Here is a 40586-nt window from a genome sequence, read left to right on the forward strand (position 1 = left end):
TTGACGGACTCGACCCGGTGTTGAAAGGTCAGATTGGAAAGCATTCTCGCTGGGTGTTTGTTCATACCAAAGCAGCGACGAGAGCAGACGGCACCAAGACGCCCGCTGTACATAAAATGCGATGTGACGATAATAGCGCATGGAAAGTCGGACTTAAACGTGCAGGTATAGACGATTTCCGTTTCCATGATTTGCGCCACACCTGGGCAAGCTGGTTGATTCAGTCTGGTGTTCCACTTTCTGCTTTGCAGGAAATGGGAGGGTGGGAATCAATAGAAATGGTACGCAGGTATGCACACCTGGCACCAAACCACCTGACCGAACATGCGCGTAAAATTGACTCACTTTTAGGTAGTCACGACACAAATACGACGCAAGGTGAAAATCGGGTAGGTTTGAAGTTAGCATAACCCATTGATTTTAAATGGCACGCCCTACAGGATTCGAACCTGTGACCTGCGGCTTAGAAGTTCCTGGAACTAGCTGAGCTAACAACAACTTACCCCATCACTACGGCGCTCACACGTCCCATCTTGGTAAAACATGCAAAGCCTTGCAAACCGATGCAAAGCTTTGTGTGTCCCATTTCTGTCTCACATCACCGGGCAGTCATCAAACTCTCCAGAGCGTGCATCGTTGATGATATAAGTGATGACTCCAAATATTGGTAGCGCTCCGCTGATACCCTCGTCGTTGCCAGGCAGCCTCTCCTTTCTCCCGTTAGCCACATTCTCAAGATGCGGCTGCGGATATGTGCGATACCTCTTTACTTTGAACTCACCGTTGCAGTCACAGATAAGCAGCGAGCCGTCACATGGCTTAAGCGACGAATCAATCACAAGCAGCGCATCCTTCATAATCCCGCAGCGGTAGATGGTCTCGCCCGCTCGCATGTAGTACGTAGCCGCAGGTTTCTGGATAAGCGCCTCATCAAGTGACAGGCGCGCTTCAACGTAATCAGCAGCTGGACTCGGGAACCCCATAACTCACCTCCGATAGTTACTGTATATGTATACAGTATTATCGATCGGCGGTATCGATCAATAGACTTTGTGGTGCTACACTTCAGACCTTTCAGAATTCACTGATTTTTATCATGTTAAAGTTATTCGCCAAGTACACATCAATAGGTGTCATCAATACGCTCATACATTGGGTCGTGTTCGCTGTTTGCATTTACGCATTCCATACAGGTCAGGCACTTGGCAACTTCGCTGGATTCGTCGTGGCAGCGTCTTTCAGTTTCTTTGCAAACGCCAGGTTCACGTTTAAGTCCTCGACTACCACCATGCGCTACATGCTCTACGTTGGCTTTATGGGGACGCTTAGCGCCGCTGTTGGATGGTGCGCTGATAAGTCTGGCATGGCTCCGATCGTGACTCTCATTCTCTTCTCTGCCATCAGTCTGGTGTGCGGGTTCATCTATTCAAAGTTCATTGTCTTTAGGGATGCGAAATGAAAATTTCTCTGGTCGTTCCGGTATTTAATGAAGAAGAAGCAATTCCTATCTTCTATAAAACCGTTCGGGAATTTGAAGGCCTTAAGCAGCATGAAGTCGAGATAGTCTTCATCAATGACGGCAGTAAAGACGCGACAGAATCAATTATCAACGCGCTTGCTGTTGCCGATCCACTTGTTGTTCCACTGTCATTCACTCGTAACTTTGGGAAAGAACCAGCTCTGTTCGCCGGTCTCGACCATGCGACAGGTGAAGCGATTATCCCGATTGACGTAGACTTACAGGATCCTATCGAAGTCATTCCGCACCTGATCGAGAAGTGGCAGGCCGGGGCAGATATGGTTCTTGCCAAGCGCTCTGACCGCTCCACTGATGGCAGGCTGAAGCGCAAGACCGCTGAATGGTTCTATAAGTTGCACAACAAAATCAGTAACCCGCAGATCGAGGAAAACGTTGGTGACTTCCGCCTGATGTCTCGCGAGGTGGTCGAAAACATCAAACTCATGCCAGAGCGCAACCTGTTTATGAAGGGTGTACTGAGCTGGGTTGGTGGCCGTACAGATGTCGTTGAATATGCACGCGCAGAACGCATCGCAGGGAGTACGAAATTTAACGGTTGGAAGTTGTGGAACCTGGCGCTTGAGGGAATTACCAGCTTCTCTACTTTCCCGTTGCGCATGTGGACTTACATTGGCTTGTTCGTTGCCGTAGCTGCATTCCTGTACGGTGCATGGATGATTATTGACACACTTGCATTTGGTAATGCTGTTCGCGGGTATCCATCATTGCTGGTGTCTATTCTATTCCTTGGTGGCATACAACTGATTGGCATTGGGGTGCTCGGGGAGTACATCGGAAGAATTTACGTCGAGGTTAAGAAACGTCCTCGCTACATCTTGAAGGGAATGAAATGAAGAATTTCATAATATACGCTAAAAACAACGGCTACGTTACCGCTATTGTATTATCGATTCTCTATATACTTCCTCTATTATTGGCTAATTGTTATTATATTGACGATATTTCTAGGAGCGTTGGGGGTTACGCGAGATGGCTAGACAATGGCAGGCCATTGGCAGAGTGGATTATTTTAACAATGGGGTTCGGCGGAGTTATAGACATAGCCCCTATGCCATTAATTTTAAGTGCAATAACAATCATCACTTCTGGTTTTTATTTGTCCAAAAACATTGGTATAAATAAAAAATTACCAGCCATTCTCGTTTCACTGTCAATCTTATGCAGCCCTTTCTATATTCAGAATCTTTCTTATAGATATGACGCTTTTACGATGGGTCTATCTGTTTCAAGTGCCATTGTAGCCGCCTCAATTCTTCTTGATAGATTTTCAAAAACCAAATTCATCATTTCCTCTATAACTATTACTGCGATGCTTAGCTTATATCAGGCATCGGTTAATGCATATATTGGGGTTGTATGTCTCTGTGCTTTAGTGATTCTACAAAGAAATGGAGTTAAGACTTTCTTTATATATGTGAGCGCGTCAGTCGCAACGTTATTTATTGGAATGGTAGCATATAAATTACTTGTTGCTGAAATGTTCGTTTCAGGAGGATATAGCGTAGCGCATAGTGAAACGGTTGAAATAAGCTCAGATTCATTACCAGTAATTTATTCAAACCTAGATAATTTCTTGAAGGTTTTTATTGATACATTTAGCGGTTGGTTTGGTATCTTATTCTTGGCATCTTTTGTAATATCCTTCGCGTCTGCTTTCATTGTAATAACACCAGGCATCAAACAAAAAAAATCATTTCTTATATATTGCGTACTCATTGCCGGGTCAATATCAACGTTGATCTTTGCAATCATTGGAATGATGTTTTTTCTTAACCATCCTGTATATTACCCACGTGTGTTTATAGGTTTTATAGCTGTAATGCTATTTATAGTTTACAACACGTCTACAGTCCTTAATGGTAAAATAGTTTTTATTCCCATATTGGTGCTTGCAAGTTCATACATTCAAATGTATGCATATGGAAATGCCTTAAGCGCACAAAAGCAAAAGGAAGATTTCATTTTCTCATTAATGGCGCAAGATATTGTTAAATATGATGGTCATATAAATAAGGTTAGATTTAATGGGTCTGTTTCTATGGCTCCTACGTTAGATCTAATTACTAACAGGTTTGGGATAATGAAACATATTGTTCCAAGCTACATTCGCCCAGACTGGATGTTTGGATCTTTTTATCTAAGAAAACTAGGCCCAGAAGTTATATATGATTCAAATATTGATATTAGCAAAACAATAACTGATGGTTGCAGAGAAAAAGTAACCGCAAATAAATTTTATACTGTAATTGTAAAAGATAAAACGATGTTATTTGATTTTAGTAAATGTAATTAGCATCTAGATAAGGTTGGTGATATCACCAACCTTTTTCCTAGCTGAATAAAACTATGTCAATACCTACAGTGGATGCACTCAAGGGCACAAGGCCTCCAGATGTGGTGTATATACTACAGACCAATGACTTGGCTGTTCTGTTGGCAAAAACATGTGGCCCGGCAATTCTGTTACCTCTCACCGTCGCATTATCAAGAGCTTGTGTTGTTACGTGCGCTTTAAATACGATTGTTATTTCACCTGTACCAGTAGCACTAACAGAAGACATTAGTGAGTTTGGGTCTGAGCTTGTAATGGTACCATTGGTAGAAACAATTGTAAGCTTACGCGGAAAATCAACGGTCAGATTTGTAACATTATCTAATCCTGAAAAAACACCAGGCCTGTTTGGGAAGGCTATCTGACTGACGTTTATATCCTGACTAACACCTTCAAACCGAATTACCTCTAAAGCAGTTCCTGTTCCTGTCGCGGGCAACGCAATTAGGTTATTAATATTCACATCACGGCAACTATCCAATACCAATGGATAGGAATCTGGCGGGGTTGATACAATATTTGAAGATACCACAGCCTGCCTTACATTGGATAAACTAATCCCAATTGGTCTGCGCGCTCCATCTGTAACTCCACTCGCTCGCTTAACTGATATCTGGTTGTTAGCAATAAGCATCCCTGCGATAGGGCCATTTCCTGTAGTAAATGTAGTAGCTATTCCGGTGCAACCATCATCAGCTGAAGCTTTAGTAATATCAATAACTTGATTATTCGTAATAGTTACTCGCTGTGGAACACCTAAATTGTTTAAAACGATTATTCCTTGCCCACCTCCACGAAGCTGACAATCGTCGATGATTAATCCGTCAACAATTCTAACGTTAATCATAGGCATGTTTCGAGCGCCATCAACGCCGCCAGTATTTGCCCCTGTGTAATCAGCGCGGTAGCCAATTATCCTGACGTCCTTGTTTGGTCTAAGGGTTGGCTCATTTGATATATAAATGGCATGTCTGTCGTTGGTTGTGCCTTTACTTGAACCGCCTAGAATGAGCGTATTCTCAGCACCTTCAGTAAGGATCGCATATCCACCCGCATTTAGTGATGGGTGATACACCATTCCTTCTGAACGTGAATTAAACACGATAGCATCGAAAGCCTTGCGAATATGCACGCCCATTGTCGCAAGTTTAAATCTGCTGCTGAGAATGGCAGCGCCTCGGTTATCATCACCATAACGAAGTAAATATGTTGGAGTTGTATCGGCGGGGGCGACATCTCCTGCACCAGTAATATTCAGCCCGTTTGCTGTCTGATTATCTGCACTTAGATTTAGGCCAATGCTCCCCTTAGTGGCAACTATACTTCCGCCTTTATGCCCTAATACCGATGTGTCAGCTTGCGTAACGGCAGTCGAACTCAATTGAGTATCAATCTCTACATCGCTACCAGCCGCCAGCAATGCACTGATCGGCTGCCCTGAAGTTCTGATATCGATTACGTCCAGGTCTTGCTGAAGTGTACCGCGGTGGTTAGTGCCAACCATAGATGCGCCGTTGCTGCTTTGCAGCTCTTGCTTGAACTGGTCTGGCTCATATCCAAGAACGTTTGGATAATAAAATTGCAGTACATTATAAGCGTCATATACTGCCATTGAATGGCCTTGTACAGTGACGAACTTTGTGATGTTTCCGTTGTATACCGGAAATCCACCTGCGTTAATGATGATAGGTTGCGACACGGGGACGGGTTCACCATCCTCGTTTTCAATGTATACCTGAATCTGGTTTGACGGGATGGTTGGGTCAGTGTCAATCAGGCCTATGTAGATTTTTCCGTTTGCAGCTGCCTTGAATGAACGCGCCAGAGTGAATAACTGGCTAGGCATACTCACTACAACATTTGCGGTGATATCTGACATTTACTTTGCTCCGGGCGCAGCAAAGCCGCACAAGCTAAAACTTGCGCAGCGTTGCGTTAAGGTCGGTTATAATTGTTTAAAAGAGTGGAGGATTTATGGAACGAGACTGGTTGAACTTTGCTTTCTTAATTTTCGGCATCTGTGTTGGTGTCGCTCTATTCACTTAGAGCTTCAGATTTAGCACCCTGAGCGAATGAGTTAACAATGCGCTCGACGTCAGATAACGCTTTCTCGAACGCAGTAGAGCCTCTAGGGGTATTTGCCAGGCGAAGCATCGCATTACGTGCTGGCTCGCTCTCATACATCCTTGCAAGCAATCCATACCCGCCACCAACTCCAATCAAAGCTGGATTCGTCACGGTGCCAATGCCCATAATGAATGGGATGGTCTGTTGACCGGTTGGTGTTGTAACTCCTGCCTGCCCCGCCCTCTTCGTTGACTCCAGGTAGTTCTTCAGCCCTTTCAGATAAGCAGCATCACGACCTTTAAACGCAATTCCAGTCTGGTTAGACATCAGGTTAACCTGTCGCAGGAACTGGTCAGGTGAGCCGCCAGATTTCTCCATCGCCTTGCCGATAATGCCGTTACGCATCTGAGCTCGACCAACCTGACCTACAGAGTTGTAGAGATTCTGAACTTCGGATTTGTTCTTACTGAAAAGCATGTTGTTTACGACCTCAGGCATCAGGTCACCTTTCATCAGAACGTTCTTCAGGCGCGTATTCTGGAGTTTGCTTGCCTCATCTGCGTAAACAGCGTTAGCCTGCTTGTAGCGGCGCAATGTATCGTTCCCTAGGTTCTGACCAATAGAGCTATCAATGTCTCCGGTCATAGCCCTATAGACGCGCTGAATAGCTGCATCTGAACGATTAGGCATAACGACGCGCTCACCCTTAACATCCTGCCTGAATTGACTCCGTAAGTTACTTAGTTGCTGCAAATCAACATTACCGCCAGCCAGCTCATCACGATATGCCTGGAGCTTGCTGATGGTGTCCGTGTCTGAGACTTTGCCGAGCTTTTGAAGGCTGGCTATCTCGTCATCAATCTGCTGTAGCGCTCTGGTAGGCTGTATTGTTACTCCAGTCATGGCGTTCTGGACTTGTTCAAGCCGATTTCCGGCTGCCTGTTTGATACCAGCGGCTTTGGATTTGAGGCTGCCAATTACTATGGACGGGTCATATTCACCAAAGCGAGACGCGTATTCATTCACCAGTTGGCTGCGGGCCTCCTGCTGATTTGCTCGCATTGAGCTTGTGCCGGCGAAAGGAACATTTTCCGCTGTGGTCTGCGCCATTCGTCCAACGCGGGAATTTGGCTGCAATACGTCTGTTGTATGAAGCGGAACGTCCGCAGAATTGGCGAATCGGATAGCCTGCTGCGCTTCAGGAGAGATTGCGCCCTTTACACCACGATAAGCAGCGCCAGCAACGCGCCCAAGCTGATTAATAGCGCCACCCAATACGACGCCAGTGCCAAGGTCGGTAGCCAGTGATGAGGGGTCATTCTGTTCGCTATTCGCAGCCATCGAGCCTACTGCGTTTTCTGCCAGTAAGCGTGATGCTCCTTGCGCTACTCGACCGGCAATCGTCGGAGCTTGAGTGGCAATTCTCTCAGCACCTACAGGCGTCAGGTATGGCAATGCTTCGGCGAAGATTTTACCCTCTGTCGTCTGCGGGGTAAGTGCGCCCTGCTGAAGGCCTAAATCCTGCGCCAAACCTTCCGTGGTTACGCGAGGTGCTGGCTGGTATGTCCCATCACCAAGGCCCAACTTATTTCCAGCCCATGCCCCTGCGCTCGCTACAGCATCAGCCATTGATGCCGGGATGTTTGCCAGGTTAACGCCGGCCTGAAGCAATCCACGCCCTGTTTCTGCTGCCGCGTTACCCAGGTCGGACAGGAATCCGCCTTGATCTTGTGCTTGAGCTTCCTGCTGCGGTTGCTGTGCCTGCTGAGACTCTGCTGAAGGAACTGGATATGCAGCATAGAACGCCTGTTTAGCCTGCTCTGCATTGCTGCCAGCCTGTGGAGCCACTACCTCATTGAAGTATTGCTCCTGCGCCTGTGCTTTTTGCTCTGGTGCCAATGCCTGATACTGCTTAGAGGCAATAACGTCTTTCCATGCCTTAGCCATTAGTCACCCCATAGTGAAGAGAAGCCTGTGCTTTGCTGCGGTTGCTGTGCTGGTCGTGAAGGCTGTGACTGCGCACTGCGATTACCAACGTCTACGCTGTACTGCTGGTTGTAGTTGTCGGTGTACTGCTGAATGTCGCGCAGAGATTGCTGCATTGCTTCCGGGCTTGAGTAGTCGACCTGAGGCATACCCTGAAAATACATCTTCGCTTCTGCTACGGTGTTGATGCCTGACGCGCCCATATCCCTTGCGGCTGCAATGCCCTGGTTCTGCATCTTGCCTTGAATGCGCTTTGTGGCATTGAATAGTTGACGCTGCTCGCCGCCACCAAGACGACTGCGAACTTCAGCATCCCATGATGGAGACCCGTTACCGCCCGTTACGCCAGTCATGAAGTCAAGCTTCTCAGTTGGTGCGTTCAGGATTGCGTTCAGGTCTTTAGACATCGCGTAATTCTGCGCAGAAGCTGCCGATGTTGCCGGTGCAGCAATTGAGCTTGCTGGTACGCGAACGGTGTTTCCTGCATTGTCTACGCCCTCATAGAAAGCGTTCTGGCCAGCACCATGAAGCTTGCCGACGATTTGCACGGTACGACCATCTGAAAGTTGGACTGTGCGCCCGTCAGCACCTGCATTGCCGGATGCATTTGCGCGTTGATTGGCCATATCCTGACCTCGGCGCGCTGTCTCTGCTGAGATATCCTGACCTCGTGCAGTAATATCTTGGCCACGTCGTTGTAAAGACTCTCCAGCCTGATTGCTACGGATAGTTTCGTTGAGCTTATCTCTGTTTAGCGCCTGACCAACGATTTTGTCCTGAGCATTGAAGTAATCAACAGGACCAAGCGCCGCCATGCCCAGATGGTCTACAAACTCACCAAACTGTTTCGGGTTCTGCTGGTAGGTTTGAGCGATGTCAGCCGGGTCCAATCCTACTCGTTGCAGGTCTGCCGAGTTGTTCTGTAACCATGCGCCCATTGCTTCTGGTGAAGTTGCAGCGAGACGGGCTGCGGCTGCAAGATTGCCAACTGTAGCGCGCTGGTCTTCATCGACAAACTTCATGCCGTTACGTACAGCATCTACCTGGTCAGGGTATTGTGCGGCCAGTTGTCGCATAGCATTGCGATCACCTGACTCGTAGGCCTGACCATAAGCCTGCTGGAATTGCTGCTTTCGCTGAGCCTGCTCCTGCTGATTGTAGATATCCATCACTGAGCCAATGCCCTGCAATGCCTGCAAACCAATGTTGTTGCGGCCTGAGCGTTCGTCTTCATTATTTTGACGAATGAAGGCGAGAGCTGCGTTTGCATCACTGGCTTGTGGTGCGTTTGTGTTTACCCCGCCAAGACTTGCCAGCAACCCGCCCGGGTTACCTGACTGCTGCCATGTAGCCATGATTTCCCCTTAGAAAAGTGAACCTAGCGCGCCAATACCTGCACCAATTGCTGTACCCCAGCCAGGCATGATTGATGTTCCGATTGCTGCGCCTGATGCCGCTCCGCCAAGTGCTGTCTGCAAACCTGAAGGGCGGTTAGCATTGGCTGCTGCTGCGTTAGCCTGCTGCTGATACAACTGACTAGCATTGTTGGCGTAGTTCTGCCCTGCCGTAGCCTGCCCGGTAAGCGCACCGAGACCAATATTTGCCAGGTTCTGGTAGTTATTCATCTGACCTGAAAGCCAGTTTTGCCCTAACGTAGGCGCGATGGTGGCTAACTGATTGCTTGTTGCGGTAGAGCCAAGTCCGCCAGTTGCTTCGGCAGCGTTAAGACTCTGATATCGAGCCTGATTGGCGAGGTCCTGATATTGCTTTGAACCATAGTAACTGTTAAGTGCTGACTGCTGCCCCTGAAGCGTTGAAAGGTTTTGCAGCTGAGATACGTATTGCTGTGCAAGTGGAGTGAACGGTGCAAGGTTCTGCATGTTCGTTTGCCACATCTCACGCTGTAACTCGATACCCTTTTTCGTAGCATCAGCTTGCGCACCGGCTCCGTTATCACCGCCACCTTTCTGATACACCGCTTTGTTGAGGTGCTTATTGGCAATTTGATGAATTAGCATTTAATAGCTCCTCATATTTCGAGCGAGGTAATTGATAGAGGGTGATTCCGACAGGTTTCCCATTGCTCATGTACGCATCATCGAGATGACCGATACGCGTTGCACCAAGCAGGCGTATTAGCGCACGTCCGTATTTTGTAGTGTCTGGAACCATGGTAACGCTGTTCAGGAATGGGGAATTATCGAGAAGCCATTTGCAGAATAACCGGTGACCACTGAGGGCATATTCACCGCGAAAGCCAGGAGAGTAGATAGCGTGACATTCAACAACGCTGTGCCAGAAGTTACGCACTTCATGAACGCCAGCCAATAAAACGCCTTCGTAGATGCCGAGATATACTGCATCGGGCTTGATGAAGTACTTTTCCCCGCTATCGACGATGTTTCCTGTGTTTTCTGGGTTATTGAGAAATTCTGCAAGCTTCACCGGATTATCAATGAGCTTTATATGCATTATGCGTTTATCAACCCGTGACCGGATGTTGCTCCTAATGCTGTCTGTAAGGCCACTGCAAGCTGCCTAACCTGCTGTAGGCCTGTTGCTATGGCCTGAACTTCTGACTGCGTGTATGTGGCGCTGACTGTGTACGTCGTGCTTCCATTTATCCCGGCTTTAGATGCGGTGCCTGTTGATGCTGTCCAGCCTGTGTTGCGTGCGCCGACAACCTTAGTTCCGCCAACAGAGTAAGAGGTCGATACGTTAAGTGGGGATGCCAGTGTTTGCGATGCCGCAGTGGTTTTTGAAACGTAGTCACCTTGCAGGGTGGTTATATTTCCCTCTGCCGCGGTAACTCGTGTGGTTAGCGATGATACGTTTGTTTGCAGGGTAGAAACATCAGCCTGTAGGGTGGTAATGTTGCCTTCCGCTGTGCTGACGCGAAGCGTTAGAGCCGTGATAGCCGACGTGTTACCTGAAATCCGAATTTCATGATCATCCACTTCTACACGTAACGCTGAAATCCTGCTTTCATGATCCGCCAGAGTCACATCCTGCTGCTCGTTCTTTACCGTTGCCTCATAAGCAAGCTCGCCAGCATTGTTAGCAGCGTTTGCGATGCTGAGCATGTCGGTGTTTTGCTGGATAATGTAGAGGCGATACGGTTGGCTGAATGTGTTGGGAAGGATTGAAGAGTCAACGCGACGCGATTGCACGTTAACCTTTTGCGGTTCATCTGCCATCACTCTATCCTTACCTGGCACCCGCTAAGCGTAACGGGCGATGAGGTTATAATTCGTATCTTGAATCCGATGTTCTTGCGGATACGACCAAGGCGTTTCCAGATAGCTCTCTGGTCATATCTGAAAGGCGCATTCCATGGAATCATCTGTTCACGACCGTAGTTAATCCCGTCCGTGGTTGCCGAGATAAACATGCGCTCTGCGAACTGTGATACGCCTGTACTGGATTCAAGCTCAAAGTCGAATACTCTGGCGTTATCTGCCTTGAATAGCGGCGTGTAAAGCAAATGCTCTTGCTGCTCTGTGTACTGGCTGGAAATTGACTTATCCATCACGCCAAGCTGACCGGTTAGCTTGTCGCCACATGTTATTGTGTTGCCCTCATACACCAGGTCTACAGCACGATAAACGTCGTCGTTGAAGCCTGTTTTGAGAATTGCCCACTGCGCCCCGCCTTGATTAACTGATCCGTCATAAACCATCACATGCCGTGGTAGGTGAATCAGCAGTAACTCGTGAGCCTCAAAGCGTGTTGTTTCCATGTAAGCGGAAGCCAACTCGTCAGCGCTGTAACTCTGGAGGATTTTCTCTACAGTTGATGTAGCAATCTGCTGAACAGCGCCTGAGTTAATCAGATATACCGAGGGCGCTCCGGTTGCTGGGTGACTGATGATTGCGTGGGTGTCGGCATATTTCGTTTTGCAGTAAGTGCCGGCAATACCCTTCTGCACCATCATCGATGGCTGAGACTGGTAAATTGCTACACCAACCGCAGATGCGTTCCCTGTAAGGTTGAAATACTCGATCGTCGATGTTCCAAAGCAAACCACGAAGTCACGCCAGTTATCTATGCCGATGATTCCGTCCGGCTGGCTCTCTGCCCGGTATTCAGCAGCGTAACGGTCGGGCTTGGACTCGTCCTCAAGGTCACTCACGAAGAAGGAATCTGTTCCGTCTTTGCTCCAGATGTAGCGAGAGCGATTTCGACACATATCCCGCAAACTGCCGAGCTCATACTGGACATATCCGGTGGATGCGGCCCAGTTTGACAGCGTTTTTACCGTGCCATCATAGCGGAATAGCGTCATTGTTCCGTTAGCACCAACCGCCTGGCTGTTATAACTGCATGCCAGACTCACCCTGACTAAGCCAGTTACACTACCTTCAACCTGTCCGCTTTTGTATAATTTGCCGCCGCATACCCGATACACAGCATTCTCATGCGTGTTATACATTGCGCCGCGGCTAACTCCGGCGACATCCTGAATCTTCTTAATGCCCGGGAAAGAACGCAGATAACCGTTAGAGTTGAGCACCTCTTTCGGCGTTGCCAGCATGTTCACCGGCAGGAAATCAACATAATCGGCATTGGTGAAGTCTTTGCCGACCCCCTTCATTAACGGCAATTGCTGAATCGGCATTTACTCACCTATGGATTTGGGACATCACCGTCAATCGGTGGCAGGTCGCCCGGGTAATAACGGTTAACTGTATAGACGTCATACTTGTTCCCCTGACCAACAGGGAAGTCACCACGACGGCGCATTGATGGAACTACAAGGGTATCTGTCAGAAGTGCATCATAAGAGCGCTGGGCGTTCGTAAGAACACTTGCTGATGGCTCAAGGTTATAGTCAGAAAGAATGCGCAGCATTAACTGGTAACCCACAGCCTGCATGTATTTGCGCGGCAGTCCGGAGTCATCGTCCGGCAACGGCTCCTCACCATCCGCCGCGAATAAATATCCAACTTCGCCAGGGTTAATCTGCCACTCGTACATCATATTTTCGAGGTCCTGAATGGCATCCTCGACAGACTGAGGCTCTACATCAGTCAGAGTGGCATTTGAAGCAATCGCCGGCTTACGCAGCGCAAATAGTACAATTTCACCCTTTGTTAGAGTCGTCGCCATTGTCTGCCGCCTTACGTCCGCGTTTGGTTGCAGGCTTCAGGTCATCAACTGATGCAACAAAGCCAAGCTTTTCGTAAATCGGGAAGTCTTTCTCTGCAATAACAGCCTGAACATGACCGGCTTCGTTATCTGCGGTAAGGAATACACTCATGCGATCCATATCTTCTCCTCAAAAGAAAGGGGCCGAAGCCCCTTGTGATTACGGGTTGCCGAAGAACTGACCGCCCATGTGAGGGTTAAAGCACACATAAGCTGGCAGCAGGTCGAAACGCATTTTCTGTACGTTGGCGTCACCGTCTGAGTATTTGTGCACTCGGATGGAGAAACCTTCGTAGGTTGCGACCGCTGAGTCGATGCTATTCAGTTTTGGCAGAGGGATGGTGCCGAGGCCACAGAAGAACTTGTTATAGAACAGGTTCGGCTTCATGGTCTGACCGGCAGTACCAATTACAGTTACGGCATCACCGGCTGCAACCTGACGGCTCACTGCGTTGTACTGAGGGTTTGTGGTGTCGTAGATTGGGACGCCAGACAGCGTAACAGTAACTGCACCGCCCGCAGTGGAGTTAGCATCCGCCAGAACAGTAGCGGTAAAGCTGATTGGGGTTGAGCCGTTATACAGAACCTGCTTGCTCTGCTGTTGCAGCCAGTATGTGTTTGTGAACTTAATCTGATCGCCGGCTTTCAGGAATCCGGTAACAGATGCGGTTGCGCCAGCCAGTGTAACAGTGAACTGATAGGTATCTTTCACCGCGTTGTAAGTAACGGTCGGCGCGGTAGATACAGTCAACGTACCGCCAAATGCGCCCTGAGTACGTGACGCCAGGCCATTAGACATCAGCGCACGGATGCCGCCGAAGTTAGAGGCAATCTGTGCCTGCTCCCATGCGGTGCGTACCAGTTGATCAGATGCATGCAGGCCGGACTGAGCATCAGCCAGGCGCTGTGCGGACCATGGGTCCATTACCGCATAGTTCTCGCCTTCCTCAACTCCAAGGTCTTTCAGGAAGGATGCGGTCTGCGCAACATCGGACCATTTGTTGATTGGGGTGTTCGGGCTGCCAAGTGACAGAGCGCCGTTGTTCATCATGAACTTAGCAAGCTCTGTCTCCAGGTCAGTGACGATGCGCTGACGAACTGGAGCCAGAATTTCGTCCAACTGGTTCAGCTTGATAGCCTCTTCCAACTGACCGTATTCGACCGCTACGGTGATGTAGTTACCGACTTTACCAGTGGCTTTGCCTGAAATCAGGTTGTTCTTGGCCTGACCGGAGATATCACCTGTTGCAGTACGAAGTGATGCAAACTGGTGCGGACGTTTGAAGCTTACGCTATCGCCGGTGCTGGAGTTGATTTCACCTGCCAGCAACTGGCGGTCTACGGTTTTAGCGAGAACCAGATCGGACATGAAGCCCGGTAGGAATTTTTTCAGAACGATTTGACTGACGTTGCTGTCGAGATTGTTAGTAGCCATTTAGCAGTTTCCTTTATTCGATGATTGCGCCGGGACATTTTTTGTTGAAGTCGTCTTGTTTCGCATCAGCGCCGCCACCTCGAACTTCCGGCTCTGGTTTGATGGCTTTCTTAGGCTTCGGTGCAAGATGTACTTGCTTGCTAATCTGACCTAAGAGGAATGCTGCGCGAATTGGGTCTGTCTCAGCGGCTACACGCTGGCGTAGTTGCTGGCTCTTACCTAGCCCGTAGGCAATCAGTTCTGAGCCTTCGTCGGCACAGTGAATCAGTATTTCCTTATGCAGGTCTGGCACCTCTGCTCTCACGATTTCCTCCATCTCCTGGTAATCTTTCACCGGGAGTTTGGCGGCTCGCTGCTTATGGGCTTCTACCCGCTGCTGGAAACGTTGCTGATATTCCTGTTGCTGGCGTTCTTTCTGCTGCATCTGCTGTTCGGCACGGCTCTTTTTCTCATGCCAGTCAGTTATTGCTTGTTCAAACGCTTCCTCGTCGTATTCGCACGACTCAAGAGTCGGCTTCGGCGGGATGACGTCTGTTTGCTGCTGTGGTTGCTGCTCTGTCGGCCTGGATTGGACTTGCTCAAGCTGACGTCGCAGTTCCCGTAACTCTTTATCTTTTTCGCGGTTGTTCTTGCGTAAATCTTTCACCCATTGAGGAGCAGGCTGACCATCAACGTGATCGTCATCCTCTTCTGTTAGTGGGATTTCTTCATCACCGACGCGCAGGGAGTATTCTTCCGGCTGCTCTTCGGCCTGTTCACTCTCGGTCTCCTCTTTCGCTTCCGATTCCTGGACTTGCTCCTCAGTTTTCGGTTGCTCAGTGGTTACTTCTTCGGCTGATTCCTGTTTTTCAGACAGGTCAATAACCTGACCGTCGATGATCAGTTCGCTTTCCATTGATTACTCCTGCTTAGCTCGGCATTGAGTCTGCCGGTGACTGTGGTGATGTAGGTATTTGTGATTGTTGCGATTGAAGGACTTCATTCAGGAGCTTGATAGCATCCATGACGCCCTGTTTATTGATGTGTTCTGCCTGAGAAAGCTTATAAACAACGTTGGCCTGGCTTTCCTGAGCATCTTGCTGCGCAGTGAACGCTTTGATAAGCGTATTGCGAGTCTCGTTGTCGGCTTTCTTCTCTTCAGCTTGAGCTGCAACCATCTGAGCCTGAGCAAGTACCATTTCAGGGTTGGGCTGGTTAGCCGCTGCCTGCTGTGCCTGCATGACAACCTGCTGCTCTTTAGCGTTGCGAGGTTTAACTACTCCTGCTGTGAGTAACTTATTGCGGTTGTATTCCTTGTAATCATCCAGCCCTTCACCATCCATATTGTCCATTATCAAGCCGCGAATAACGCCAGCTTCGGGGTCTTGAGGCAGCATGGTGTTCAGCACATTCGTCAGCGCAGCTACCGTTGCATCTCTCCTTGCTGTGTAACTAGGACCAACATCAACAGTGACATCGTATCGACCAGTAGAAAGGTCATTCAGTGCAACTACTCGCCCGGTCTGACGATCGACAACCTGCGCATTCATCAGTGCGATATCGTCAGTGCCATCCTCGTTGACGACACGAACCTCGCGATCTGAACCGTAAACCTCACGAGCCATGGACAACCAGACCTCACCTGCACGTTTCAGGCTCTTTGCCATGTTGTCCAGGTAGATGAACGATGCCATGTCAGAGCGGCTCATCAGGTTGTTAACTGTCTCCTGTGCAATGTTGCTTGGCATCTGCTGCATTGCCTGGCTGCCACCGGTTACTTCCTGAATGTCAGCACTGGTCTGCTGAAGTAATGCCGCCAGAGCCTGATTCATTACTGCTGGCTGCGTGTAACCTGCTGGCGTTGCACCTGCAATGATGTTTCCGGCTTTATCCTTCACTTCACGCAATGGCAGGAATGCTGGACGTTTCTTGTTTCGAGCTTCCCAATGCTTCTCAAGGCCTCGTATCTGCTCCATGCCAACGATAGGGATCTGTCCTGGGTCTTGTGCAGCTGTGTCAGCCAACATCGAAACCTGAAGGTTGTATAGGCGCTGTGGGTCCATCGCTTTTGCAATGTGCCCCTCTACTCGCTCTATGTCGTCAATGAACCAACGCTTACCATATACCGGGATGAGCGGGATATGCTCACCAGGAATACGGCGCGGCTTCTCAAGGAAGTTCTGACCGTCAACCACTGAGACATAGACTCTGCGACGCTTAACAGAACGGCGCGCAACCTCTTCGAAGCCTGCGACAGCCAGCTCATCCTGAATGTCTTCAATCTGGTCGCTGTCGTAGGTGGCAATCTCACCAGTTAGCGGCTGGCGATAACTGATTACGTCGACTGACTCCTTGCGCACTTCATAGTATTTCGCGATGTACACAACTTCAGGCTCGAACCAGTCATACTCCCAGCTTGTCATTGTCGTTACATCGAGCGATGACGGAGGCGCCTTGCCATACTCAGCCTCGTACTTCTCAGGTGAGAGTGAGTACATGCAGAACGCCCACATAGCGTCTGACTTGTCATACTTCTTCGCATCGGGGTCGAACCAGACGGAGCGTGACGGGTCGTAGATGGGCTCGATAGCGATGCGTTGACGCTCATCCATCGGGTCGTATTCATTGACCAGCATTGAGGTTAAGCGGAAGCAACCAAAGCCGCCTGTCGCCGCATCGTCGAATGCGTTGTCACATGCTTCACCACCGTCAGTCTCTTCGTAGTCAGCTCGGAACAGGCCATTCAGCTTGTTCGCTAACTCTTCGCTGGCCTCTTTGTCGCCCGGGCGAAACTTAACAGTGATACGGTTGTTGCGATACTCAGCTATGATGCGGTTAAGCTCTGTCGCTACTTTGTTAATCTCAAACTTAGGGTACTTCTCGAACTGGTCATCAAGCTTGGTTCCCGCTGCCGTTGCTCCTTCCCATTGACCGCCAGGGACACGAGCGAATCGCGTAGCCTCAATGCACTTTTCGCGCACGTCTTGCTGCGGCGTATAGGCGCGGTCAAACCTGAGCATGACGCGCTCATGTTTTTTCTCTAATGTCTCTGCCATTTTTACCAACCGGAGGATGAGGGAACGTAGATGTCCGTTTCTTCTGAAGCTAATGCCGGGCAGTGCATGCACATCATCAGTGCGTCTGCCAGGTTAGGGGATGGAATTCCAAGCTTCTGCTTCATATCGACCTTGGTCATAAGCTCAAGCTTGCCGTTACCGTTGAATTTGCGTTGTATCTGTGTGAGTTCTGCGAATAACTTCTCAAGCATCTTCTCGCCGATAGCTTCCTTGTCGAAACTCAGCATTTCGTCAGGGTCAGCGTATTCACCATGCTCTACTGCCCGGTACGTCAGGTAAAGCCTGTCAGCCAGCGTGTAATAGAACTGCGCTCGCTTATTGCGGAATACATCACCGATAGTTCGGATGTTGTCACCCTGCACCACTTCGTCAGCCCATGCTCCGGCCTGATATGGCGCATCCTCATCGAATGGCGATTCGCTACCCTTGAACATCGTCACGGTAACTTTCTTTCCACTGAACGAATCTGTTATCTGCCGACGCAGGCCGGCGCCTAATCCGTCTCCGTCAAACAGGAAGTGATCTGCGTTGTCACCGACTGCCAAATCGGCAGCCCAATCAGCTCCTTCATTGACATCCATCAACGTGCCTTCAGCTATCCGCTTAACCACTGAGCCGTGACGCATTGCATATCCTTTGGCATCCGGCCCTGTGTCTGATGGGTCGTGAGCTGCGATAACAGCACCTCTCGCCTTCCATCCAAGGCGCTTGTGCGCATCTGTGGCCGCTTCCAGCCATTCACGACTGATGATTGCCATATCACTTGCGCTTACCGGCTCACCTAGCCAGATGTGACGATACAGAGTAGGGTTACGCCGCTTGCACTCTTCCATCTCCAGGCGAAGAACCTCAGGAAAGTGCGGGTTGTCGGTGTAGTTAACCGTCAGTAGGCAGATGTCATCTGGATGGTCAACAACAAAGCGCTGATAGGTATCATCCAGAATGTTCTTCGGGTTGAAGCTCACCCATATTTCAGAGTGCGGCTTACGGATTGTTGGGATGAGGATATCCCATGATTCCTTCGTTACAGCCTCAGCCTCTTCCACCCAACAGATGTCTATACCTTCAAGGGATTTAATCTTAGTTGGATTGTTCTTGATGCCGTAGAACATGAACTCAGCGTTAGTGCCAAGATGTCGAATCATAGAGCGCTGTATTTCGAACTCAGCCGCATAGCCTTCACGCTCTATTGTGTCCTCAAGCAACCTGATTACTGAGTCACTGATGCTGTTCTGCAATTCACGAGCGCATAGGATTCGAACCGCCTGACGCCTTGCTGCCTCTATAAGTAATCTTGCTATTGCCCATGACTTACCGCTACCTCGACCGCCCTTGGCGACTTTGTAGCGATGCGCCTCGATGAACGGTTGGAAGATAGGGTTAATCGTTGTCATTTTCCGAATAGCGTACTCATTGGTGAGGTTTCAATCTGGATAGCACCGCCATCCTTGCCGACTATCTCATTGGTAATCTTGTCGCCATATTTCTTTGGAGCCATTCGTGAAAGGATCCACTTTCGCGTATCAACTTGTAGTCTTGCCTTCGATACCGCAGCGCTTTCTTCAACTACCGTGTCGGCGATATCCATCATTTCTTCAAAGATGGAATCAGCCCGGCTCTCAGTAGCTTTCGCGTATTGGTCTCTAAACTCGGAATGTTCTGCTATCCAGCGAAAGATAGTTGCCTTTGCTGGCATGCCAGGATGCTTGCAGATAGAACGAATGCTTTCACCATCAGAAAGCCTTGAGCATATGTCGGCGGCTACCTCTGGTAGATAATCAGAAGGGCGACCGCCTTTGTTTCTCTCAGTCGCCATAGTTCATTACGCCTTAGTGAATGCTTGTGCGTACTCTACTGTGCGACCCGGACCCATCTGAATAACGCTCATGTCACCCAAAGGAAGGAAGCCAGCAGTAATCTTCGCGTTGCACTTGATAGTGAAATCAGCGCGATCCTGACTTACCACGATGTCGTAATCCGTTGCTGTAGTGCCGCCTGCTGCTACAACCTGGAAGTATTCCGTCTTACTGATAGTTGCATGCACACCACGTAGACTGCCTTGCGGGAATCGCGATGCAGCGATATGCGCCTTAACCACAGTGACGAGGTTAGCGACAGAGCCAGCCGTTGCTGTCTGAATAGATGTAATTGCCATGATTGTTCCTTTAGCTGATAGAGACTTCGGCTGAGTCGCCGTCATTTGAAGCGGTTCGAATCCAGGCGATAGTTGGAGGGGTAATCGTTGCCCAATTATCGTCGTTGTCGGTCAACATATGACCCTGCCAGAAGCCATTTCCCGGATTGGTTGTTGCATCCGCTAAGCGCACGGCTCCAGAAAGCACCTGAACTGTTTTAGTCTGCGTTCCGTCAGTTACCTGAATCCATGCAGAGCCAACCGTTAGCATTGATGTGTTAATCGCCATGGTTAACTCCTTTACGTTAATGGCTGCATGAATACTTCAGAGATGGTTGCTGTGGTTCCTGTTGTTCTACGTACTGCGCAGTAATGGCCAGCAGGCACAAGCCAGGTTAACTGACCTCGGTCACCTGAGCCCATTCCTATAGATACTGCTATGCCAGTTAGTGATGATCTGAATGAAGCAACTCGCTTGGCTGTTGCAGTATTACCTGAAGCAACGTCAACTGATACTGGGCCTACCCATAGCTCGACAACATCAGCCAGCGTTGCGGCCAGTGTTATTGAGTAGGCAACATCAATCATCACAGAGAGGAAGTGAGGCTTCGTTGTGTCTGTTGCCCGGAATGAGGTTCCGAGCGTTACCGCAGTGGTTATACCTGTACCAGGAGATAAGCCGACGCCTTGGGGACCAATTGACCCAGTGGCACCGGTAGCTCCAGCTGGTCCTATTGCACCAGTAGCACCTGCGGGGCCGGTTGGTCCTTGAGGTCCTGTTGGACCTTGCGATCCTGTGGGCCCAGGCATTCCATAAACCCGGCCTTTATAGATAACCATCTCATACCCCTTACGGTTTATGCGAAAAGGTCTAACACTTCCTTAGCTTCACGGATTGCTTTCTCGGTCTTAGCAAGAGCCGTTGTTTCATTGGCTGTTTTGGCATATGCATCTTTGAACAGCTCAAAGTTCAGCTCGTTGCCGGCGATAAACTCAATGGCTTTTTCGGTAGCGGCTGAGTCATTCATCACCAGGCGGTAGACTTCGAGCTTCAGTTTCTGTGCATCTGTCATTTGGGTAATGTCTGCCATTGTTGGCTCCGTTGGTTGTTATCCCGTGGTGGGGATGAACGAAAGAATCAGGATGATTGTTGAGGCTGCCAGCGTTATGACAGACGCGAATGCAAACGCGTAATGCACGAAGGTGATCAATCTGTCTTTGGCTGAGTGCTTTGGTAGCGGGTGGTTAAGAACGTCATCGCGTATGAATGACATTCCGTAGAGCAGCGTTATTTCACGCTCTCGTTTTCGCATAATGAATCCCACTTGTCGTTGTGGGCGTTGATCGCCTTTACTGTCCTTGCATCCATCAAGTCAGGGTCTTTGCCGTGCGTGATAATCGGCCCGAATGCTGTGCAGGCTGAATCAACGTTGATGTACTTAATCGTCGGCGTGGTACTTTGATTTCCGCATGCGGTCACGAGCAGCGTCATCAGAAAGAGACTGATTCGTTTGGTCTGCATCTTTGGCAACCTTAATGATTGAGGCCTGCTTATCGGTGGCAGCTTGAGACTGCTTCACGGTTTGGTTAGCAGTTTCAACATCAGCCCTTGATTTGGCCTCTGTTGTTCCCTTGCTCTTACCAGTGAACCATGCGGCCAGCACAGCTACGATGATCCCAGCAATGCCGAAGATGTATTGCCAGCCTGATGCGATAAGGTTTGTCATTTCCCATCGCCCTTATCTTTTGGTGGCTTCTGTAGGGTCATCCTCGACAGAACGCCAACAACCATCAGGACAATCGCACCGACACGCATCCAGCTTGAGGGGATTTCAGCTTTCCATTCAGGGGGAAGCTCAAACCAGATAGTCGGCAGAGCGCCCAGAGCCAGAATCACTTTTGTTGAATTCCATCGCCACCAGTGCCGCCAGTCATCAACGAGTCGAGGTTTCATAACAGCCCCGCATATGCAGTCATCTCACCGGTGCGCATCACCTCGGCATGGCGTTTAGCGCGATTAGGTGTTTGCTTAGCCCACAGGCTTGATAGCATTCCGTTGGCTGCGCCTGCATAGTTTCCTGCCGCTATCATTGCGAGCGTATTCTTGAATCCTGCCAGACCATTAACACCCATCTGGTAAGCCATGCTTATCAGGATGTCTCGACGTGCCGGGTTACAGGATTTCATTGCAGCAACAATGGAAGGGTTTGCGTTCATCTTGCTGATTGTGGTTTTGACGAATGACTCAAGCCATACGTCACCAACATCTCGCGGAACGGTGAAGGTGTAATTGCTTAACGAAGCGCCCTTAGGGCCAATCTTGATACCGCAAGCCACTGTCGGATAGCCTTCGGTATCAATGTAAGGTTTCTCACGATAACCCTCTTCGTAATTAAGCAGGGGGATTATTTGACTCATTGCGCCGGTCTCCGTACTGCATCCGTAGAGCGTTTTCTTCTCGGCGATCTCGTTTTCGTTGGTAATGCAGATTTATGGCGAACGTAAAGACTGCCAGAACGAAACCGCCGAGAGCCAGCCATTCATTTAATGACATACTCCCTGCCAGAAATGTTGCCCCAGATGTGGTGTAAGCAGCGGCAGTGGTTACTTTGTCTGCCATATTTTTCATTCCAACCTCCAGAACATCAGGAGGATTTGTTCAAATTAGGATTAGGGATGATGGTGATCAGAACAAATCCAGGATACATTTTCGGTGTCGTGGTTTGTTCGTGAGTAAACGCACGGGCAAATCAGGCAAGAGGCTGTTGACGCAGTCTCTTGCCACCCATATTCACGAAGCCCAGCCAATCGCTGGGTTTTCTTTTTTGGCAGCGCCCTACCCCGTCGCCACGAATGTGCAAGGGTATCTGGATGTGTTCTGGTGATTGGTGATAGGACGCTTTCAGAAAGGTCGTGAGGGTTAAGGTGGTGCCTTGCGGTCTTGGATGATGACCACCCGCCCAGTTATTTGCCGGTTACGTTTATCCGGCGTCTTTCGACCGATTGCCTGATGTATCAGGTTAGGTATGTGGTGGCCGGCGCTGAACTCCGGCTCGGTCAGAACAAGTCACTTAAGCCTGTGGCACTCTGACTATTCGGCAATTAGTAAGCGCATCAGCCTGCGCATTCACCACAACGGGAAGCCAACTCTCCCGAATACTTAGTGTCACTCCTAAGCAGGGCATGAAAGGATGCTTTCCGTTGTGTTTAAAACGCAAAAAGCCCCGAGCTATTAACTCAGGGCTTGTTTGTTTGGCTGCTCTGTTCGCTTTTGCTCCGAGCATATACAAATGTACTACTTCCATTTCGCATGCGCAAGCTATTTAGGACAATTTACCTAAATATTATGCAGCCTGTGGAAATTCCTTCTCAATTTCGCGCCTCATCGCATAAAAGATTTCTGAATCGAGCACATTCTCGCACCAGACAACCCTGCGCCTGCACGACTGGATATCCATTCCGGTTACTGCATTCATCAGCCTGGCGATATCTTGCGTGCAATTGCGATTGCAATATCGCTTAATAGCTACATCGCGGACGGGGCTTTCTCGGTGAAACGTCTTGACCATCACGCGTTCAACGAAAGCAGCATCATCGGATTCTTTGGCGAGAGCGATGATGTTGCTGAACGATGATTGAGGGATGACCAGTTCGCGAGCTTTCTGATAGAGCGCATCTCCACGCAGTCCATCCTCTTGGTAAAGGCGCATGACGACAGACTCAATCTGCTTGGCCTTGTCATCACTCCACTGGCTACGAATCATCAGGCGACCGATAACGTTGATTGCACCACCAGGGGAATCATCACCGGCGTTGACTTTGCCCCATACCTGTAGCATGTAGTGAACCCATGCTTTCTGGCGTGAGTTGATGGTTTTCTTTGGATGCTTCCATACGCGGCGGAAATGAGCATCGTCGATGAAGTTGACCATGCCGAATATCGGAGTGTGTTTCATGGCTTTATCCCCAGGGCATCTTTAAGTCGAGCAACAACCATTCTGGTAGCGAATGATTCACCGTGACATTTGCTCTGAAGTTCGATTTCCATCAGCGCGGACTTAAGAAGCCCTCTGTTAACGGTGATGGGGGTTTTATTTTCTTCGTTAGCCTTCTTCAGCCTTTCAAGAGAGTCTTTGATATCCATCTATGCAGCCTCCGGACCGTCTGGTTTATTCAACCCCAAGCGATTAATCAGCTCGCGGCGACGTTCTGCCAGTAAACTCACAGCTCGTTCCGCATCTGCAATCTGCGCATCAATATCCTTGAGTTTCTCCATGTCTGCATGACGCTGCCATTTGACTTGCTGGATGTTGGTTACTGAGCACATGTTTTACCTCTACCGCCTTGATGAACCATGAGAACGCCGTTAACGATGGCGTGGTGCTTGCATTCGTTATCCCGTGCGTAGCGCTTAACCGTGCTTCTGTCGCAGGATAATCGCCGTGCTACTTCTGCGATGTTTCCCCGGGTATCTACCAGGTGTTCTGGTATAGATTTGATGGTGGGTGTCATGCTGCCTCCAGTAGTTCTGTAATCATTGGCAAGCTCCCGCATGTCTCAGTCACTACCAGCACAAGCATTCCGCCTTTAATCGCCTGACAGCGCTTAATGCGCATATCGTCTATCTGGCCGTCATCCAGCCAGAAGCCCGCACTGGTGAGTGCGTCAAAAACGGCTTTGGGCAGATTGTCCAAATCTCGTTTGCGGTTATCGGGGGGTGCTGCGTGGATGGTGATTCTGATGCGAGGTGTGATTTTGATGTCTAACTGTTTTTGCTTGATTATTTCGATTACTTCTTTTCGGTATCTCTTTCCCCAGTCGCTGATGTAGTGGATGCCTCGTGAGTGTCGCCAGTACCGGTTATTGGATGGCGGCCAAGGTAGCTGCAAAAGATATCTATTCATCTGACAGATAACCTCCCTCCATTCGCCAATTGTTTAAGCGTAAGGACAATGGCTCTATCCATTTCAGCCCTGCGTTCTTCCCGGGTCATATCCTTTCCGTTGTCTATGCGCGTATGGCATTGTTCGCATAGCGCCGCCGTTAAACAGTCATCAACCTTCAGTCCTATTCCCTTCCCTTCGTTCCGGTGTGCAGCCTGAACCCCATAACGACCACACAGAACGCAGCAATCTATCTCCCTGACTGCCTGAAGCCATTTACTGCTCCGGTATATTGCCATCTGAGATATCTCCGTTCGGATCACGATAAATCAGCCATTCATCCACGCATTCAGAACATGCATAGGTTTCCTCTGGTGTTAGCTCTTTCGTGCAGCCTGCGCACAACGTTCGACGTATGCTCTGCTGCTCGTATGATTGGGCTTCTGATTGGCTAAGGGTGCACATAGCATTTCCCTTCGCATTTAGGGCATGCTTTATGCTCAATACCGATGTCTTGCCCGTGGTCAATTTGAATGAATCCATTGCCATCGCAGAAGGTGCATTTGTTGACCTTCATCAGGAAGGCTATCATTGCCGTTTTGATCGGTTCTTTCTCGCCACCATAGTGAGACTCACCTGTTTTGGTGATGGCCTTACACCAGGCATTTTGCGGAGGTTCGTTGACGTCCTCATCGAAGATAATGCTGATGAAATTGTCTTGGATAATAGGCCACGCATCCGAAGCGTTGTTGCATGGGTCATACAACTTCCAGTGCTTTCGATTGCTGGTTATCTTACGCATCAGCACGATACCGCTCATGTGGTCGGCAATGTCTTCGCCGCCGTTTACGAACTGGTAGGTTTCCTCAACTTGCGTTCCAGTAGCATTGGCAACCAGCTTGTTAATTTCAAAATCTGATAACTGTGAATAGTCCATATTTAACTCCAGATTCTTTGCTGATACTGACTCCTACCCTTTGGCTCGCTGGCGTACTCTGGAAGCAATGCGGAAACCACCCATAACCTGGGGTCTGCGCTTAGCGTTCGTTGAGTTTTTACGTTGCGGGATTGGTAGGCGGTGATTAACTGGTTGGCTTCTTCGTTGGTGAGATTTAAGTGATGGAACCATGTGAGTCTTGCCACACATCCTCCTTTGTCTCCGGTAGTGGGAAATCGCCTACTGGTGACCTTTCGCACCGCATGCACCATCGATTCCAGTAAGGTTGATCTGGACGGAATCTCTTATCGTCTTTCCTCTCTCCGCATCTGTCACATCGGATCATGCCGCATCTCCGAATCGCTTGTTGAACTCCAGCTCTCTACGAGAATCATCACTCCACTTTACGTTTCGCTCTGACCCAAACCAGAACATGATTTCGATTAGCTCTGTCATGCTGGCTTTCCGCATCTTGCTGGTGCGTACGCCGAACATAACCACTCCGCCATCAATGCCCGGCGCACTTCTCTGATTCTGTTTTTTAGTCTTCAGCCATAGCGCGGTGAAGATGTCTTTCCAGTCTGCTTCGTCGTAACGATTTCCATGCCAGAGCACCTGCTGAGAAACGTCATGCAGCATCGGCCATAAACGGTCGTTCTGCGCTTTGGTTCTCTTTGGCTCTTTGATGTGGACTTCGTGTGGTGACTTTTCGTCGAGGGGTATTGCAAGGATGGCGTTTATTGCTGACTGCTGTTGCTGCTTACTCCTGAGAAATATCGTCTGTTTCATGGCGAATCCTCATGATGCCAATTTTCATTGTTAACCACATGATTGTCAGGACTAGCAATGTTGAAGTGCATTTCTTATCTGGAAGAACGTCAGGTACATATCCAAAGTGGATAAAATTAACCACTTTGCTGTCGTTCTTTCTCGTCGTATGCCATAGCTCCGTTGAGACGCCAAAACCAATGGTGAGCCGACCGATAAGCCAGTATTTGTCAAAGGTCATACTCACTCCTTCACTTTGATTCCAGCGGCGCGGATGGAATCCTTGCATAAATTCACTCTATGCATCGTGGCAGCCTGAATATCCGGTCTGGAATATGCTGGAATAGGCAACTCAATCTCGATAGCTGCGCGAGATGCCTGCCATGCCTCCCATTTGTTTTCGGTTGCAAGATGGCTGTACCCGCCACTCTCACGCCTGTCTAGCATTATTCCTCTGTGCAAATCTGAATTTGTCATATCTGCAATCCATGATTCGAAAGCCTTTCTTGATTCGTCCATATTCCCCTCCATCACCCCAGTGACTCTGCCAGTTTCAGTATTTCAGCCTGAACTTTGTCGAGTTCTCGCTGCGCTGCATTCATTTGCACGCAATGTTCATGAACCTGCTTAGCCCATGAGGCTGCGATTCGTGACTTCTCTGCTAACTGCGCAATTATTTGTTTCTCGTTCATCATTACTCTCCATCAGCGTGCTGGGGTGTTAGTTTTGGGCTTGTAGTTATTGCCGATGAGTTTGATAGTATCGGCGTACACATATCCTTCTAGTCCGGATGATTTGCCGTTTAATAGCCTCACACGAACTACATTCGGGTGTATTTCTGGCATCTCCGTAACCAGGCCAAACAATTCTCCTGATGGTGAGCCGACTAGCTGACCTCGCTTAAACACTTCGCACCTCTCTCAATCTCTGGTTGATAAATGCAGTGAGTGGGTTAGCTCCACCGAAGTTTCCTACCGGCTTTTTGCTGTATACCCATGCGTTCTTGTGGCACCAGTCCCGATGAAGCTCACCTTTGGCAGCCATGCACTTGAGCATCTTGGTTACGAGCTTCTTGTCCAGGCCTGTTGCTTTAGCAATATCCACTGCCATTCCTGTCTCATGCTCTTCGATGTAGCGGAGAATTGATTCCGTGCGCTGCTTGTGAAGCTCTGTGAGGCGGTAGAAGTTAGCTCCCTTCGTCACGCGCTCAACCTCAATCAGAACGTCTTTAACGAGGTCATGAAGCAAGATGTTTATGTGTGATTTGTGGCATTCGAAGAGTTTTGCTAACTGTGCTGCTGAGGTGGGAATGTTTGTTTCAAGGTGGTTGAGTATTTTGTCTCGTGTGTTCATACATCGGCTCCTGAGTATCGCCGGCCTTTTTGTTGGGGCTGGCTTGCAGCTGTGCATTTCGCTCTGGCCTCGGTCTGGTCGCATCCAACAAAGTGACCGTTTCTGAATCCCTGGTACACAGTGCCAAGGGAGCCAAAGCGGTTTTTCGTCACGATGATTTCTGCGTATGGTGCGGCCTGGCTGTTTTCGTCATACACAGCCTCGCGATACAGCATGATGATTGAGTCTGCATCCTGCTCAATACTGCCTGAGTCGCGCAGGTCTGCGTTGGTTGGCCGTTTGTTTGGTCTCTTCTCGACTTCGCGAGATAACTGGCTGAGCGATACAACAGGGGTTTTAAGCTCCTTCGCCATAGCCTTCAGGCTTCCGGAGATGTGAGCAATAGCCAGGTCGTTTCGTTCTGCTTTTGGCTTCTGAATGAGGCCTAGGTAGTCAGCCATGATGAGAGAAAGGTGTGGATTCTCCTGCTTCAGGCGTTCTGCGATCGACCTGATTTCCTCAACCGAAAGTCGACATGCATCGACAACCCACACATCGAGGTCAGCAAGGCGTTTCATCCCTTCAGCTACCCTTCCCCACGCCTCGTCGTTCATGTGCGTTGGGTTTCTCAGAGAGCTAACAGACATCATCCCGGCTCCGGCAATACTTCGCTCGGCAATCTGCAATGCGCTCATCTCCATCGAGAAAATCAGCACCCCGCGCTTTTGCTCTGAGTTAGGCAATGTCCTGCTTGCGACACTTTCTGCCAGTTTGAGCGAGAACTCCGTTTTTCCCATTCCCGGTCGCGCTGCAACGATGATCAGGTCTTCGGCGTTAATCCCACCTAGGATTGCATCAAGCTCATCTATGCCGGTCTTCAGGTTGTCTGACTCTTCACCGTTGCGCAGGCGCTTATCAAGCGTCTCTGTGTAGTCGGTGATGATATCGCCAAGGTGAACAGGCTTAATCTCGTCACGCGGCTTTCTGATGGCTGACAGGCGCTTTACCAGTTCGTCCATGGCCTGCCCTGATGCGTCGATGGTTCCGTTCTCGATAGGGTCTCGCATCTCGCTTATCAGTTGCAGCACCAGTCGACGGTGGTAGTTATCAGCAACCATGCTGGCGTAGCCTTTCAGGTTTGCGGCACTCGGACACGACCGCGCAGTCATCATCACGTCGGTAGCATGTTCATCTCCACATTCCTCAGCGACCATCAGTGCGTCAATCAGGTTACGGTTGCGAGCTTGCTTGCAGATAACCTCAAACGCTTTCCGGTAGAGCGGGATGGAGAATGCTTCAGGTTCAAGCGTCGCCAGAACGTCGCCGGCTGCCGGCGTTAACCCTCCCAGGAGTAATCCGCCGATAACACTGGCCTCGATATCCTGTCTCATAGTGTTCCCTCACGAATTGCGGTTAATACTTTCGGTTGCAGCAGGTAATCAAACGTCGCCACCCAGCCACGGTCGTTATCACCAAAGTGGAATGGTCTTGCAGCGTTCATGAACGCTTTCACGTATGCCCGGTAGCCGTCGATGTTTTTGGTAGCGAGAGAGTTAATCAGCTTCTTGAGTTTGCGCTGACGCTCTGCGTTGGCCTCTACAGCGTGAGGTAATCTGTCACCCACGATTTCGTTGTAGGCTTCAAGATACTCGTTGTAGTTGATGCGAACGGTCTTTCGCTTTTCAGGTTTAGAACCATCAGCACATCCCCCTTTAGGGGGTAAGGGGGTATTTGTATTTATTGTCTTTTGAATATTGTCTTTTGTGTTTAGCTGAGTTGGCTTATACCGATTAGCTGACTTGGCTAATGTTTTATTAGCCGTCTTAGCTAATGTTAAGCTGTCTTGGCTAATCCACTCTGAGACCACCTTGTTAACGCCAATTCTAACCCCGTCTGCAATGAGAAACTTTCGCTCAATCAGCTGACGTTTTGCGGCGCAGATATGCGTGTGATGAATACCGGTCATTGCTGCTATCTGCGTGTTTGTGAGCCTGTCCATTGGCTTATTGAATCCGTATGTCTTGCGCATGATAGCGAGCATTACCTTCAACTGCCGGGCGGTTAAATCAGCCATCAGTAAGCTGTCTGTAAGCTCGTTAGCAACGCGCATGAAGCCATCTTCGGTATCTGCCACGCGATGCTCCACAACCTCAAGGTGAGGCTTTATAGGTGTTACGGTTGCGAGATTACTCATGACCTTTCTCCTTCTGCATCAGCTTCACTTTCTCCAACTCAGCCCGAAATCGACCAGGCTGCTTGAAGCTGGACAGGAAGCGATCACGTAGTATGTTTTTGTGCATTTTGTCCTGGTAAGGACTGAGTGGTTTTGTCATAATTACTCCTGTTACTTGGCGTAACACAGTGTGCTTAAGCCCTAAACGAGTTACCGCTCGTTTGGGGTTTTTCTTTTGTGAGAATCGACGCCACCTGCTGTGCAAGTCTCGCCATCTCATCATCATCAACTCCCCATTCAAGCACTGCCAGAAGCATTGAGAACTTCGGAATCCAGTCTCGCTTCCACCGGCTAATTTGTGCTTTATCGACACCCACGGCCGCTGCTGTTTTCTCTGTTCCAATCAGGGCGATCTTGTTAAGCAAGGCACTTTCAATGCGCATTGCCTCGTTGCGTTTGTTTGCGTGTTCCATATGTGAATATATTCCTTAGTTAATAGGTAAATACGCATCCGTTGATGCGTTGGTTGTAGGGACGAAACATCCCTGGCCAGAAGTGTTAAAGAGCAGTGTTACTTAAGCGGCTTTGCCGCTTTTGGTTCCGTACTGTAACCACACAGGATCACAGTTAAGAGCCATCGCAATCTCAAACAAGAAACGTGGGCGCTTGGTTACTCCAGCCTCGATAAGCTGAATTGACTGTTGCTTTACGCCTGCTTTGTTAGCCAGCTCAGTCTGAGTCATCTTCAACTGAACTCGTTTCTTTTTGAGGCGTTCTGACAGAGTTTGCATATCGCCTCCTTCAACAAACTTTCTTGTATTCTCATACAAACTATCTTGTTTGTCAATTACAGGATTTCTTGTAACCATTGGAGGAAATTACAGAGGTGGTTTATGAGTATTTCTTCCAGGGTAAAAAGCAAAAGAATCCAGCTTGGTCTTAACCAGGCTGAGCTTGCGCAGAAGATTGGGACTTCTCAGCAATCAATTGAACAACTGGAAAATGGAAAGACCAAGCGACCAAGATTTTTACCGGAACTCGCTTCAGCTCTCGGAGTTAGCGTCGATTGGTTATTGAAAGGTTCGCCAGATTCAAACATAACTTATGTTGGGCCCAACGAACCTAAAGGAAAATATCCATTGATTAGCTTAGTTAGCGCTGGCGCGTGGTCAGAAGCTTGTGAGCCGTACAATCTCAAAGATATTGAGGAATGGTACGACAGTGATATTCATATGCTTGGTGATGGATTCTGGCTGCGTGTAGAGGGTGACTCTATGACGTCTCCGGTTGGACCGAGTATTCCAGAAGGTCACATTGTCTTGGTTGATACCGGCAGGGAAGCAGCAAACGGTAGCCTGGTTGTAGCAAAGCTTCTTGATGCGAACGAGGCGACATTTAAGAAGTTGGTAATTGACGGCGGACAGAAATACCTAAAAGGACTCAACCCTTCATGGCCTATGATGCCTATTAATGGCAACTGCAAGATCATCGGTGTTGTGGTTGAGGCAAGGGTGAAGTTCATATGAAGCGCATAGTGTTGGCAATCTCCATTATGTCGATTCCTCTCGCCTCTTATGCTGACTGTTGGATTGTATCTGGCCTCAAGGGTAAATCTGCATTTAGTCAGGATGGATATGATTTTATTGATGACTCAGTTTCTGGGTCAGCGTTCAAATTGCGGATTGATGGTGAAAAGGCATCAGTTACTAATCTTGACGGATCTGCCGTATCAGACATGTCATATGTAGCCCTGACCGACAGCACAATAGTGGGAAGCTATCAGTCAGGTGGCGGAATAACGGTGGAAACATGGTCTGTCACAACAGACAAAAGGGTTATGTATTCCAAAGTAATGAACATCCCAGGATTTCAAAAGCTAACCTCAACTAAAGCATTCGTCGGAGTTGTATCTGGCAACTGCGAAAAGTAGCCCATCACAGATCTTATCAAATTAAAAACAAACTATTTTCCGTTATAAAACAACGGAGTTTGTTTTTTTCGCCTTCAAATACAATATTTCTTGTTTACAACATACAATCTTTCTTGTAATTTTAAGCCATCAGCAGGACGCTGGTAGCCAAACGGAACTGATTGGCAGGCTCTTTAACAAGATGACATGGGGATGATTCGTCCCCGCCAAAGAGCAGTTGGCTTTGGACTGGCAGACGGCTATCAGCTAGAGGCGATTCGCCTGGCGATAACGGCCTGACTCAATTCAGTTTGAGTCGCCAGTACCAAAGTCAATCATCGGAGGTATCCAATGAAAGCCAGAGAGATTCGTAAACTCGAACGTTCTCGTCAGCACAAAGAGATAAAAGCCTACTGTAAAAAGATTGACCGTGCATTTTCACGGCTGTCGGAAGGCTGTAGTGAGCGCGTAACCAAAGCCATTTCGCTTGCCGGAACGCGTCAGAAGGAGGTTGAAGTAACCGCGGTTAAGCAGAATCGCATCTACTACCGGGACGCTAACCCGCTCGGGAATAAAATCCATGCCACTCAGCGCATGAAGCTGAGCAGTAAGCCACTTATTTGAGGTGCACCATGAAATACAAAGTTGGCGGAGTATATAGGTACGCGCTGTCTGAAAAAAGGTTTGTAGTATTTAGCGTGAATGAGACAGCAGCTGGAACTTCCGTTTGGTTGCGTCAATTAGATCAGAAATTACCCGACGATTTTGTTGGTACATGGAATTTAACGGCAGACGAATGCGAAAGTGTCATTGATGTATCGAATGGTCTTTCATCATTACTTTCTACCGGACATATGCGTATATGTGATGCTAAAGAAATAATGAAAAAGAGATTTGGATTGAAAATTAAAGGTAGGTCTTTAATAGACGTCACGAAATCTCTTGCAGAAGTATCTAACGCACATGCCGCATAGTCGGCCTTCTTTTGGCAGCAAGCCACAGAGGTGAATATGAAACATACAGGCGGACCAGCTTTTCCAAATAAGGAATCAAGTGGCAATGGAGGCTCTTCACTTGATTCTTGCGGTATGACCCTGCGCGATTACTTCGCTGCAAAGGCAATGCAGGCTTTTATCACAGGTGCAATCTCAGATGGTACACCACTCAGAACCATGGACGGTGATGACAAAGTGGCAGCTAAGGCGGCTTACATTATCGCAGATGCAATGTTGAAGGAGCGCGAATAGCAGCTGATAGCTAATTCTCTGAGTTAGCTATTGGGTGTAATACCGCACCACATCATCTAAAGGAGACGATAGGTGATGTTCTGATTAAATACCCCTTGTTGTCATCTTGGCCTCTTCGTGAGGCCATTTTTTTAACTGCATATCCATAGCACTTCTCACGAGGTGTTTTTGATATGCCAATTACAAACACAGGAGCACGCCATGCAATTAGCCATTGCAGGGTGGCCTATTGCTGGCCGCCATTCTGAAACACAACTCGACCGAATCATTAAACAGGCCATTGAGGCCGCCAGAAAGTCACTGGAGGCGTTATGCGGAACTCAGCAGTAAATCACAGCGCGCTCAAAGCAGCGCAGAGCAAAGCGGTTATCGCTCGCTATCTCGGTGATGGTCGCATGTGGCAAGAGGCTCATGAGGCCATGAAGACCGCAATAAACATGCCGTGGTACCGAAAATCATGAGCATTGCAGATACCTGGTCAGAAGATGCTTTTGTCCGCCTTATGCAGGACATGTTGAAACAGCAGAAAGAGGATGCAGAAGATGCGCCTGACGATGACAGACAAAACAGAGATTAAGCAAATCATCGCGCATCTAAGCGATGAAGACCACGCGAAAATTGATAAGCAGACTGAGATGCTGTGCGCGAACATGCGTCCGGTGCTCAACATGCTCGAGTCACATAAACCAGACGACCACACGAAAGCAGCTGTTGAGTGGCTTGGCGAAGACGACTGCAACTATCAGGAATTCGCCGGCGAGGTTATGTGGGACATATTCAGGCCGCGCGTGGAGGTTGAGTATGCAATCGGCATATTCCTGCGCCGTCATACATTCGAGGATGCAGCATGAGCAATATCGTTGAGTTTGTTAAGCAGCAGGAGCAGCTATTCTGCGGAGCGTTAACTGAGCAGACAGTTAACTGGGCAAAGGAAAGCCAGTTCGCAATTCAGTATTTCCAGAAGAATGACTTCCTCGTCAAAACAGCCCTGTCCAATCCTACCAGCGCGCAGAACGCGATCATCAACGTGGCAGCCATTGGCATTACGTTGAACCCTGCAAGCAAGCTAGCTTATCTGGTGCCTCGCGACGGAATGGTGTGCCTCGATATCAGCTACATGGGGTTGCTGCACCTTGCGCAGTCTACAGGCTCCATTAAGTGGGGTCAGTGCAAACTGGTGTACTCAGCTGACACCTATGAATCAAATGGCCTTGATAGCGCTCCTACGCACAAATACAACGCGTTTGGTGAGCGTGGTGAGGTTGTCGGTGGTTATTGCACGGTTAAGACCGCTGACGGTGACTACCTGACGGAGGAAATGAGCCTGACAGAAATCAAGGCGGTGGAAGCTACCAGTAAGGCAAAGAACGGCCCATGGAAGACGTTCTGGGAAGAAATGGCGCGTAAGACCATTGTCAAGCGAGCTTCTAAATACTGGCCTAAGGCGCAACGTCTGGATAATGCAATCCACCTGCTCAATGAAGGTGAAGGCATGCACCAGGAGCCATTGATGCCGCATAAGTCAGAGGAAGATATCCGTGAAGACGAGCGGAAGCGCCAGCAGGAAATCATCGAGCATGTTCAGGCTCTTTGTGACGATATGGCGAGGGCTGAGACCATGGATGACCTTAAGCGCATCTTCGCAGATGCATACAAGCGCACAGCTGGGATGAAGCTGCAACAAAACGTCCAGGCAGTCTACATGGAATGTAAAGAAAAAATGGAGATGCGCCATGAAAGCGTCTGAGTTGTTTCGTTATGAAGATGGATTGCTTTTTTGGCGGATTAAGCCAGCGAGATGGATGAGGGTTGGTGATAAGGCCGGAGGAAAAACAAAATCTGGCCATTGCATTGTAAGCATGAGCGGAAAAAGAGAATACGTGCACAGGGTGGTGTGGGAAATTCACCACGGAGAAATTCCAGAAGGGATGGTAATAGACCATATCAATGAAAATCCGAGCGATAACCGAATAGAAAACCTTAGGTGCGTTTCTCAGCAAATAAATCTTTTGAACAAGAGAAAACAGAAAAATAACACATCGGGCATAACTGGAGTTGGGTTTCATAAGCAAAGAAGAAAATGGAGAGCCATATTCATGGATGAGTATCTGGGGCTGTTTGGTAACTTTGTTGACGCCTGCGAGGCAAGGATAGTTGCTGAGGTATCTTCTGGGCTCTCCACTGAGAGGAATGGCATATGAGCAAACTGTATGAGATTGCCAACGATTACGCCAGGCTAATGGACTCTGATTTTGAAGCCGACGAGATAGCCGACACGCTGGAAGGCATGGAAGGTGAGCTTACAGATAAGATAGAACAGTTGTTGGCTATCTGTAAGAACGAAACCGGATATGCAGAACGCCTCAAGGAAGAGGCTAAGGCACTCAATGAACGCGCGGCAGTAATCAACAACAAGGTCGATAACATCATGACCTACATCGCCAATTCGCTTGAGATGATGGGTAAGAAGAAGATTCGCGCTGGCATCCATCAGGTAACTGTTCGTGCCCCTGTCGAGTCGGTAGAAATCACAGATGAAGGCTCATTGCCTCCTGAGTATGTCGAGTACGTGACATCAGTTAAGGCTGACAAGTTAGCCATCAAGCATCAACTCAAGGCCGGAAATTCCATCCCGGGCGCGACACTCAAAATAGGCAAGCCATCCCTCCTAATCAAATAAGGATTCAGCATGACATACCTCCTGTGGGAATCATGGGAGGAGGACTTCTTGCGCGAAGTTGCTTCCACCATGGAACCAAAGCTAATAGCGGAAAAGCTTGAGCGCTCTGAAATGTCGATATGGAGCAAGGCTGGAAGATTAGGCATCAAGTTAATCTCCAGCGACAACAAGCCATGGAGCAAAAAGGAATTAGCTCTCTTTTCATCGCACTCTCCAAACGAAATCGCAGAAGTCACCTCCCGTTCCATCTATTCAGTAAGAGCGAAATTATCGAGGCTGCCATCATGATCGGAAATTACTACGACCCCTTCATCACGCCCAATGAATTAATAGCAGGACATCGCTTCAAACCCATCAACAATATCCCACGCGAAGAAATGTTGAAGCGCGAGTCATTCCCAAGTGTGAACGAGAACAAATTCCTGACAGAGTGGTTAAACCAGAGGGCGAAGAAATGAGCGTGAAACGTTACCAGCCTGCACCATTCAATGAGCGAGTTTTGCATGCAAGCGACGACGGTGAATACGTTAAATACGATGACTACGCCGCACTTGAAGCCAAGTGCTCGGCGCTGGCTGCGGAGAATGCGGGGCTGAAGGTAAGTCGCAAGAATCTGGCTGAATTCATTCACGATGAGTTGAATGCCGACTATCCGCTGAACATGGATGTTGAAACCCCAGCGACCGACGCTTTCTTTGCTGAAGTGCGGGCCAGCGCTTTTAACGACCTATGCGCGGAATTCGTTAAACACAAGGCGCTTGCTAGTTTAGACGATAGACAGAAAGTAACCGTATTTGAAGCAACCGAAGCGCTTTTGCATTGCGCAGAGCAATTAGACACCCAGTTTCGCAAAGGAGTGCAGTCATGACGCGCATCCGTAACTTCGGCTGGAATCGACTCAAGCTGGCAACACTTTCTTACGAAGAGATAAGCGCTCTCGAAGAGCAGGTGAAGCAAGAGCACGCCTGTAGCGATGGCATCCACATGTACGACAAAGCAGGTCGTGACAAGCTCGATGCTCTGAGTTGGGCCGTATACAACAATCAGAAGCAGGAGTCCGCCCAATGAGCAACATCGACAAACGCGCATTACGTGAAGCCGCTGAAAAGGCGACACCGGGACCGTGGTACGTGCATGACAAGCCTTGTGAGGACGGTAACTACGGTATTGATACCAGTGATAAAGAGTTTCTGGCCGAGGCCGTCGTATGGTGGGGGTTTTCAAGGCAGAGTATCTGGCGTGAAGAGGATGCAAAACACATCGCCGCAGCTAACCCCGCCGCCGTACTGGCGCTGCTGGATGAGCTGGAAGCCGCAGAGAAGCGGATTGCTGAGCTGGAGGCGACATCGTTTTCAAAGGCCGCGATTGACGTACTTGCGGAGAGACAGCGGCAGCAGTCAGCTGAGGGATGGACTACTGAGCATGATGATGATCATTCATGTGGGGAAATGGCGCTTGCTGCCAGCTCCTATGCGCAGTATGCGCACCGCAAACCTATTGCCCCAGCAATCCCTTTTAACTGGCCATGGGAACCAGAGTGGTTTAAGCAACAAGGTCCGCGTCGCGACCTGGTTAAAGCAGGCGCACTTATTCTGGCTGAAATTGAACGCATCGACCGCGCCGCAACCGGTAAAGTAGCTAAGTGATGCTAACCCAAGAGCGCCTAAAGGAACTTCTTCATTACGATAGAGATACCGGTGTTTTCACGAGACTTAAAACCAGATCAAGCAGAGCCAAGGAAGGTGAGATCGCTGGATGGCCTAGCTCTGGTGGCTATCTTCGGGTGTGCGTCGATGGGAAGGTTCACTTTTGCCACCGCCTTGCATGGCTATATGAACACGGTGAGTTTCCATCAGCGTTCATGGACCACATCAACGGAGACAGGCAGGACAACCGAATCAGTAATATCCGCCAGGTTTCTTTAAGCCAGAACGGATTCAACAGGAAGATGCAGTCCACCAATACATCAGGCATTAAGGGTGTTTCTTGGTGTAAGGAAATGAAGAAGTGGAGGGCTGGAATTATGCATGAGGGTAAGCATATTCACGTCGGATACTTTATCGAGAAAATTGAGGCAGCTGAAGCTATCGAGAAAGTAAGAAATGAGCTTCATGGCGCATTTGCAAACAATGGAGGTAAGGCAGCATGAGAACACTTACCAAAGAATGGCTACTGAAGACCATCGCGGAGCTTGAAGAAGAGCGCGATGCGACTCCAGGCGCAGTAAACGAAGATGCGGCCATGGCGCTTGAGGCGATGAAACGGGCGCTGGCATCGCTCGAAGCGGAGCCGGTGTATCAAGTATTGGTCGATGGAAGTTGGACTGATTACGACAAACAACATTTAGAGGAACTGCTTGAAGCGAAACCATCCACCCTTTTTCGTGTTGCTTACCCATCGCCACGGATAATGAATCCAGTTTCAGTTGATGCTGACGATAATTTCTATTCTTGGTTTGGCAGGGAATGGCATGAGCATTATCAGCATAATCAATACACCACGGCAGCTAAGCAGATGCTTGGTGTTATGGCTGAATCTGCGTGGAAAGCTGGTCGCCGCGCCGCCATGCTTCAGGGTGCCGATGGCAACTCTCCGGTGTTTCCGGATGGTTGGGTGGCTTGCAGTGAGCGGATGCCGGAAATTGGAAGCCGCGTAATTGTTGCCATTGAGGAAAAGTACGTCCGCAGTGCTTCGTATACGCAATGGGATGGCGCTAAAACGGAAAGAGGTAGAGCGCCAAGATTTGAAGACTTACGAGGTATTGTACATGGCGTAACTCACTGGCAACCACTTCCCTCACCTCCAGCCAAATAACAAACCCGCACCATGCGGGTTTTTCTTTATCGGAGTCATCATGCACGCCAATCCAATTATCTGGCTCATAGTCGGAATTATGGCTCTGATCGCTATCTCTTCACTCATTCACATGTCAGAGGGCTTGTTATGGCTAAATTTGCTGTGGGCGCGTTAGTGCAGCTTAAGACTGGAGGCATCAGATGGATGGTTGCGAGCCAGATTGAGCCGGATAGCGACCATCCGAAAGTGTGGTGCAAATGGGATTACGGAAACTACTCGGTGCATAACGAACACGAACTTCGCGCGGCTACTGATGATGCTCCTCGCGTGTATAAGAAATTAGCGTAAGGAGGCAGGTAATGACTCGTGAAGAAGCGATAGCGAAACTGAAGGCACTACATACAAGCTACGACCCTGAGAGTGACCATGCCGATGCAGATAAGGTGATTTGCGAGCTTCTTATATCGCTAGGGTATGAAGATGTAGTTATCGAATACGACCATGTAGATAAGTGGTATGCATAGGAGTAACCATGGAATCACACAGCCTCACACTCGATGAGGCCTGTGCATTTCTCAAGATATCCAGACCAACCGCTACCAACTGGATTCGCACAGGCCGCCTTCAGGCAACACGCAAAGACCCTTCCAAACCCAAATCCCCATACCTCACAACACGGCAAGCCTGCATTGCGGCGCTTCAGTCTCCGCTGCATACTGTCGGCGTGAGCGCGGGTGATGGCATTAAAGAGGAAACACAATGTCACTCTTCCGCAGAGGTGAAATATGGTACGCATCGTACTCGCTCCCGGGCGGGAAGCGAATTAAGGAAAGCCTTGGGACTTCCGACAAACGGCTCGCTACTGAGCTACATGACAAGCGCAAAGCTGAATTGTGGCGAGTAGACCGGTTAGGCGATTTCCCTGACGTAACGTTTGATGATGCATGCATGCGGTGGCTTGAGGAAAAGGCCGAGAAGAAGTCACTGAAAGACGACCGCAGCCGCATGGCGTTCTGGCTGGCGCACTTCGAAGGGATTCGATTAAAGGATGTCACTGAGCAAAGGATTTACTCAGCAGTAAACAAGATGAGCAACCGCAAGCTGCTTGAGATATGGAAAATTCAGGCAGCAGCGGCGCAGAAGAACGGACAGCCAGCACCAGTATATTCAGCCTCCCCCGTTACCACTTCCACCAAGGCAAAACATCTGGCTCTGATGAAGGCCATTCTGCGTGCGGCAGAGCTTGACTGGAAATGGCTGGAAAAGGCACCTGTGATTAAGGTTCCTGCCGTGAGGAATAAGCGGGTGCGCTGGCTGGAGCATGAGGAAGCTAAGAGACTTATTGAGGAATGTCCTGAGCCGCTGAAGTCGGTTGTTAAGTATGCGCTGGCAACCGGTCTCCGTCGTTCGAACATAATCAATATGGAATGGCAACAGATAGACATGCAGCGTCGTGTTGCCTGGGTAAATCCTGAAGACAGCAAATCAAACAGAGCTATTGGCGTAGCGCTGAATGATACGGCCTGTAAGGTACTGCGCGATCAGATTGGCAATCATCATAAATGGGTGTTCGTCCATATGAAAGCCGGTGTTCGACCTGATGGCTCTAAGACTCCATCAGTGAGGAAGATGCGGGTTGATGACCAGAGTGCATGGAATGCAGCTTGTCGTCGTGCAGGTATTGAGGATTTCCGGTTCCACGACCTGAGACATACATGGGCGAGTTGGTTAATTCAGTCCGGTGTTCCGTTATCCGTACTTCAGGAAATGGGCGGCTGGGAAAGTATCGAAATGGTCCGTCGATATGCCCACCTGGCACCTAATCATTTAACTGAACACGCGAAGCAAATTGACTCAATTTTTGGGGTTGATGTCCCAAATATGTCCCACACAGGAAATGAGGAGGAAGTGAAAAAGGCGTAAGTGCATGATTCATAATGGCACGCCCTGTAGGATTCGAACCTACGACCTACGGCTTAGAAGGCCGGTGCTCTATCCAATTGAGCTAAGGGCGCATGGTGATTGTATCGGATTATACGGCTCGATCCCGCTGAGTCAACGATTTCACTCCCGCCGGGCATCTGATGCTGAACTAATGAACAGTCGTGAGGCAACCAGCTGACCGTAAAGCATAAAAAAAGAGCCGGCACTGTTGCAAAGTTA

Annotated in this window: 65 protein-coding genes, 1 tRNA gene and 1 pseudogene; 25 read left to right on the forward strand and 42 right to left on the reverse strand. The window is 49.1% G+C overall.

Features of this window, described 5'->3' with window-relative positions; genetic code table 11:
• Window positions 1–410, forward strand: a 410-nt coding sequence (locus BBW68_RS04345) for a tyrosine-type recombinase/integrase (RefSeq protein WP_148127534.1), incomplete at its 5' end; no start/stop codon positions are given.
• A 183-nt stretch (window positions 411–593) separates the two neighbouring features.
• Here the strand turns inward: BBW68_RS04345 and BBW68_RS04350 are convergent.
• Window positions 594–983, reverse strand: coding sequence for a HumD family translesion DNA polymerase (locus BBW68_RS04350; RefSeq protein ID WP_070134159.1), 390 nt, complete (start codon window positions 981–983; stop codon window positions 594–596).
• 113 nt (window positions 984–1096) lie between these two features.
• Here BBW68_RS04350 and BBW68_RS04355 point away from each other — a divergent pair, with 113 nt between their 5' ends.
• Genes BBW68_RS04355 through BBW68_RS04365 form a run of 3 tightly spaced genes read left to right on the forward strand, consistent with a single transcriptional unit; the run spans window position 1097 to window position 3833 of the window.
• Window positions 1097–1459 (forward strand): GtrA family protein, encoded by a 363-nt coding sequence (locus tag BBW68_RS04355; protein WP_070134160.1) that lies wholly within the window; start codon window positions 1097–1099, stop codon window positions 1457–1459.
• Window positions 1456–2373: a glycosyltransferase family 2 protein gene (locus BBW68_RS04360; RefSeq protein WP_070134161.1), complete on the forward strand. Its 918-nt coding sequence runs from the start codon at window positions 1456–1458 to the stop codon at window positions 2371–2373. The genes BBW68_RS04355 and BBW68_RS04360 overlap by 4 nt, the downstream gene beginning before the upstream one ends.
• Window positions 2370–3833: a glucosyltransferase domain-containing protein gene (locus tag BBW68_RS04365; protein WP_070134162.1), complete on the forward strand. Its 1464-nt coding sequence runs from the start codon at window positions 2370–2372 to the stop codon at window positions 3831–3833. The genes BBW68_RS04360 and BBW68_RS04365 overlap by 4 nt, the downstream gene beginning before the upstream one ends.
• A gap of 37 nt (window positions 3834–3870) precedes the next feature.
• Here the strand turns inward: BBW68_RS04365 and BBW68_RS19520 are convergent, their stop codons facing one another.
• The 40 genes from BBW68_RS19520 to BBW68_RS04550 form a co-directional block, all read right to left on the reverse strand.
• Window positions 3871–5751, reverse strand: a complete 1881-nt coding sequence (locus tag BBW68_RS19520) for a phage head-binding domain-containing protein (RefSeq protein WP_070134163.1) — start codon at window positions 5749–5751, stop codon at window positions 3871–3873.
• Window positions 5752–5906: 155 nt separating this feature from the next.
• Window positions 5907–7886 (reverse strand): DNA transfer protein, encoded by a 1980-nt coding sequence (locus BBW68_RS04375; protein ID WP_070134164.1) that lies wholly within the window; start codon window positions 7884–7886, stop codon window positions 5907–5909.
• Complete coding sequence (locus tag BBW68_RS04380; protein ID WP_070134165.1) at window positions 7886–9280, reverse strand: phage DNA ejection protein; 1395 nt, start codon at window positions 9278–9280, stop codon at window positions 7886–7888. Before BBW68_RS04380 ends, BBW68_RS04375 begins: the two co-directional genes overlap by 1 nt.
• A gap of 9 nt (window positions 9281–9289) precedes the next feature.
• A complete protein-coding gene (locus BBW68_RS04385) occupies window positions 9290–9943 on the reverse strand; it encodes a DNA transfer protein (protein ID WP_070134166.1) in 654 nt (217 codons plus the stop codon).
• Window positions 9918–10397 carry a DUF2824 family protein gene (locus BBW68_RS04390; protein WP_070134167.1) on the reverse strand — a complete coding sequence of 160 codons (480 nt, stop codon included), beginning with the start codon at window positions 10395–10397 and terminating at the stop codon, window positions 9918–9920. The genes BBW68_RS04385 and BBW68_RS04390 overlap by 26 nt, the downstream gene beginning before the upstream one ends.
• Window positions 10397–11122, reverse strand: coding sequence for a phage tail protein (locus tag BBW68_RS04395; protein WP_070134168.1), 726 nt, complete (start codon window positions 11120–11122; stop codon window positions 10397–10399). Before BBW68_RS04395 ends, BBW68_RS04390 begins: the two co-directional genes overlap by 1 nt.
• Window positions 11122–12543: a packaged DNA stabilization protein gene (locus BBW68_RS04400; protein ID WP_070134169.1), complete on the reverse strand. Its 1422-nt coding sequence runs from the start codon at window positions 12541–12543 to the stop codon at window positions 11122–11124. The genes BBW68_RS04395 and BBW68_RS04400 overlap by 1 nt, the downstream gene beginning before the upstream one ends.
• 8 nt (window positions 12544–12551) lie before the next feature.
• Complete coding sequence (locus BBW68_RS04405) at window positions 12552–13034, reverse strand: packaged DNA stabilization gp4 family protein (protein ID WP_070134170.1); 483 nt, start codon at window positions 13032–13034, stop codon at window positions 12552–12554.
• The gene (locus tag BBW68_RS04410) at window positions 13009–13194 is read right to left on the reverse strand and encodes a hypothetical protein (protein WP_070134171.1); all 186 of its coding nucleotides are present in this window, start codon (window positions 13192–13194) and stop codon (window positions 13009–13011) included. Before BBW68_RS04410 ends, BBW68_RS04405 begins: the two co-directional genes overlap by 26 nt.
• Window positions 13195–13233: 39 nt before the next feature.
• The gene (locus BBW68_RS04415) at window positions 13234–14508 is read right to left on the reverse strand and encodes a P22 phage gp5 family major capsid protein (protein WP_070134172.1); all 1275 of its coding nucleotides are present in this window, start codon (window positions 14506–14508) and stop codon (window positions 13234–13236) included.
• A gap of 13 nt (window positions 14509–14521) precedes the next feature.
• Window positions 14522–15403 carry a phage capsid protein gene (locus BBW68_RS04420; RefSeq protein WP_070134173.1) on the reverse strand — a complete coding sequence of 294 codons (882 nt, stop codon included), beginning with the start codon at window positions 15401–15403 and terminating at the stop codon, window positions 14522–14524.
• A 13-nt stretch (window positions 15404–15416) separates the two neighbouring features.
• A complete protein-coding gene (locus BBW68_RS04425; protein ID WP_070134174.1) occupies window positions 15417–17543 on the reverse strand; it encodes a portal protein in 2127 nt (708 codons plus the stop codon).
• 2 nt (window positions 17544–17545) lie between these two features.
• Window positions 17546–18958 (reverse strand): PBSX family phage terminase large subunit, encoded by a 1413-nt coding sequence (locus BBW68_RS04430; RefSeq protein WP_070134175.1) that lies wholly within the window; start codon window positions 18956–18958, stop codon window positions 17546–17548.
• Window positions 18955–19380, reverse strand: a complete 426-nt coding sequence (locus BBW68_RS04435; protein WP_070134176.1) for a terminase small subunit-like protein — start codon at window positions 19378–19380, stop codon at window positions 18955–18957. Before BBW68_RS04435 ends, BBW68_RS04430 begins: the two co-directional genes overlap by 4 nt.
• 6 nt (window positions 19381–19386) lie before the next feature.
• A complete protein-coding gene (locus tag BBW68_RS04440) occupies window positions 19387–19719 on the reverse strand; it encodes a DUF1737 domain-containing protein (protein WP_070134177.1) in 333 nt (110 codons plus the stop codon).
• A 10-nt stretch (window positions 19720–19729) separates the two neighbouring features.
• Window positions 19730–19987: a hypothetical protein gene (locus BBW68_RS04445; protein WP_070134178.1), complete on the reverse strand. Its 258-nt coding sequence runs from the start codon at window positions 19985–19987 to the stop codon at window positions 19730–19732.
• Window positions 19988–20555: 568 nt separating this feature from the next.
• The gene (locus BBW68_RS04450) at window positions 20556–20789 is read right to left on the reverse strand and encodes a DUF2560 family protein (RefSeq protein WP_070134179.1); all 234 of its coding nucleotides are present in this window, start codon (window positions 20787–20789) and stop codon (window positions 20556–20558) included.
• A 348-nt stretch (window positions 20790–21137) separates the two neighbouring features.
• Window positions 21138–21425 carry a hypothetical protein gene (locus BBW68_RS04460; protein WP_070134181.1) on the reverse strand — a complete coding sequence of 96 codons (288 nt, stop codon included), beginning with the start codon at window positions 21423–21425 and terminating at the stop codon, window positions 21138–21140.
• A complete protein-coding gene (locus BBW68_RS04465; protein WP_070134182.1) occupies window positions 21422–21652 on the reverse strand; it encodes a DUF7940 domain-containing protein in 231 nt (76 codons plus the stop codon). The genes BBW68_RS04460 and BBW68_RS04465 overlap by 4 nt, the downstream gene beginning before the upstream one ends.
• Window positions 21649–22116 (reverse strand): glycoside hydrolase family protein, encoded by a 468-nt coding sequence (locus tag BBW68_RS04470; RefSeq protein ID WP_070134183.1) that lies wholly within the window; start codon window positions 22114–22116, stop codon window positions 21649–21651. The genes BBW68_RS04465 and BBW68_RS04470 overlap by 4 nt, the downstream gene beginning before the upstream one ends.
• Entirely contained in the window at window positions 22091–22327 is a 237-nt protein-coding gene (locus BBW68_RS04475; protein ID WP_047741100.1) for a holin, read from the reverse strand. The genes BBW68_RS04470 and BBW68_RS04475 overlap by 26 nt, the downstream gene beginning before the upstream one ends.
• 715 nt (window positions 22328–23042) lie before the next feature.
• Window positions 23043–23654, reverse strand: a complete 612-nt coding sequence (locus tag BBW68_RS04480; protein ID WP_070134184.1) for a hypothetical protein — start codon at window positions 23652–23654, stop codon at window positions 23043–23045.
• Window positions 23651–23842, reverse strand: coding sequence for a hypothetical protein (locus BBW68_RS04485; RefSeq protein WP_070134185.1), 192 nt, complete (start codon window positions 23840–23842; stop codon window positions 23651–23653). The genes BBW68_RS04480 and BBW68_RS04485 overlap by 4 nt, the downstream gene beginning before the upstream one ends.
• The gene (locus BBW68_RS04490; protein WP_070134186.1) at window positions 23843–24025 is read right to left on the reverse strand and encodes a hypothetical protein; all 183 of its coding nucleotides are present in this window, start codon (window positions 24023–24025) and stop codon (window positions 23843–23845) included.
• On the reverse strand, window positions 24013–24210 hold the full coding sequence (locus BBW68_RS15760) for a protein ninH (protein WP_080178003.1): 198 nt from the start codon (window positions 24208–24210) through the stop codon (window positions 24013–24015). Before BBW68_RS15760 ends, BBW68_RS04490 begins: the two co-directional genes overlap by 13 nt.
• On the reverse strand, window positions 24207–24602 hold the full coding sequence (gene rusA / locus BBW68_RS04495) for a crossover junction endodeoxyribonuclease RusA (RefSeq protein ID WP_070134187.1): 396 nt from the start codon (window positions 24600–24602) through the stop codon (window positions 24207–24209). The genes BBW68_RS15760 and rusA overlap by 4 nt, the downstream gene beginning before the upstream one ends.
• The gene (locus BBW68_RS19530; protein WP_070134188.1) at window positions 24599–24880 is read right to left on the reverse strand and encodes a hypothetical protein; all 282 of its coding nucleotides are present in this window, start codon (window positions 24878–24880) and stop codon (window positions 24599–24601) included. The genes rusA and BBW68_RS19530 overlap by 4 nt, the downstream gene beginning before the upstream one ends.
• Window positions 24858–25046, reverse strand: coding sequence for a protein NinF (locus BBW68_RS19535; protein ID WP_083264795.1), 189 nt, complete (start codon window positions 25044–25046; stop codon window positions 24858–24860). Before BBW68_RS19535 ends, BBW68_RS19530 begins: the two co-directional genes overlap by 23 nt.
• Window positions 25033–25518 carry a phage protein NinX family protein gene (locus tag BBW68_RS04505; protein ID WP_070134189.1) on the reverse strand — a complete coding sequence of 162 codons (486 nt, stop codon included), beginning with the start codon at window positions 25516–25518 and terminating at the stop codon, window positions 25033–25035. The genes BBW68_RS19535 and BBW68_RS04505 overlap by 14 nt, the downstream gene beginning before the upstream one ends.
• A 175-nt stretch (window positions 25519–25693) precedes the next feature.
• On the reverse strand, window positions 25694–25864 hold the full coding sequence (gene ninD, locus BBW68_RS15770) for a protein NinD (RefSeq protein WP_083264796.1): 171 nt from the start codon (window positions 25862–25864) through the stop codon (window positions 25694–25696).
• Window positions 25861–26307, reverse strand: a complete 447-nt coding sequence (locus BBW68_RS04515) for a recombination protein NinB (RefSeq protein ID WP_070134191.1) — start codon at window positions 26305–26307, stop codon at window positions 25861–25863. The genes ninD and BBW68_RS04515 overlap by 4 nt, the downstream gene beginning before the upstream one ends.
• Complete coding sequence (locus tag BBW68_RS04520; protein WP_070134192.1) at window positions 26279–26527, reverse strand: hypothetical protein; 249 nt, start codon at window positions 26525–26527, stop codon at window positions 26279–26281. The genes BBW68_RS04515 and BBW68_RS04520 overlap by 29 nt, the downstream gene beginning before the upstream one ends.
• Window positions 26528–26529: 2 nt before the next feature.
• Window positions 26530–26805 (reverse strand): phiTE_015 family protein, encoded by a 276-nt coding sequence (locus BBW68_RS04525; protein ID WP_083264801.1) that lies wholly within the window; start codon window positions 26803–26805, stop codon window positions 26530–26532.
• An 11-nt stretch (window positions 26806–26816) separates the two neighbouring features.
• Window positions 26817–26981, reverse strand: a complete 165-nt coding sequence (locus tag BBW68_RS18720) for a hypothetical protein (RefSeq protein ID WP_186821272.1) — start codon at window positions 26979–26981, stop codon at window positions 26817–26819.
• A 205-nt stretch (window positions 26982–27186) separates the two neighbouring features.
• The gene (locus BBW68_RS04530; protein ID WP_070134194.1) at window positions 27187–27639 is read right to left on the reverse strand and encodes a helix-turn-helix domain-containing protein; all 453 of its coding nucleotides are present in this window, start codon (window positions 27637–27639) and stop codon (window positions 27187–27189) included.
• Window positions 27636–29009: a replicative DNA helicase gene (locus tag BBW68_RS04535; protein ID WP_070134195.1), complete on the reverse strand. Its 1374-nt coding sequence runs from the start codon at window positions 29007–29009 to the stop codon at window positions 27636–27638. Before BBW68_RS04535 ends, BBW68_RS04530 begins: the two co-directional genes overlap by 4 nt.
• Window positions 29006–29812, reverse strand: a complete 807-nt coding sequence (locus tag BBW68_RS04540) for a replication protein (RefSeq protein ID WP_070134196.1) — start codon at window positions 29810–29812, stop codon at window positions 29006–29008. The genes BBW68_RS04535 and BBW68_RS04540 overlap by 4 nt, the downstream gene beginning before the upstream one ends.
• Window positions 29805–29951, reverse strand: coding sequence for a DUF2740 family protein (locus BBW68_RS17595; RefSeq protein WP_088130987.1), 147 nt, complete (start codon window positions 29949–29951; stop codon window positions 29805–29807). Before BBW68_RS17595 ends, BBW68_RS04540 begins: the two co-directional genes overlap by 8 nt.
• 34 nt (window positions 29952–29985) lie before the next feature.
• Window positions 29986–30264: a CII family transcriptional regulator gene (locus BBW68_RS04545; RefSeq protein WP_070134197.1), complete on the reverse strand. Its 279-nt coding sequence runs from the start codon at window positions 30262–30264 to the stop codon at window positions 29986–29988.
• A 102-nt stretch (window positions 30265–30366) separates the two neighbouring features.
• Window positions 30367–30582: a helix-turn-helix domain-containing protein gene (locus BBW68_RS04550; RefSeq protein ID WP_070134198.1), complete on the reverse strand. Its 216-nt coding sequence runs from the start codon at window positions 30580–30582 to the stop codon at window positions 30367–30369.
• Between the two features lie 102 nt (window positions 30583–30684).
• Here BBW68_RS04550 and BBW68_RS04555 point away from each other — a divergent pair, with 102 nt between their 5' ends.
• The 21 genes and pseudogenes from BBW68_RS04555 (at window position 30685) to BBW68_RS04630 (ending at window position 40346) form a co-directional block, all read left to right on the forward strand.
• Window positions 30685–31317, forward strand: coding sequence for a LexA family protein (locus tag BBW68_RS04555; protein ID WP_070134199.1), 633 nt, complete (start codon window positions 30685–30687; stop codon window positions 31315–31317).
• Entirely contained in the window at window positions 31314–31721 is a 408-nt protein-coding gene (locus BBW68_RS04560) for a hypothetical protein (protein ID WP_070134200.1), read from the forward strand. Before BBW68_RS04555 ends, BBW68_RS04560 begins: the two co-directional genes overlap by 4 nt.
• 330 nt (window positions 31722–32051) lie before the next feature.
• Complete coding sequence (locus tag BBW68_RS04565; RefSeq protein WP_070134201.1) at window positions 32052–32324, forward strand: hypothetical protein; 273 nt, start codon at window positions 32052–32054, stop codon at window positions 32322–32324.
• Window positions 32325–32332: 8 nt separating this feature from the next.
• On the forward strand, window positions 32333–32674 hold the full coding sequence (locus tag BBW68_RS18270) for a hypothetical protein (RefSeq protein WP_148127536.1): 342 nt from the start codon (window positions 32333–32335) through the stop codon (window positions 32672–32674).
• 36 nt (window positions 32675–32710) lie between these two features.
• Window positions 32711–32947, forward strand: coding sequence for a hypothetical protein (locus tag BBW68_RS15775; RefSeq protein ID WP_102135753.1), 237 nt, complete (start codon window positions 32711–32713; stop codon window positions 32945–32947).
• A gap of 201 nt (window positions 32948–33148) precedes the next feature.
• Entirely contained in the window at window positions 33149–33277 is a 129-nt protein-coding gene (locus BBW68_RS17600) for a protease FtsH-inhibitory lysogeny factor CIII (RefSeq protein WP_102135754.1), read from the forward strand.
• Window positions 33259–33408 (forward strand): host cell division inhibitory peptide Kil, encoded by a 150-nt coding sequence (kil, locus tag BBW68_RS19540; RefSeq protein ID WP_070134202.1) that lies wholly within the window; start codon window positions 33259–33261, stop codon window positions 33406–33408. Before BBW68_RS17600 ends, kil begins: the two co-directional genes overlap by 19 nt.
• 72 nt (window positions 33409–33480) lie before the next feature.
• A complete protein-coding gene (locus tag BBW68_RS04575) occupies window positions 33481–33798 on the forward strand; it encodes a hypothetical protein (RefSeq protein WP_245675203.1) in 318 nt (105 codons plus the stop codon).
• Window positions 33795–34694 carry a RecT family recombinase gene (locus BBW68_RS04580; protein WP_070134203.1) on the forward strand — a complete coding sequence of 300 codons (900 nt, stop codon included), beginning with the start codon at window positions 33795–33797 and terminating at the stop codon, window positions 34692–34694. Before BBW68_RS04575 ends, BBW68_RS04580 begins: the two co-directional genes overlap by 4 nt.
• Window positions 34681–35148, forward strand: coding sequence for an HNH endonuclease signature motif containing protein (locus BBW68_RS04585; RefSeq protein WP_070134204.1), 468 nt, complete (start codon window positions 34681–34683; stop codon window positions 35146–35148). Before BBW68_RS04580 ends, BBW68_RS04585 begins: the two co-directional genes overlap by 14 nt.
• A complete protein-coding gene (locus BBW68_RS04590; protein WP_070134205.1) occupies window positions 35145–35627 on the forward strand; it encodes a siphovirus Gp157 family protein in 483 nt (160 codons plus the stop codon). The genes BBW68_RS04585 and BBW68_RS04590 overlap by 4 nt, the downstream gene beginning before the upstream one ends.
• Window positions 35628–35911: 284 nt before the next feature.
• A complete protein-coding gene (locus BBW68_RS15785; RefSeq protein ID WP_083264799.1) occupies window positions 35912–36085 on the forward strand; it encodes a DUF2737 family protein in 174 nt (57 codons plus the stop codon).
• A complete protein-coding gene (locus tag BBW68_RS04600; protein WP_070134207.1) occupies window positions 36082–36495 on the forward strand; it encodes a hypothetical protein in 414 nt (137 codons plus the stop codon). The genes BBW68_RS15785 and BBW68_RS04600 overlap by 4 nt, the downstream gene beginning before the upstream one ends.
• On the forward strand, window positions 36492–36695 hold the full coding sequence (locus tag BBW68_RS04605; RefSeq protein ID WP_070134208.1) for a hypothetical protein: 204 nt from the start codon (window positions 36492–36494) through the stop codon (window positions 36693–36695). Before BBW68_RS04600 ends, BBW68_RS04605 begins: the two co-directional genes overlap by 4 nt.
• The gene (locus BBW68_RS04610) at window positions 36692–37273 is read left to right on the forward strand and encodes an ead/Ea22-like family protein (protein ID WP_070134209.1); all 582 of its coding nucleotides are present in this window, start codon (window positions 36692–36694) and stop codon (window positions 37271–37273) included. Before BBW68_RS04605 ends, BBW68_RS04610 begins: the two co-directional genes overlap by 4 nt.
• Window positions 37273–37776: an HNH endonuclease gene (locus BBW68_RS04615; protein ID WP_070134210.1), complete on the forward strand. Its 504-nt coding sequence runs from the start codon at window positions 37273–37275 to the stop codon at window positions 37774–37776. Before BBW68_RS04610 ends, BBW68_RS04615 begins: the two co-directional genes overlap by 1 nt.
• Window positions 37773–38441 (forward strand): DUF551 domain-containing protein, encoded by a 669-nt coding sequence (locus tag BBW68_RS04620; protein WP_070134211.1) that lies wholly within the window; start codon window positions 37773–37775, stop codon window positions 38439–38441. Before BBW68_RS04615 ends, BBW68_RS04620 begins: the two co-directional genes overlap by 4 nt.
• Before the next feature lie 129 nt (window positions 38442–38570).
• Entirely contained in the window at window positions 38571–38771 is a 201-nt protein-coding gene (locus tag BBW68_RS04625; RefSeq protein WP_070134212.1) for a hypothetical protein, read from the forward strand.
• 11 nt (window positions 38772–38782) lie between these two features.
• Window positions 38783–38947: a hypothetical protein gene (locus BBW68_RS18725; RefSeq protein ID WP_186821273.1), complete on the forward strand. Its 165-nt coding sequence runs from the start codon at window positions 38783–38785 to the stop codon at window positions 38945–38947.
• A gap of 8 nt (window positions 38948–38955) precedes the next feature.
• Window positions 38956–39048: pseudogene (locus BBW68_RS19545) on the forward strand (helix-turn-helix domain-containing protein); the annotation flags it as partial.
• A gap of 134 nt (window positions 39049–39182) precedes the next feature.
• Entirely contained in the window at window positions 39183–40346 is a 1164-nt protein-coding gene (locus tag BBW68_RS04630; protein WP_070134213.1) for an integrase, read from the forward strand.
• Window positions 40347–40361: 15 nt separating this feature from the next.
• On the opposite strand, the gene BBW68_RS04635 is transcribed toward BBW68_RS04630, so the two are convergent.
• A tRNA-Arg gene (locus BBW68_RS04635) sits at window positions 40362–40438 on the reverse strand.
• Between the last annotated feature and the right edge of the window lie 148 nt (window positions 40439–40586).

The sequence above is a fragment of the Candidatus Erwinia dacicola genome (genome assembly GCF_001756855.1).
In the GTDB taxonomy this organism is placed as follows: Bacteria; Pseudomonadota; Gammaproteobacteria; order Enterobacterales; family Enterobacteriaceae; genus Erwinia; species Erwinia dacicola.

Bases quoted from the DNA above. Each gene is read 5' to 3' on its own strand.
- BBW68_RS04365 (WP_070134162.1), top strand. From the start codon at position 2,370: ATGAAGAATTTCATAATATACGCTAAAAACAACGGCTACGTTACCGCT.
- BBW68_RS04440 (WP_070134177.1), bottom strand. From the start codon at position 19,719: ATGGCAATTACATCTATTCAGACAGCAACGGCTGGCTCTGTCGCTAAC.
- BBW68_RS04515 (WP_070134191.1), bottom strand. From the start codon at position 26,307: ATGAAACAGACGATATTTCTCAGGAGTAAGCAGCAACAGCAGTCAGCA.
- BBW68_RS17595 (WP_088130987.1), bottom strand. From the start codon at position 29,951: ATGACAAAACCACTCAGTCCTTACCAGGACAAAATGCACAAAAACATA.
- BBW68_RS04460 (WP_070134181.1), bottom strand. From the start codon at position 21,425: ATGACAAACCTTATCGCATCAGGCTGGCAATACATCTTCGGCATTGCT.
- BBW68_RS15785 (WP_083264799.1), top strand. From the start codon at position 35,912: ATGATCGGAAATTACTACGACCCCTTCATCACGCCCAATGAATTAATA.
- BBW68_RS04425 (WP_070134174.1), bottom strand. From the start codon at position 17,543: ATGGCAGAGACATTAGAGAAAAAACATGAGCGCGTCATGCTCAGGTTT.
- BBW68_RS04480 (WP_070134184.1), bottom strand. From the start codon at position 23,654: ATGAAACACACTCCGATATTCGGCATGGTCAACTTCATCGACGATGCT.
- BBW68_RS04475 (WP_047741100.1), bottom strand. From the start codon at position 22,327: ATGAAAAATATGGCAGACAAAGTAACCACTGCCGCTGCTTACACCACA.
- BBW68_RS04550 (WP_070134198.1), bottom strand. From the start codon at position 30,582: ATGCAAACTCTGTCAGAACGCCTCAAAAAGAAACGAGTTCAGTTGAAG.
- BBW68_RS04465 (WP_070134182.1), bottom strand. From the start codon at position 21,652: ATGAAACCTCGACTCGTTGATGACTGGCGGCACTGGTGGCGATGGAAT.
- BBW68_RS04545 (WP_070134197.1), bottom strand. From the start codon at position 30,264: ATGGAACACGCAAACAAACGCAACGAGGCAATGCGCATTGAAAGTGCC.
- BBW68_RS04620 (WP_070134211.1), top strand. From the start codon at position 37,773: ATGAGAACACTTACCAAAGAATGGCTACTGAAGACCATCGCGGAGCTT.
- BBW68_RS04555 (WP_070134199.1), top strand. From the start codon at position 30,685: ATGAGTATTTCTTCCAGGGTAAAAAGCAAAAGAATCCAGCTTGGTCTT.
- BBW68_RS04540 (WP_070134196.1), bottom strand. From the start codon at position 29,812: ATGAGTAATCTCGCAACCGTAACACCTATAAAGCCTCACCTTGAGGTT.
- BBW68_RS04605 (WP_070134208.1), top strand. From the start codon at position 36,492: ATGACGCGCATCCGTAACTTCGGCTGGAATCGACTCAAGCTGGCAACA.
- BBW68_RS04400 (WP_070134169.1), bottom strand. From the start codon at position 12,543: ATGCCGATTCAGCAATTGCCGTTAATGAAGGGGGTCGGCAAAGACTTC.
- rusA (WP_070134187.1), bottom strand. From the start codon at position 24,602: ATGAATAGATATCTTTTGCAGCTACCTTGGCCGCCATCCAATAACCGG.
- BBW68_RS04615 (WP_070134210.1), top strand. From the start codon at position 37,273: ATGCTAACCCAAGAGCGCCTAAAGGAACTTCTTCATTACGATAGAGAT.
- BBW68_RS04560 (WP_070134200.1), top strand. From the start codon at position 31,314: ATGAAGCGCATAGTGTTGGCAATCTCCATTATGTCGATTCCTCTCGCC.
- BBW68_RS04490 (WP_070134186.1), bottom strand. From the start codon at position 24,025: ATGTGCTCAGTAACCAACATCCAGCAAGTCAAATGGCAGCGTCATGCA.
- BBW68_RS04630 (WP_070134213.1), top strand. From the start codon at position 39,183: ATGTCACTCTTCCGCAGAGGTGAAATATGGTACGCATCGTACTCGCTC.
- BBW68_RS18725 (WP_186821273.1), top strand. From the start codon at position 38,783: ATGACTCGTGAAGAAGCGATAGCGAAACTGAAGGCACTACATACAAGC.
- BBW68_RS04450 (WP_070134179.1), bottom strand. From the start codon at position 20,789: ATGGCAGACATTACCCAAATGACAGATGCACAGAAACTGAAGCTCGAA.
- BBW68_RS17600 (WP_102135754.1), top strand. From the start codon at position 33,149: ATGCAATTAGCCATTGCAGGGTGGCCTATTGCTGGCCGCCATTCTGAA.
- BBW68_RS04355 (WP_070134160.1), top strand. From the start codon at position 1,097: ATGTTAAAGTTATTCGCCAAGTACACATCAATAGGTGTCATCAATACG.
- BBW68_RS04585 (WP_070134204.1), top strand. From the start codon at position 34,681: ATGAAAGCGTCTGAGTTGTTTCGTTATGAAGATGGATTGCTTTTTTGG.
- BBW68_RS04575 (WP_245675203.1), top strand. From the start codon at position 33,481: ATGCAGAAGATGCGCCTGACGATGACAGACAAAACAGAGATTAAGCAA.
- BBW68_RS04395 (WP_070134168.1), bottom strand. From the start codon at position 11,122: ATGGCAGATGAACCGCAAAAGGTTAACGTGCAATCGCGTCGCGTTGAC.
- BBW68_RS04530 (WP_070134194.1), bottom strand. From the start codon at position 27,639: ATGAACACACGAGACAAAATACTCAACCACCTTGAAACAAACATTCCC.
- BBW68_RS04375 (WP_070134164.1), bottom strand. From the start codon at position 7,886: ATGGCTAAGGCATGGAAAGACGTTATTGCCTCTAAGCAGTATCAGGCA.
- BBW68_RS04385 (WP_070134166.1), bottom strand. From the start codon at position 9,943: ATGCTAATTCATCAAATTGCCAATAAGCACCTCAACAAAGCGGTGTAT.
- BBW68_RS04625 (WP_070134212.1), top strand. From the start codon at position 38,571: ATGGCTAAATTTGCTGTGGGCGCGTTAGTGCAGCTTAAGACTGGAGGC.
- BBW68_RS15760 (WP_080178003.1), bottom strand. From the start codon at position 24,210: ATGACACCCACCATCAAATCTATACCAGAACACCTGGTAGATACCCGG.
- BBW68_RS04520 (WP_070134192.1), bottom strand. From the start codon at position 26,527: ATGACCTTTGACAAATACTGGCTTATCGGTCGGCTCACCATTGGTTTT.
- ninD (WP_083264796.1), bottom strand. From the start codon at position 25,864: ATGATCCGATGTGACAGATGCGGAGAGAGGAAAGACGATAAGAGATTC.
- BBW68_RS04350 (WP_070134159.1), bottom strand. From the start codon at position 983: ATGGGGTTCCCGAGTCCAGCTGCTGATTACGTTGAAGCGCGCCTGTCA.
- BBW68_RS04505 (WP_070134189.1), bottom strand. From the start codon at position 25,518: ATGGACTATTCACAGTTATCAGATTTTGAAATTAACAAGCTGGTTGCC.
- kil (WP_070134202.1), top strand. From the start codon at position 33,259: ATGCGGAACTCAGCAGTAAATCACAGCGCGCTCAAAGCAGCGCAGAGC.
- BBW68_RS04535 (WP_070134195.1), bottom strand. From the start codon at position 29,009: ATGAGACAGGATATCGAGGCCAGTGTTATCGGCGGATTACTCCTGGGA.
- BBW68_RS19520 (WP_070134163.1), bottom strand. From the start codon at position 5,751: ATGTCAGATATCACCGCAAATGTTGTAGTGAGTATGCCTAGCCAGTTA.
- BBW68_RS04430 (WP_070134175.1), bottom strand. From the start codon at position 18,958: ATGACAACGATTAACCCTATCTTCCAACCGTTCATCGAGGCGCATCGC.
- BBW68_RS04565 (WP_070134201.1), top strand. From the start codon at position 32,052: ATGAAAGCCAGAGAGATTCGTAAACTCGAACGTTCTCGTCAGCACAAA.
- BBW68_RS04420 (WP_070134173.1), bottom strand. From the start codon at position 15,403: ATGGAAAGCGAACTGATCATCGACGGTCAGGTTATTGACCTGTCTGAA.
- BBW68_RS04410 (WP_070134171.1), bottom strand. From the start codon at position 13,194: ATGGATCGCATGAGTGTATTCCTTACCGCAGATAACGAAGCCGGTCAT.
- BBW68_RS04470 (WP_070134183.1), bottom strand. From the start codon at position 22,116: ATGAGTCAAATAATCCCCCTGCTTAATTACGAAGAGGGTTATCGTGAG.
- BBW68_RS04485 (WP_070134185.1), bottom strand. From the start codon at position 23,842: ATGGATATCAAAGACTCTCTTGAAAGGCTGAAGAAGGCTAACGAAGAA.
- BBW68_RS04405 (WP_070134170.1), bottom strand. From the start codon at position 13,034: ATGGCGACGACTCTAACAAAGGGTGAAATTGTACTATTTGCGCTGCGT.
- BBW68_RS04590 (WP_070134205.1), top strand. From the start codon at position 35,145: ATGAGCAAACTGTATGAGATTGCCAACGATTACGCCAGGCTAATGGAC.
- BBW68_RS04525 (WP_083264801.1), bottom strand. From the start codon at position 26,805: ATGGACGAATCAAGAAAGGCTTTCGAATCATGGATTGCAGATATGACA.
- BBW68_RS04415 (WP_070134172.1), bottom strand. From the start codon at position 14,508: ATGGCTACTAACAATCTCGACAGCAACGTCAGTCAAATCGTTCTGAAA.
- BBW68_RS04580 (WP_070134203.1), top strand. From the start codon at position 33,795: ATGAGCAATATCGTTGAGTTTGTTAAGCAGCAGGAGCAGCTATTCTGC.
- BBW68_RS15775 (WP_102135753.1), top strand. From the start codon at position 32,711: ATGAAACATACAGGCGGACCAGCTTTTCCAAATAAGGAATCAAGTGGC.
- BBW68_RS18720 (WP_186821272.1), bottom strand. From the start codon at position 26,981: ATGATGAACGAGAAACAAATAATTGCGCAGTTAGCAGAGAAGTCACGA.
- BBW68_RS04445 (WP_070134178.1), bottom strand. From the start codon at position 19,987: ATGGCGATTAACACATCAATGCTAACGGTTGGCTCTGCATGGATTCAG.
- BBW68_RS19535 (WP_083264795.1), bottom strand. From the start codon at position 25,046: ATGTGCACCCTTAGCCAATCAGAAGCCCAATCATACGAGCAGCAGAGC.
- BBW68_RS04390 (WP_070134167.1), bottom strand. From the start codon at position 10,397: ATGCATATAAAGCTCATTGATAATCCGGTGAAGCTTGCAGAATTTCTC.
- BBW68_RS19530 (WP_070134188.1), bottom strand. From the start codon at position 24,880: ATGGCAATATACCGGAGCAGTAAATGGCTTCAGGCAGTCAGGGAGATA.
- BBW68_RS04610 (WP_070134209.1), top strand. From the start codon at position 36,692: ATGAGCAACATCGACAAACGCGCATTACGTGAAGCCGCTGAAAAGGCG.
- BBW68_RS04600 (WP_070134207.1), top strand. From the start codon at position 36,082: ATGAGCGTGAAACGTTACCAGCCTGCACCATTCAATGAGCGAGTTTTG.
- BBW68_RS04435 (WP_070134176.1), bottom strand. From the start codon at position 19,380: ATGGCGACTGAGAGAAACAAAGGCGGTCGCCCTTCTGATTATCTACCA.
- BBW68_RS04360 (WP_070134161.1), top strand. From the start codon at position 1,456: ATGAAAATTTCTCTGGTCGTTCCGGTATTTAATGAAGAAGAAGCAATT.
- BBW68_RS04380 (WP_070134165.1), bottom strand. From the start codon at position 9,280: ATGGCTACATGGCAGCAGTCAGGTAACCCGGGCGGGTTGCTGGCAAGT.
- BBW68_RS18270 (WP_148127536.1), top strand. From the start codon at position 32,333: ATGAAATACAAAGTTGGCGGAGTATATAGGTACGCGCTGTCTGAAAAA.